At 60.7% G+C, this 56,259-nt stretch carries 55 protein-coding genes and 1 pseudogene (2 of these 56 running past the window's edge); 36 read left to right on the top strand and 20 right to left on the bottom strand.

The features are described from left to right. The 14 genes from iolC to K5K95_RS29035 all read left to right on the top strand — a co-directional run. A protein-coding gene (gene iolC, locus K5K95_RS29100) for a bifunctional 5-dehydro-2-deoxygluconokinase/5-dehydro-2-deoxyphosphogluconate aldolase (protein ID WP_222587288.1) crosses the window boundary here: on the top strand, nt 1–379 show its end. Its footprint begins 1,559 nt before the window's first position; the window shows 379 of its 1,938 coding nt (coding positions 1,560–1,938); its start codon lies beyond the left edge, outside the window; it ends in the stop codon at nt 377–379. A 161-nt stretch (nt 380–540) separates the two neighbouring features. Then, nucleotides 541–1,434 (top strand): myo-inosose-2 dehydratase, encoded by an 894-nt coding sequence (iolE, locus tag K5K95_RS29095; RefSeq protein WP_222587287.1) that lies wholly within the window; start codon nt 541–543, stop codon nt 1,432–1,434. Beyond that, entirely contained in the window at nt 1,431–2,240 is an 810-nt protein-coding gene (iolB, locus tag K5K95_RS29090; protein ID WP_222587286.1) for a 5-deoxy-glucuronate isomerase, read from the top strand. Before iolE ends, iolB begins: the two co-directional genes overlap by 4 nt. 44 nt (nt 2,241–2,284) lie before the next feature. Then, nucleotides 2,285–3,787 (top strand): CoA-acylating methylmalonate-semialdehyde dehydrogenase, encoded by a 1,503-nt coding sequence (locus K5K95_RS29085; RefSeq protein ID WP_222587285.1) that lies wholly within the window; start codon nt 2,285–2,287, stop codon nt 3,785–3,787. A 22-nt stretch (nt 3,788–3,809) separates the two neighbouring features. Continuing rightward, a complete protein-coding gene (locus tag K5K95_RS29080; protein ID WP_222587284.1) occupies nt 3,810–4,631 on the top strand; it encodes a TIM barrel protein in 822 nt (273 codons plus the stop codon). A gap of 135 nt (nt 4,632–4,766) precedes the next feature. Continuing rightward, on the top strand, nt 4,767–6,698 hold the full coding sequence (gene iolD / locus K5K95_RS29075; protein WP_222587283.1) for a 3D-(3,5/4)-trihydroxycyclohexane-1,2-dione acylhydrolase (decyclizing): 1,932 nt from the start codon (nt 4,767–4,769) through the stop codon (nt 6,696–6,698). Nucleotides 6,699–6,731: 33 nt separating this feature from the next. Beyond that, nucleotides 6,732–7,742, top strand: a complete 1,011-nt coding sequence (locus K5K95_RS29070) for a Gfo/Idh/MocA family protein (protein WP_222587282.1) — start codon at nt 6,732–6,734, stop codon at nt 7,740–7,742. Nucleotides 7,743–7,869: 127 nt separating this feature from the next. Continuing rightward, nucleotides 7,870–8,922, top strand: coding sequence for a Gfo/Idh/MocA family oxidoreductase (locus K5K95_RS29065; protein ID WP_222587281.1), 1,053 nt, complete (start codon nt 7,870–7,872; stop codon nt 8,920–8,922). Between the two features lie 149 nt (nt 8,923–9,071). Continuing rightward, nucleotides 9,072–9,998, top strand: a complete 927-nt coding sequence (locus K5K95_RS29060; RefSeq protein WP_090185273.1) for a sugar ABC transporter substrate-binding protein — start codon at nt 9,072–9,074, stop codon at nt 9,996–9,998. 70 nt (nt 9,999–10,068) lie between these two features. Next, on the top strand, nt 10,069–11,634 hold the full coding sequence (locus tag K5K95_RS29055; RefSeq protein WP_222587280.1) for a sugar ABC transporter ATP-binding protein: 1,566 nt from the start codon (nt 10,069–10,071) through the stop codon (nt 11,632–11,634). A 57-nt stretch (nt 11,635–11,691) separates the two neighbouring features. Further along, entirely contained in the window at nt 11,692–12,714 is a 1,023-nt protein-coding gene (locus K5K95_RS29050) for an ABC transporter permease (protein WP_222587279.1), read from the top strand. Nucleotides 12,715–13,041: 327 nt separating this feature from the next. Continuing rightward, nucleotides 13,042–13,446, top strand: coding sequence for a TraR/DksA family transcriptional regulator (locus K5K95_RS29045; RefSeq protein WP_007907888.1), 405 nt, complete (start codon nt 13,042–13,044; stop codon nt 13,444–13,446). Nucleotides 13,447–13,645: 199 nt separating this feature from the next. Beyond that, nucleotides 13,646–15,250, top strand: coding sequence for a methyl-accepting chemotaxis protein (locus K5K95_RS29040; protein ID WP_222587278.1), 1,605 nt, complete (start codon nt 13,646–13,648; stop codon nt 15,248–15,250). Between the two features lie 121 nt (nt 15,251–15,371). Next, on the top strand, nt 15,372–15,575 hold the full coding sequence (locus tag K5K95_RS29035) for a hypothetical protein (RefSeq protein ID WP_222587277.1): 204 nt from the start codon (nt 15,372–15,374) through the stop codon (nt 15,573–15,575). A 9-nt stretch (nt 15,576–15,584) separates the two neighbouring features. On the opposite strand, the gene K5K95_RS29030 is transcribed toward K5K95_RS29035, so the two are convergent. Continuing rightward, nucleotides 15,585–15,824, bottom strand: a complete 240-nt coding sequence (locus K5K95_RS29030; protein ID WP_222587276.1) for a DUF2789 domain-containing protein — start codon at nt 15,822–15,824, stop codon at nt 15,585–15,587. A gap of 131 nt (nt 15,825–15,955) precedes the next feature. Next, nucleotides 15,956–16,186 carry a hypothetical protein gene (locus K5K95_RS29025; RefSeq protein WP_222590456.1) on the bottom strand — a complete coding sequence of 77 codons (231 nt, stop codon included), beginning with the start codon at nt 16,184–16,186 and terminating at the stop codon, nt 15,956–15,958. Nucleotides 16,187–17,004: 818 nt separating this feature from the next. On the opposite strand from K5K95_RS29025, the gene K5K95_RS29020 reads away from it, so the two are divergent. The 4 genes from K5K95_RS29020 (at nt 17,005) to K5K95_RS29005 (ending at nt 19,372) form a co-directional block, all read left to right on the top strand. Then, nucleotides 17,005–17,475 (top strand): hypothetical protein, encoded by a 471-nt coding sequence (locus K5K95_RS29020; RefSeq protein WP_090185257.1) that lies wholly within the window; start codon nt 17,005–17,007, stop codon nt 17,473–17,475. Then, nucleotides 17,475–17,678, top strand: coding sequence for a hypothetical protein (locus K5K95_RS29015; protein WP_222587275.1), 204 nt, complete (start codon nt 17,475–17,477; stop codon nt 17,676–17,678). Before K5K95_RS29020 ends, K5K95_RS29015 begins: the two co-directional genes overlap by 1 nt. Nucleotides 17,679–17,794: 116 nt before the next feature. Then, nucleotides 17,795–18,814: an ABC transporter substrate-binding protein gene (locus K5K95_RS29010; protein WP_222587274.1), complete on the top strand. Its 1,020-nt coding sequence runs from the start codon at nt 17,795–17,797 to the stop codon at nt 18,812–18,814. A gap of 120 nt (nt 18,815–18,934) precedes the next feature. Continuing rightward, nucleotides 18,935–19,372, top strand: coding sequence for a DUF3995 domain-containing protein (locus K5K95_RS29005; RefSeq protein WP_222587273.1), 438 nt, complete (start codon nt 18,935–18,937; stop codon nt 19,370–19,372). A 117-nt stretch (nt 19,373–19,489) separates the two neighbouring features. Here the strand turns inward: K5K95_RS29005 and K5K95_RS29000 are convergent, their stop codons facing one another. From K5K95_RS29000 to K5K95_RS28970, 7 genes are all read right to left on the bottom strand, one after another. Next, nucleotides 19,490–19,852, bottom strand: coding sequence for a Na+/H+ antiporter subunit G (locus K5K95_RS29000; RefSeq protein WP_222587272.1), 363 nt, complete (start codon nt 19,850–19,852; stop codon nt 19,490–19,492). Next, on the bottom strand, nt 19,849–20,127 hold the full coding sequence (locus K5K95_RS28995; RefSeq protein ID WP_222587271.1) for a K+/H+ antiporter subunit F: 279 nt from the start codon (nt 20,125–20,127) through the stop codon (nt 19,849–19,851). Before K5K95_RS28995 ends, K5K95_RS29000 begins: the two co-directional genes overlap by 4 nt. Beyond that, a complete protein-coding gene (locus tag K5K95_RS28990) occupies nt 20,124–20,612 on the bottom strand; it encodes a Na+/H+ antiporter subunit E (protein ID WP_222587270.1) in 489 nt (162 codons plus the stop codon). Before K5K95_RS28990 ends, K5K95_RS28995 begins: the two co-directional genes overlap by 4 nt. Then, on the bottom strand, nt 20,609–22,294 hold the full coding sequence (locus K5K95_RS28985; RefSeq protein ID WP_222587269.1) for a monovalent cation/H+ antiporter subunit D: 1,686 nt from the start codon (nt 22,292–22,294) through the stop codon (nt 20,609–20,611). The genes K5K95_RS28990 and K5K95_RS28985 overlap by 4 nt, the downstream gene beginning before the upstream one ends. Further along, nucleotides 22,291–22,635 (bottom strand): Na+/H+ antiporter subunit C, encoded by a 345-nt coding sequence (locus tag K5K95_RS28980; RefSeq protein WP_007986256.1) that lies wholly within the window; start codon nt 22,633–22,635, stop codon nt 22,291–22,293. The genes K5K95_RS28985 and K5K95_RS28980 overlap by 4 nt, the downstream gene beginning before the upstream one ends. Continuing rightward, nucleotides 22,635–25,553 (bottom strand): monovalent cation/H+ antiporter subunit A, encoded by a 2,919-nt coding sequence (locus K5K95_RS28975; RefSeq protein ID WP_222587268.1) that lies wholly within the window; start codon nt 25,551–25,553, stop codon nt 22,635–22,637. The genes K5K95_RS28980 and K5K95_RS28975 overlap by 1 nt, the downstream gene beginning before the upstream one ends. A 244-nt stretch (nt 25,554–25,797) precedes the next feature. Beyond that, the gene (locus K5K95_RS28970) at nt 25,798–26,823 is read right to left on the bottom strand and encodes a DMT family transporter (RefSeq protein ID WP_222587267.1); all 1,026 of its coding nucleotides are present in this window, start codon (nt 26,821–26,823) and stop codon (nt 25,798–25,800) included. On the opposite strand from K5K95_RS28970, the gene K5K95_RS28965 reads away from it, so the two are divergent. The 12 genes from K5K95_RS28965 to K5K95_RS28910 all read left to right on the top strand — a co-directional run bounded on the left by K5K95_RS28965 (nt 26,818) and on the right by K5K95_RS28910 (nt 39,411). Continuing rightward, complete coding sequence (locus K5K95_RS28965; RefSeq protein WP_222587266.1) at nt 26,818–27,381, top strand: helix-turn-helix domain-containing protein; 564 nt, start codon at nt 26,818–26,820, stop codon at nt 27,379–27,381. The two genes, K5K95_RS28970 and K5K95_RS28965, sit on opposite strands and share 6 nt — an antisense overlap. Nucleotides 27,382–27,556: 175 nt before the next feature. After that, entirely contained in the window at nt 27,557–27,877 is a 321-nt protein-coding gene (locus K5K95_RS28960; RefSeq protein ID WP_222587265.1) for a hypothetical protein, read from the top strand. 216 nt (nt 27,878–28,093) lie between these two features. Further along, on the top strand, nt 28,094–29,293 hold the full coding sequence (locus K5K95_RS28955; RefSeq protein ID WP_222587264.1) for an SfnB family sulfur acquisition oxidoreductase: 1,200 nt from the start codon (nt 28,094–28,096) through the stop codon (nt 29,291–29,293). 10 nt (nt 29,294–29,303) lie between these two features. Then, complete coding sequence (locus K5K95_RS28950) at nt 29,304–29,741, top strand: acyl-CoA dehydrogenase (protein ID WP_222587263.1); 438 nt, start codon at nt 29,304–29,306, stop codon at nt 29,739–29,741. After that, nucleotides 29,741–31,144: an LLM class flavin-dependent oxidoreductase gene (locus tag K5K95_RS28945; RefSeq protein WP_222587262.1), complete on the top strand. Its 1,404-nt coding sequence runs from the start codon at nt 29,741–29,743 to the stop codon at nt 31,142–31,144. Before K5K95_RS28950 ends, K5K95_RS28945 begins: the two co-directional genes overlap by 1 nt. A gap of 1,068 nt (nt 31,145–32,212) precedes the next feature. Then, on the top strand, nt 32,213–33,118 hold the full coding sequence (locus K5K95_RS28940) for an AMP-binding protein (protein WP_222587261.1): 906 nt from the start codon (nt 32,213–32,215) through the stop codon (nt 33,116–33,118). After that, nucleotides 33,115–33,891 (top strand): ABC transporter ATP-binding protein, encoded by a 777-nt coding sequence (locus K5K95_RS28935; protein ID WP_222587260.1) that lies wholly within the window; start codon nt 33,115–33,117, stop codon nt 33,889–33,891. Before K5K95_RS28940 ends, K5K95_RS28935 begins: the two co-directional genes overlap by 4 nt. Next, complete coding sequence (locus K5K95_RS28930; RefSeq protein ID WP_222587259.1) at nt 33,891–34,772, top strand: branched-chain amino acid ABC transporter permease; 882 nt, start codon at nt 33,891–33,893, stop codon at nt 34,770–34,772. The genes K5K95_RS28935 and K5K95_RS28930 overlap by 1 nt, the downstream gene beginning before the upstream one ends. A 4-nt stretch (nt 34,773–34,776) precedes the next feature. Further along, nucleotides 34,777–35,826, top strand: a complete 1,050-nt coding sequence (locus K5K95_RS28925; RefSeq protein WP_222587258.1) for a branched-chain amino acid ABC transporter permease — start codon at nt 34,777–34,779, stop codon at nt 35,824–35,826. A 25-nt stretch (nt 35,827–35,851) separates the two neighbouring features. Then, nucleotides 35,852–37,192, top strand: a complete 1,341-nt coding sequence (locus tag K5K95_RS28920; protein ID WP_222587257.1) for an ABC transporter substrate-binding protein — start codon at nt 35,852–35,854, stop codon at nt 37,190–37,192. A gap of 3 nt (nt 37,193–37,195) precedes the next feature. Then, nucleotides 37,196–37,963: an ABC transporter ATP-binding protein gene (locus K5K95_RS28915; RefSeq protein WP_222587256.1), complete on the top strand. Its 768-nt coding sequence runs from the start codon at nt 37,196–37,198 to the stop codon at nt 37,961–37,963. Nucleotides 37,964–37,977: 14 nt separating this feature from the next. Then, entirely contained in the window at nt 37,978–39,411 is a 1,434-nt protein-coding gene (locus K5K95_RS28910; protein WP_222587255.1) for an FAD/NAD(P)-binding protein, read from the top strand. A gap of 1,300 nt (nt 39,412–40,711) precedes the next feature. On the opposite strand, the gene K5K95_RS28905 is transcribed toward K5K95_RS28910, so the two are convergent. The 7 genes from K5K95_RS28905 to K5K95_RS28875 form a co-directional block, all read right to left on the bottom strand. After that, complete coding sequence (locus K5K95_RS28905; protein WP_222587254.1) at nt 40,712–41,275, bottom strand: NUDIX hydrolase; 564 nt, start codon at nt 41,273–41,275, stop codon at nt 40,712–40,714. A gap of 2 nt (nt 41,276–41,277) precedes the next feature. Beyond that, nucleotides 41,278–42,030: a GntR family transcriptional regulator gene (locus tag K5K95_RS28900; protein WP_222587253.1), complete on the bottom strand. Its 753-nt coding sequence runs from the start codon at nt 42,028–42,030 to the stop codon at nt 41,278–41,280. Between the two features lie 86 nt (nt 42,031–42,116). Beyond that, entirely contained in the window at nt 42,117–42,506 is a 390-nt protein-coding gene (locus K5K95_RS28895) for a carboxymuconolactone decarboxylase family protein (protein WP_008059553.1), read from the bottom strand. 136 nt (nt 42,507–42,642) lie between these two features. Continuing rightward, entirely contained in the window at nt 42,643–43,128 is a 486-nt protein-coding gene (locus K5K95_RS28890; protein ID WP_090185184.1) for a flavin reductase family protein, read from the bottom strand. A gap of 12 nt (nt 43,129–43,140) precedes the next feature. Next, the gene (locus tag K5K95_RS28885; protein ID WP_222587252.1) at nt 43,141–44,622 is read right to left on the bottom strand and encodes an aldehyde dehydrogenase; all 1,482 of its coding nucleotides are present in this window, start codon (nt 44,620–44,622) and stop codon (nt 43,141–43,143) included. Next, nucleotides 44,619–45,452, bottom strand: coding sequence for an alpha/beta fold hydrolase (locus tag K5K95_RS28880; protein ID WP_090185179.1), 834 nt, complete (start codon nt 45,450–45,452; stop codon nt 44,619–44,621). Before K5K95_RS28880 ends, K5K95_RS28885 begins: the two co-directional genes overlap by 4 nt. A gap of 43 nt (nt 45,453–45,495) precedes the next feature. After that, nucleotides 45,496–46,086, bottom strand: coding sequence for an amino acid synthesis family protein (locus K5K95_RS28875; protein WP_047226613.1), 591 nt, complete (start codon nt 46,084–46,086; stop codon nt 45,496–45,498). 338 nt (nt 46,087–46,424) lie between these two features. Between K5K95_RS28875 and K5K95_RS28870 the strand changes: the two genes are divergently transcribed. Then, complete coding sequence (locus K5K95_RS28870) at nt 46,425–46,622, top strand: hypothetical protein (RefSeq protein WP_222587251.1); 198 nt, start codon at nt 46,425–46,427, stop codon at nt 46,620–46,622. Nucleotides 46,623–46,746: 124 nt separating this feature from the next. On the opposite strand, the gene katG is transcribed toward K5K95_RS28870, so the two are convergent. Continuing rightward, a complete protein-coding gene (gene katG, locus K5K95_RS28865; RefSeq protein WP_222587250.1) occupies nt 46,747–49,002 on the bottom strand; it encodes a catalase/peroxidase HPI in 2,256 nt (751 codons plus the stop codon). Between the two features lie 488 nt (nt 49,003–49,490). Here katG and K5K95_RS28860 point away from each other — a divergent pair, with 488 nt between their 5' ends. Both K5K95_RS28860 and K5K95_RS28855 read left to right on the top strand, forming a co-directional pair. Further along, nucleotides 49,491–49,763, top strand: coding sequence for a hypothetical protein (locus tag K5K95_RS28860; protein ID WP_222587249.1), 273 nt, complete (start codon nt 49,491–49,493; stop codon nt 49,761–49,763). Between the two features lie 113 nt (nt 49,764–49,876). Next, a complete protein-coding gene (locus tag K5K95_RS28855) occupies nt 49,877–50,236 on the top strand; it encodes a hypothetical protein (RefSeq protein ID WP_222587248.1) in 360 nt (119 codons plus the stop codon). Nucleotides 50,237–50,303: 67 nt separating this feature from the next. Here K5K95_RS28855 and K5K95_RS28850 read toward each other — a convergent pair whose 3' ends face one another. Beyond that, complete coding sequence (locus K5K95_RS28850; RefSeq protein WP_222587247.1) at nt 50,304–51,164, bottom strand: CAP domain-containing protein; 861 nt, start codon at nt 51,162–51,164, stop codon at nt 50,304–50,306. 227 nt (nt 51,165–51,391) lie between these two features. Here K5K95_RS28850 and K5K95_RS33715 point away from each other — a divergent pair. After that, nucleotides 51,392–52,099 (top strand): annotated as a pseudogene (locus K5K95_RS33715) (MCP four helix bundle domain-containing protein); the annotation flags it as partial. Between the two features lie 42 nt (nt 52,100–52,141). After that, entirely contained in the window at nt 52,142–53,005 is an 864-nt protein-coding gene (locus K5K95_RS33710) for a methyl-accepting chemotaxis protein (protein WP_405046057.1), read from the top strand. Nucleotides 53,006–53,171: 166 nt separating this feature from the next. On the opposite strand, the gene ilvD is transcribed toward K5K95_RS33710, so the two are convergent. Together ilvD and K5K95_RS28835 are read right to left on the bottom strand one after the other, a co-directional pair. Continuing rightward, a complete protein-coding gene (gene ilvD, locus K5K95_RS28840; protein ID WP_222587245.1) occupies nt 53,172–54,854 on the bottom strand; it encodes a dihydroxy-acid dehydratase in 1,683 nt (560 codons plus the stop codon). 88 nt (nt 54,855–54,942) lie between these two features. Next, on the bottom strand, nt 54,943–55,845 hold the full coding sequence (locus tag K5K95_RS28835) for a LysR family transcriptional regulator (protein ID WP_222587244.1): 903 nt from the start codon (nt 55,843–55,845) through the stop codon (nt 54,943–54,945). Nucleotides 55,846–55,974: 129 nt separating this feature from the next. Between K5K95_RS28835 and K5K95_RS28830 the strand changes: the two genes are divergently transcribed. Beyond that, nucleotides 55,975–56,259: the beginning of an MFS transporter gene (locus tag K5K95_RS28830; RefSeq protein WP_222587243.1), read on the top strand. Its footprint extends 1,119 nt past the window's final position; only the first 285 of its 1,404 coding nucleotides appear in the window; it begins with the start codon at nt 55,975–55,977; the stop codon falls past the right edge of the window.

Below are 56,259 nucleotides of genomic sequence, written 5' to 3'. Positions count from 1 at the left end.
CCACCCGTCAACCCACCCGGACGTGCTGTATCGCGCGCTGAAACGCCTCTACAACCTCGGCATCTACCCGGCGTGGTGGAAGATCGAAGCGCAAAGCGCCGAAGAATGGAAACAGCTCGATGAGTTGATTCAGGAACGTGATCCGTACTGCCGGGGTGTGGTGCTGTTGGGCCTGAATGCACCGGCGGCGACATTGGCCGAAGGCTTTGTGCAAGCGAGCCAGAGCCAGACCTGTCGCGGGTTCGCCGTGGGCCGCACGATTTTCCAGGAGCCGAGCCGCGCGTGGATGGCCGGTGAAATCGATGATGAAGGGCTGATTCGCCAGGTGCAGGGCACGTTTGTCGAACTAATCGATGCCTGGCGCACAGCCCGCGCCTGACGCAACACCGCGAAACCCCTGTGGGAGCGGGCTTGCTCGCGAAGACGGCGGCACATTCAACATTGATGTCGCCTGACACACCGCTTTCGCGAGCAAGCCCGCTCCCACATGGGGTCCGTGTCGTTCTAACTGATTTGTGTAAAACAATAATAGGTGCAGCCATGCCCGCTATCCGAATTGGCATCAACCCGATCTCCTGGAGCAACGACGACCTGCCGTCCCTCGGTGGCGAGACGCCGCTGAGCACCGCTTTGAGCGAAGGCAAGGAAATCGGCTACGAAGGTTTTGAACTCAACGGCAAATTCCCCAAGGATGCCAAAGGCGTCGGCGACGTGCTGCGGCCTTATGACCTGGCGCTGGTCTCCGGCTGGTATTCCAGTCGCCTGGCGCAGCGTTCGGTGGCAGAAGAAATCGACGCCATCGGCAGCCATGTCGAGCTGCTGGCGAAGAACGGCGCCAACGTGCTGGTCTACGGCGAGGTCGCTGATTCCATCCAGGGCCAGCGCATTCCATTGGTCGAACGCCCGCGTTTCCACACCGAGCAGGCGTGGCAGGCATACGCCGACAAGCTCACCGAACTGGCGCGTTTCACCCTGTCCCAAGGCGTGCGCCTGGCGTACCACCACCACATGGGCGCCTACGTCGAATCCCCGGCTGACATCGATCAGTTGATGGCGCTGACCGGCAGCGAAGTCGGTCTGCTGTTCGATTCGGGTCATTGCTACATGGGCGGTGGCGAACCGTTGCAGGTGCTGCGCAAACACATCGAGCGCATTTGCCACGTGCACTTCAAGGACGTGCGCAAACCGGTGGTGCAACTGGCGCGCAACAACCTGTGGAGTTTCCCGGACTGCATCATCAACGGCACCTTCACGGTGCCCGGTGATGGCGACATCGACTTCGCCGCGCTGCTCGATGTGTTGCTGGCCAACGATTACCACGGTTGGCTGGTGGTCGAGGCCGAACAGGATCCGGCGGTGGCGCCGAGCTACGTGTATGCGAAAAAAGGCTTCGACACCTTGCGTGCGTTGCTCGACGAGAGGATTGCGCGATGAGCCTGCTGGTCAAAAGCAACGCCCGTGGCCGGACTATGGTCGAGTTGGCCGAACGTGAATTGGAATACGTCGGTTTCGCCGCTTACCGTTTGAGCCTGGGCGAAACCTTGCCGGTGGCGGCAGGCGACAAGGAATTGTGCCTGGTGCTGCTCAGCGGTCGCGTCAGCATCAAGGGCGAAGCGCCGGGGCAGGGCGCGTTCGACTGGGAAAACCTCGGCGATCGCCAGTCGGTGTTCGAAGACAAATCGCCGTTTGCCGCGTATTTGCCACCGGGCAGCCAGGCGCAAGTGGTCGCGCTCAGCGATGTGCAAATCGCCGTCTGCGCCGCACCGGGGCTGGCCGGCAATGGTCTGGGCCCACGACTGATCAAGCCCGAGACCATGAAGCGCAGCGTGCGCGGCAAGGGCGCCAACACCCGTTACGTCTGCGACATCCTGCCGGACACCGAGCCTGCGCATTCGCTGCTGGTGGTGGAAGTGCGCACGCCGTCGGGGCACTCCTCGAGCTACCCGCCGCACAAGCACGACACCGACGATTTGCCGCACCAGAGCTTTCTCGAAGAAACCTATTACCACCAGATCAATCCGCCTCAGGGCTTTGTGTTTCAGCGGGTCTACACCGACGACCGCAGCATCGATCAAGCCATGGCCGTGGAAAACAGCGACCTGGTGGTCGTGCCCAAGGGCTATCACCCGGTCAGCGTGCCTTACGGCTACGAGTCGTATTACCTGAACGTGATGGCCGGCCCGAAACGCGTCTGGCAGTTCCATAACGATCCGCAGCACAGCTGGCTGCTGGATCTGTGAACTGAATAACCTGAATTCCACCTTTTGCACGGAGAACAAGAACAATGAGTGACGTCCCGGTCATCGGCCATTACATCGACGGGCAAGTGCAAGACAGCACCAGCGAGCGGTTCAGCAACGTCTTCAACCCGGCCACCGGCGTGGTGCAAGCGCGCGTCGGGCTGGCCAGCGAGAAGACCGTGGACCAGGCCGTCGCCTCGGCCCTGAAAGCCTTCCCCGCGTGGTCCGAACAATCGTCCCTGCGCCGTTCGCGGGTGATGTTCAAGTTCAAGGAATTGCTCGACCGTCATCACGATGAACTGGCCGAAATCATCAGCCGCGAACACGGCAAGGTGTTCTCCGACGCCAAGGGCGAAGTCACCCGTGGCATCGAGATCGTCGAATACGCCTGCGGCGCGCCGAACCTGCTGAAGACCGAATTCAGCGACAACATCGGCGGCGGCATCGACAACTGGAACCTGCGTCAGCCACTGGGCGTGTGCGCAGGTGTCACGCCGTTCAATTTTCCGGTGATGGTGCCTTTGTGGATGATCCCGCTGGCGTTGGTCACCGGTAACTGCTTCATCCTCAAGCCGTCCGAGCGTGATCCGTCGGCCAGTCTGCTGATGGCCCGCCTGCTGACCGAAGCCGGTTTGCCGGACGGCGTATTCAACGTCGTCCAGGGCGACAAGACGGCGGTCGACGCGCTGCTGCAACACCCGGACATCGAAGCGATTTCCTTTGTCGGCTCGACGCCGATTGCCGAGTACATCCACCAGCAAGCCACCTCACGCGGCAAGCGCGTTCAGGCGCTGGGCGGGGCGAAGAATCACATGATCGTCATGCCCGACGCTGATCTGGACCAAGCCGCAGACGCCTTGATCGGCGCCGCTTTTGGCTCGGCCGGCGAGCGCTGCATGGCGATCTCGATTGCGGTCGCGGTGGGTGACGTCGGTGACCAGCTGATTGCCAAACTGCTGCCGCGCATCGATCAGCTCAAGGTTGGCAACGGCATGCAGGGTGACAGTGATATGGGGCCGTTGGTGACGGCGGAGCACAAGGCCAAGGTCGAAGGTTTTATCGATCAGGGCGTGGCCCAAGGCGCACAACTGATTGTCGATGGTCGAGGGTTCAAAGTGCCGGGCGCGGAGAACGGTTTCTTCGTTGGCGCCACGCTGTTCGATAACGTCGCGACCGAGATGAGCATTTATCAGCAGGAAATCTTCGGCCCGGTGCTGGGTATCGTTCGGGTGCCGGATTTCGCTAGCGCCGTGGCGTTGATCAACGCCCATGAATTCGGCAACGGTGTGTCGTGTTTCACCAGCGACGGCGGCATTGCCCGCGCCTTTGCCCGCACCATCAAGGTCGGCATGGTCGGCATCAACGTACCGATTCCGGTGCCGATGGCCTGGCACTCGTTCGGTGGCTGGAAACGCTCGCTTTTCGGCGATCACCACGCCTATGGCGAAGAAGGCATCCGCTTCTACAGTCGCTACAAAAGCGTGATGCAGCGCTGGCCCGACAGCATCGCCAAGGGCCCTGAATTCAGCATGCCGACCGCCAAATAACTCGCTCTTGCGGAGAACTACAATGAGCAAGCCCCTGCGTTTCGCCCTGAACCGTATGGTCGCCCCCCGTTTGTCCCTGCCGGCATTCATCGAGTTGGCGGTGGCCCTCAAGGCTGACGCCATCGAGATTCGCAACGACCTCGAAGGCGTCGAGATCAAAGACGGCACCACCCCGGAACGGGTGCGCGAACTGTGCGCCGCCAATGGCATCACCGTACTGTCGATCAACGCGTTGTACCCGTTCGATGTGTGGAACGCGCAGCGCCGCGAGCAAGCGTTGAAGCTGGCCGCGTATGCCCAAAAGTGTGGCGCGCAGGGCTTGGTCATGTGCCCGTTGAATGATCGCGCCGATCCGCGCAACGAAGCCGAACGCGCGACGTGGTTGCGCGCCGCGTTGACCGAACTGGCACCGATTCTGCGCGATCACGGCATTCTCGGTTTCATCGAGCCCTTGGGTTTTGAAGAGTGCTCGTTACGGCGCAAACGCACGGCGGTGGACGCGATCAAGGCCGTCGGCGGGCTGGATGTGTTCCGCCTGGTCCATGACACCTTTCACCATCACCTGGCGGGCGAGTCCGAGTTTTTCCCCGAGCTGACCGGACTGGTGCATATCTCCGGCGTCGAAGATGCCGAGGCGCCGCTGGCGACCATTCGCGACGGCCATCGGGTGCTGGTGGGCGAGGGCGACATTCTGGGCAATGCGCTGCAGATCGAGACACTGCTCAGCGCCGGTTACAACGGCTACCTGTCGTTCGAACCGTTTGCCGAGAGCGTGCATGGCCTGACCGACATTGAGCAGGCCATCGGCGCGAGCATGGATCACCTGCAAAAATCCCAAGGCTAATGGATATCCCCTGTGGGAGCGGGCTTGCTCGCGAAAGCGGCCGTAGATTCAACATTGATGTCGCCTGACACACCGCTTTCGCGAGCAAGCCCGCTCCCACATTAGATTGGATTTGCCTTCAAAAAAGGTGCAAGCATGACCACAACACGATTGACCATGGCCCAGGCCCTGGTGAAATTCCTCGATAACCAGTACATCGAGGTCGATGGCGTCCAGAGCAAATTCGTCGCCGGGGTCTTTACCATTTTCGGTCACGGCAACGTGCTGGGCCTGGGCCAGGCCCTGGAGCAGGACAGCGGCGACCTCGTCGTCCATCAAGGCCGCAACGAACAAGGCATGGCCCACGCCGCCATCGGTTTTGCCAAGCAGCACCTGCGCCGCAAGATCTACGCCTGCTCCTCATCGGTCGGTCCCGGCGCGGCGAATATGTTGACCGCCGCCGCGACGGCCACCGCCAACCGCATCCCTTTGCTGTTGTTGCCCGGTGATGTCTACGCCTGTCGCCAGCCGGACCCGGTGCTGCAACAGATCGAGCAGTTTCACGACCTGAGCATCAGCACCAACGATGCCTTCAAAGCCGTGAGCAAATACTGGGACCGCATCAACCGTCCCGAGCAATTGATGACGGCGGCGATCCACGCCATGCGCGTGCTCACCGATCCCGCCGAAACCGGCGCCGTGACCCTGGCCTTGCCGCAGGATGTGCAAGCCGAGGCCTACGACTATCCCGACTATTTCCTGCAGAAACGCGTGCACCGCATCGAGCGGCGTCCGGCCACGGAAGCGATGCTCAGTGATGCGTTGGCGCTGTTCAAGGGTAAGCGCAAGCCGCTGATTATTTGTGGCGGCGGGGCGCGTTACTCCGGGGCCAACGCTGAATTGCAGGCGTTTGCCGAGCGCTTCGACATTCCCTTCGCTGAAACCCAGGCCGGCAAGAGCGCGGTGGTTTCCAGCCATCCGTTGAACGTCGGCGGCATCGGCGAAACCGGGTGTTTGGCGGCGAATCTTTTGGCTCGGGACGCGGACCTGATCATCGGCATCGGCACCCGCTACAGTGATTTCACCACCGCGTCGAAATCCTTGTTCCAGCATCCCGAGGTGCAATTTCTCAACCTCAATATCAGTCCGTGCGATGCGCTGAAACTCGATGGCGTGCAATTGCTGGCGGACGCCAAAACCGGTTTGCAAGCGCTGGCCGAAGCCTTGGGCGATTACCGCTCCAGCTGGGGCGATCAGCCTCGGCAGGCCAAGGTGCAGCTGGACGAAGAAGTCGATCGCCTCTATCAGGTCGAATACCAGGCCAAGGATTTCGTCCCGGAAATCAAGGACCACATGGACCCGGCGGTGCTGCGCGAATTCATCGAGCTCACCGGTTCCTGCCTGACCCAGAGCCGCGTACTCGGCGTGCTCAATGAAACCCTCGCCGATGACGCCATCATCGTCGCCGCCGCTGGCAGTCTGCCCGGCGACTTGCAGCGCAGCTGGCGCAGCAAAGGCGTGAACACCTATCACGTCGAGTACGGCTATTCGTGCATGGGCTACGAGGTCAACGCCGCGCTGGGGGTGAAACTCGCTGAGCCGCAGCGCGAGGTCTACGCCTTGGTTGGTGATGGCTCCTACATGATGCTGCACTCGGAGCTGGCAACCTCGATCCAGGAGCGGCGCAAGATCAACGTGGTGCTGCTGGACAACATGACCTTCGGTTGTATCAACAACCTGCAAATGGGCAATGGGATGGACAGCTTCGGCACCGAATTCCGTTTCCGTAACCCGGACACCGGCAAGCTCGATGGCGACTTCGTGCCGGTGGATTTCGCCATGAGTGCGGCGGCTTACGGCTGCAAGGCTTACAAGGTCAGCACCGTGGACGAGCTGCGGGCAGCACTGGCGGATGCACGGTTGCAGACGGTGTCGACGCTGATCGACATCAAGGTCCTGCCCAAAACCATGATTCACGGCTACCTGTCGTGGTGGCGGGTCGGCGTGGCGCAAGTCTCCACCAGCGCCCGCACCGACGCGGTGGCCAAGACCCTGAATGAACGACTGGCCAAGGCCCGTCAGTACTGATTGCTCTACAAAAATTCCAACAGGAGAACAGACATGTCGTTGAAGCTAGGCGTTATCGGCACCGGGGCCATCGGCCAGGACCACATCCGTCGTTGCAGCCAGACCTTGCTCAATAGCCAGGTGGTTGCGGTGACCGACATTAATTTGCAGCAAGCGGCGAAAGTGGTGTCCGACCTCAAGCTCACGGCCGAGGTTTACCCTGACGGCCACGCGCTGATCAAGGCGCCGGAAGTCGAGGCGATCCTGGTCACTTCCTGGGGCCCGAGCCACGAAGAGTTCGTGTTGGCAGCAATCGCAGCCGGCAAACCGGTTTTCTGCGAGAAGCCCCTGGCGGTCACGGCTGAAGGCTGCCGCAAGATCGTCGAAGCCGAAGTGGCCCACGGCAAACGCCTGGTGCAAGTCGGCTTCATGCGTCCCTATGACGAAGGTTATCGCGCCCTCAAAGCGGTGATCGACAGCGGTCAGATCGGCGAACCGTTGATGCTGCACTGCGCGCACCGCAACCCGACCGTGGGTGAGAACTACAAGACCGACATGGCGATCACCGACACACTGATCCACGAGCTGGACGTGCTGCGGTGGTTGCTCGACGACGATTACGTTTCGGTGCAGGTTGTATTTCCGCGCAAGAGCAGCAAAGCCCTCGCACACCTGAAAGACCCGCAAATTGTCCTGCTGGAAACCGCCAAGGGCACGCGCATCGACGTGGAAGTTTTCGTCAACTGCCAATACGGCTACGACATCCAGTGCGAAGTGGTGGGGGAGACCGGCATCGCCAAACTGCCGGAGCCGTCGCAGGTTCAGTTGCGCAGCGGTGCGAAGCTGTCCAACGCAATTCTGATGGACTGGAAAGATCGCTTCATCGCGGCCTATGACGTGGAGTTGCAGGCGTTCATCGATGGCGTACGCGCTGGACAGGTGGGCGGACCATCGGCGTGGGATGGCTTCGCCGCTGCCGTCGCAGCAGATGCGTGCATCGAAGCACAAGGCAGCGGCCAGATCGTCAAAGTCGCACTCCCGGACCGGCCACATTTCTACAGCTAACGATGATCCCCTGTGGGAGCGGGCTTGCCCGCGATGACGGCAGCACATTCAACACCTATGTGACTGGCAGGCCGCCATCGCGGGCAAGCCCGCTCCCACAGGGTCCGCATTCTATAAGGGGAATTTCATGCGTATCGGACTTGTCGGTTACGGCCATGGCGGCCGGTTTTTCCATGCTCCGCTGATCAGCAGCCTGCCAACCGCCAAATTCGTCGGCGTGGTCACCCGTTCACCGGAACGCCGACAGCTGCTGGCAGCCGAACACCCGGGCGTGCCGGCCTTCGACAGCATTGGCCAACTGGTGGAGGCCGGGGTGGATGTGCTGGTGATTTCCACACCGCTCAAAGGGCGACCGGCGCTGGTGCTCGATGGCATCGAACATGGCGTGGCGGTGGTCAGTGACAAACCCTTCGCCGCCGATGCGCAACAGGCACAGACCCTGATCACCATGGCCGAGCGCCAGGGGGTGCGGCTCAGCGTCTACCAGAACCGGCGCTGGGATTCGGACTTCCTCACCGTGCGCAAACTCATCGAGTCCGGCGCGTTGGGGCAGGTCACCCGTTTCGAATCGCGAATCGAGCGTTACGCCCCGCAAGCGGTGAATAACGGCAGTGGCGGCGGCTTTCTTCGTGATTTGGGTAGCCATCTGGTGGACCAGGCGCTGCAACTGTTCGGTCCGGTCACGCGGGTGTACGCCGAACTGGACTACCTGGAAAAAGACCAGGTGTTCGATAACGGCTTCTTTATGTCCTTGACCCATGCCAGCGGCGTCACCTCGCACTTGAGCGGCAGTTGCCTGCAAAACACCCCCGGGCCGCGTTTCCGCGTCACCGGCACCCAGGGTTGCTACAGCGTCGACGGGCTGGACGGGCAGGAGGCCTCGGCGCTGGCCGGGCTCTCGCCAAAATCCGAAGGCGAACACTGGGGCGTCGAAGAGCATCGGCGCTGGGGCTGGTTCGAACAGGGCGAAGTGCGCGAGCGGGTGCCCTCCGAACGCGGCTGCTGGCAGCAGTTCTATTTACAGCTACAAACCGCGTTACAGAGCGGTGGCCCACTGCCGGTCGAGGCCCGTGATGCACTGGCGACCACCCGCGTTCTGGACGCGGCGCGCTTGAGTGCAGAGCGCCAGCAAGTGGTGGTTTTGGGGCAGTTTGATCACCGTGGAATAAAATCAGAATAAAATTCTAAAATGAGTTGATATAGAAATAATATTCCAATAAAGTCGTTTCCAGCGACCTGCCTCTCGCTCGTTTTCAACGCTTGCCCGCTTACTGAAAAATCGTTCCGCCTTATCCATAAAACCAACAAGAATGTGGAGAAAGAGTTTTCATGAAGACCCAGATCCGTTTCGCTTCGCTTGCCTTGTCCCTGATGTTCGCCAGCGGCGCCGCACTCGCCGACATGAAGATCGGCGTCAGCATGTCCCAGTTCGATGACACTTGGTTGACCTACCTGCGCGAGTCCATGGACAAGAAAGCCAAGGCCTATCCCGAGGGTGTAAAGCTGCAATTCGAAGACGCTCGCAGCGACGTGGTCAAGCAGCTGAGCCAGGTCGAAAGCTTCATCAGCCAGAAGGTTGATGCCATCGTGGTTAACCCGGTGGATACCGCCGCCACCAAAAAAATCACCGAAGCGGCGGTCAAGGCCGGCATCCCGCTGGTCTACGTCAACCGCCGCCCGGATGACCTGAAACTGCCCAAGGGCGTGGTCACGGTAGCCTCCAACGACCTGGAGGCCGGTGAAATGCAGATGCAGTACCTGGCCGACAAAATGGGCGGCAAGGGTGACATCGTGATTCTGCTGGGCGACCTGGCGAACAACTCCACCACCAACCGCACCAAAGGCGTCAAAGAGGTGCTGGCCAAGTACCCGAACATCAAGATCGAGCAAGAGCAGACCGGGACCTGGCTGCGTGATAAAGGCATGACCCTGGTCAACGACTGGCTGACCCAGGGCCGCAAGTTCGATGCGGTCGTGGCCAACAACGATGAAATGGCCATCGGTGCCGCAATGGCCCTGCAACAGGCCGGCGTCGACAAGGGCAGTGTGCTGATCGCCGGTGTCGACGGCACGCCGGATGGCTTGAACGCCATCAAGAAGGGCAGCATGGCGGTGTCGGTCTTCCAGGACGCCAAAGGTCAGGCAGACGGTTCCATCGACACCGCGGTGAGGATGGCCAAGAACGAGCCGGTTGAGCAGGCCGTCTGGGTGCCGTATCGCTTGATCACCCCGCAAAACGTCGACACGTTCAAATAGTCCGTCCGTTCAATAACAACAATAAGCACGCAAGGTTGCCACGGCGACCTTGCTGATGGAGTACCTGATCATGTTCGCTTCAGCGACTGCTTCGAGCACCCCGTTGGTGGGTATCCAGCCGACCGCAACACCTGTCGATGAGCCGTACCTGCTGGAGATCCTCAACGTCAGCAAGGGGTTTCCCGGTGTGGTGGCCTTGTCCGACGTGCAGCTACGGGTGCGCCCCGGTTCCGTGCTGGCCCTGATGGGTGAGAACGGCGCGGGCAAATCGACGCTGATGAAAATCATCGCCGGCATCTACCAGCCGGACGCCGGTGAAATTCGCCTGCGGGGCAAACCGGTGGTCTTCGAAACGCCACTGGCGGCACTGCAAGCCGGGATCGCGATGATCCATCAGGAACTCAACCTGATGCCGCACATGAGCATCGCCGAAAACATCTGGATCGGCCGCGAGCAGCTCAACGGCCTGCACATGATCGACCACCGCAAAATGCACCGCTGCACCGCCCAGCTGCTGGAGCGTCTGCGGATCAATCTTGATCCCGAAGAGCAGGTCGGCAACTTGAGCATCGCCGAGCGGCAGATGGTCGAGATTGCGAAGGCGGTGTCCTACGACTCCGACATCCTGATCATGGACGAACCGACCTCGGCGATCACCGACAAGGAAGTCGCCCACCTGTTCTCGATCATTGCCGACCTCAAGAGCCAAGGCAAAGGCATCATCTACATCACCCACAAGATGAATGAAGTGTTCAGCATCGCCGATGAAGTGGCGGTGTTTCGTGACGGTGCCTACATCGGCCTGCAACGGGCCGACAGCATGGACGGCGACAGCCTGATTTCGATGATGGTCGGTCGCGAACTGAGTCAGTTGTTCCCGGTGCGCGAGAAGCCGATCGGCGATCTGCTGCTGTCGGTGCGCGACCTCAAGCTGGAGGGCATTTTCAAAGACGTCTCCTTCGACCTGCATGTGGGCGAGATTCTCGGGATCGCCGGGTTGATGGGCTCGGGCCGCACCAATGTCGCCGAAGCTATTTTCGGCATTACCCCAAGCGATGGCGGCGAGATTCGCCTCGATGGCGAAGTGGTGCGCATCAGCGATCCGCACCTGGCCATCGAGAAGGGCTTCGCCTTGCTCACCGAGGATCGCAAGCTCAGCGGTCTGTTCCCGTGCCTGTCGGTCCTGGAAAACATGGAGATGGCCGTGCTGCCGCATTACGCCGGTCATGGCTTTATTCAACAGAAAGCCCTGCGTGCGCTGTGCGAAGACATGTGCAAGAAGCTGCGGGTCAAAACTCCTTCGCTGGAACAGTGCATCGACACCTTGTCCGGCGGCAATCAGCAGAAAGCCTTGTTGGCGCGCTGGCTGATGACCAACCCGCGAATCCTGATTCTCGACGAGCCGACCCGTGGCATCGATGTCGGGGCCAAGGCCGAAATCTACCGGCTGATTTCCTGCCTCGCCAGCGAAGGCATGGCGGTGATCATGATTTCTTCTGAGCTGCCCGAAGTGCTGGGCATGAGCGACCGGGTGATGGTCATGCACGAGGGCGACCTGATGGGCACCCTCGACCGCAGCGAAGCGACCCAGGAGCGGGTCATGCAACTGGCCTCGGGCCTGTCCGTGGTTCACTAATTGATGCCGGTGGTGACGATGGTCACGGCTGGCGACGCAAGAGAAGGGTGAGTGTTTATGAACGCGATACTGGAAAACAAGCCAGCAACGGCACCGATCAAAAGTCGCCGGCGCTTTCCGACCGAGCTGAGCATTTTCCTGGTGCTGATCGGCATCGGCCTGGTCTTTGAACTGTTTGGCTGGATCGTGCGCGATCAAAGCTTCCTGATGAACTCCCAGCGTCTGGTGCTGATGATCCTGCAGGTGTCGATCATCGGTCTGCTGGCCATCGGCGTGACGCAGGTGATCATTACCACCGGGATCGACCTTTCTTCCGGCTCGGTGCTGGCGTTGTCGGCGATGATCGCGGCCAGCCTGGCGCAGACCTCGGACTTTGCCCGGGCGGTGTTTCCGTCGCTGACGGACTTGCCGGTGTGGATTCCGGTCGTCGCCGGACTTGGGGTGGGACTGTTGGCGGGGGCAATCAACGGCAGCATCATTGCCGTCACCGGGATTCCACCGTTCATTGCCACCCTCGGCATGATGGTGTCGGCGCGGGGCCTGGCACGGTTCTACACCGAGGGCCAGCCGGTGAGCATGCTGTCGGATTCCTACACGGCGATCGGGCACGGTGCGATGCCGGTGATCATTTTCCTGGTCGTGGCGGTGATCTTTCACATCGCCCTGCGTTACACCAAGTACGGCAAGTACACCTACGCCATCGGCGGCAACATGCAGGCGGCGCGCACCTCGGGGATCAACGTCAAGCGCCATCTGGCCATCGTCTATAGCATCGCCGGCTTGCTGGCCGGCCTGGCAGGCGTGGTGGCTTCAGCGCGCGCCGCGACCGGGCAGGCCGGGATGGGCATGTCGTATGAACTGGACGCGATTGCCGCCGCGGTCATCGGCGGCACGAGCCTGGCCGGTGGCGTCGGGCGCATCACCGGCACAGTGATCGGTGCGCTGATTCTCGGGGTGATGGCCAGCGGGTTTACCTTTGTCGGGGTTGATGCGTATATTCAGGACATCATCAAGGGACTGATTATTGTGGTGGCGGTGGTCATCGACCAGTACCGCAACAAGCGTAAACTCAAGCGCTGAAGCCGGACGAAACAGCAACATGCGCCACGCCTGACCCGCGTGGCGCAGCCGTTTGTCTTCTATATACAGCCGCTTGATTGAATTTCTTGCTATAAACGCACTCCGATAACCAACGCAAAGGCTGACATAAAGCACTTTCGTGGCTTTGTCGGACGAATTCGCTGTCTTTTCAGTTGCTGAGGCCTCAAGTCGGCCTTAGACTGCCGCCCCTCGTAAATTGAGTGCCGGGTGGCGCTTGGAATAAATGGCGCCTTTCCGATGGCCAGACCCGGTCAGCCGGAACGCTCCCTAATTCGCCTTAATGCACGTTTTTTTATAGAGATATCAATGACAAAGGACAAGTTGCTGGCCATGCCGGCGGATGACTACATGAATGCCGAGCAACATGCTTTTTTCTCCGAGCTGTTGCAGAACATGAAAGTCGAAACCCATGAGCGCATCGAACAGAATCGCATCGCCATCGAGAGCCTGGACACCCCAGCCGATCCGGCCGACGCTGCTTCTGTCGAAGAAGAGCGCACCTGGCTGGTGAACGCGATCGATCGCGACCAGCGCATGCTGCCTCAGTTGGAACAGGCTCTGGAACGCATCAAAGAAGACAGCTTCGGCTGGTGCGATGACAGCGGCGAGGCCATTGGCCTCAAGCGCTTGCTGATCAGCCCGACCACCAAGTACTGCATCGAAGCTCAAGAGCGTCACGAACAGATCGACAAGCACCAGCGTCAGGCCTGATTCCGTAACGCCCCGCATCGCGGGCAAGCCTTGTTCCTGAAGGAACGACGCTTGCCCGCGATGCTTTTTTTCGTCTGCAAAAAACTCGTGTCCTTCTATTGATCTGCTGCAAGGCCCACTACTAATGGACCATAGATAATGGCCCCTTAGTGGCGTTTAATGCAGACACAACAATTAGAAGCTCCACGGGGTGACGAAGATGACGAGAGACGGATCTCTGGTTGGGCATGTGCCCGCACCAGTACTTGCGCCAAAAAACCTTTGGCTGACGCCGACTTTGCAAAGCATCGCCCTGGTGCTGTTGCTCTGTGGCATGACCTTGGGCGGCGCTTCGCTTTACATCGGTCTGCCGGTGGCCGTGCTGATCGTCTGGCTGCCACGCTTGCGTACGCGCGCCGTCGCTGATTCAACCCCAGCCGACAGCTCAAGTGCCATTGCCGAGCTGACCCGCGACCTTTCCTACACCACCAGTCACAACGCGTTGTCCGCCGCTGGCGTGGCGTTTTCGGTCAAGCAACTGGCCGAGAGGGTCCAGTCGCAACTCGATGCGGCCAAGCGGATCGTCAGCAACGCCGAAGTGATGATTTCCACCGAACAAGCCACGTCGACACTCAGTCGAGAAGCCTTGAACGCTGCCAGCGAGGCCCACCAGAGCAGCGCGGCCGGTCGTACGGAATTGATCGAATCGATCTCCCGCATGCATCAGCTCAGCCAGCGCGCGAACAACAGCCGTGAGCTGATCGAGGCCTTGAGCTTGCGCAGCGACGACATTCAACGGGTCACGCTGGTGATTCAATCCATTGCCAGCCAGACCAACCTGCTGGCCTTGAACGCCGCCATAGAAGCGGCCCGGGCCGGCGAACACGGACGCGGGTTTGCGGTGGTGGCCGATGAAGTGCGTGGCCTGGCAGCGCGCACGGCGACGGCGACCGGCGAAGTCGGGGAGATGGTTGCCGATATCCAGCAGCGCACGGCGCAAGTGGTGGAGCAGATCCGGCAACTGTCCAGCGATCTCGACACCGGCGTCCAGCAGGTCGAGCACACCGGTCAGCATCTGGAGAACATCGCGCGGCTGGCCGCGGGCGTCGAACACCAGGTCGCAGAAATCGCCCGGGGGACGGACACTAACCGCGAACAACTCGACAGCCTGTTTCACGCCATCGAGCAGATGCGCAGCGACCTGACGGTCAGCGACCAACAGACCCAGCGTCTGGCTCAGGCTGCTGTGCAAATGGAGGGGCAAGCCGAAACCATCAGCGAGCGCCTCGCCGAAGTCGGGCTGGATGACTATCACCAAAGGATTTATGACCTGGCCCGCGAAGGCGCAAGCCAGATCACTGCGCGTTTTGAGGCGGATATCGACGAGGGCCGAATCAGTCTCGAAGACTTGTTTGACCGCAACTACCAGGCGATCCCCAACACCAGCCCGGCCAAGTTTCAGACGCGCTTCGACCGCTACACCGATCAGGTCTTGCCGGCCATTCAGGAACCGTTGTTGCCGCGCCATGACGGGCTGGTTTTCGCCATCGCCTGTACTCAGCAAGGTTATGTGCCGACGCATAACAAGGCCTTCAGCCTGCCGCTGACCGGCGATGCGCAGGTCGATACCTTGCAGAACCGCACGAAACGCAAGTTCGCCGACCGTACCGGCATTCGCTGTGGCAGCCATCAACAGCCTGTGTTGTTGCAAACCTATACCCGAGACACGGGCGAGCTGATGCACGACCTCTCGGTGCCGATCATGCTCAAGGGCCGGCATTGGGGCGGATTGCGATTGGGCTACAAGCCCCAGAGTGCTCGCTGAGCGGCTGACCATTGTTACCGGATTGGCAACGAAGCTGTGCAGGCTCGTTGCTGTTTCCTCGCGAATGAACTCATTAACATGCCTACATAGTTAGGTTGCTAATGAAATTCGAGAGGTCAGCATGCACAATAAAGTCGATGTCGCGGTCATGATTGGCAGCGGTGTACCCGCCTATTTGCGTGCGATGGGGCAGAGCGTTTGTTGGGTAGTGTTGCTCAATGGCGAGCGCCGGGGGACGGTGTATTGCAGTCGCGATGAAGCCGAAGAGTGCAGGGCTGCCTGGCTGGCGCAATTGAACGCCGTAGCACCTGGCAGCCTGCATTGACCGTGCGGGTCAGTGAACCTGGTGCATGCGCAGGTTCAGGTCATCGACCACCCGCGCCCAATCCGCGTCTTCTCGCAATTGCTCTTTCAGGAAGCTTGCTTGTTGCGGGGTCCAGAACTCGGCGTCGATGAGTTTCTTGTCATCAGCCAACGGAGAATGGTCGGCGATGAAGTCGTCGATGGCTTTCTCGCTGGAATCAAGGCCGAGCTGGTCGAACAGGCCTTTCAAGTCATGTATAGGTGAATCCATTGTCATCTCCTTGCGGGTCGCGTCGAATGCGATATCTGAGTGCGGCTTCATTGCATCTGAGGGGGCCGCGCGTCAGGAGTTCGAAAGCGATGGTGGAAAGCAGGAGAGAGCATAGACTGCAAATCTGAGGATCAGGCTTTTAACGCACCTTCATCGACGGCAAGTTTCAGGGCCTTGGCGGCTTCCTTTGCGGCAATGTCGGCGACATCCGAGGTTTTGAACCAGCGATCTTTCTCGACCTGGTGATAGGTCACCGCGGTCAATGGTGGTTTGGCACGCATGACAATGACAGCCTGGAATTCGCCTTCGACCTCTCTGGCTTCGCCCCGGATAAAAAATTCACCGATATCAAATTCCGTCACGTAGCTGCCTTCCCTTGGAAATTTTCTGTTGTATTGAACGCCGTCCGCCCTGGGGACGGATTTCATTGGTCGGGCAGTATGGCAGTTGTTGCCTGTCGACGGCTGAGTTAAGTCATCGGTGTGACGAAACGTCTATGGCAATGAAACCCTGGAATTCGTCAGCCGCGTGACTCGAGTACGCGGGCAAGAGCGCAGGCTGCGTTATGGCTGGCGCGGAAACCTCTGACGCGGCCGGTGGCCGTTTCCTTGATATGAAAGAACGCACTACCCGCCAACACGACCTGAAATTGCGGCATTCGGAGGCTTTCAGGCGCATACGCATGGGGCTGAAAGTCCAGCGCAAGCATCGAGCGAGCGCTATCGTTGTGTCGTGCCATTGGGGATGGCGAAGTGAGTCATGGTGCACATAAGAAGTCCTTTTCCTTGTTTTGCCGACGTGCGTACGTCGTTATGGGTAGTCTCAATGAGCATGGCTGCTCTAGAATCGCCATCACTGTCCGGCGAATGGCGTTCATCTAAAGCAATTTTTTGCTGGCGATATGTCGGAAAAGTGCTTTTTTTAAAGAGTTTTTTCCTTAAAGTTGGTAATCCGGTTTCCTCTGGCGGCTAGAAGGGCTTTTTCCTTCAACTTCTGACGACTTTCCCAGAGGACGGCGCGAGTGATATTCCAGTAGTCTCACTACCTCGCGACGCCTGAGCGCTACGCTCAGCTCAGGATTTCAACCCGGGCCTCATGGCAACATTTTCGGCATGGCCGCTTTTTTCTGCTGTGCGCTTTTTCTGCGTGCGGCATCATTTTCAGATGTGGGGATGTTTCCTTGGCAGTAAGTAATCTCGATATGCATGCTTTGTTCGTGCTGGGTGATTTGCGCGCAAAGCTGGTTAAACAGTTCCAGTCACGTTTCGTTTACATCACCGAACAAAACGCTGAAGGCATTTACATTGCCGAACTCGACACTGAAGAAGCGTTGGTGGTCGATGACAAACCAGGGCTCAAGCTCAAGGTTGGCGATCATTTCAGTGCCTCTGTGCTGCCCAGTCGTGAAGGCGGCAAGCTCGACATCAAGTTCCGCGAAATCAAACTGACGGTGTATGGCCTGGGCGATTACGCCTTTGTCACCACCGCCGATGGTCATGGGATCGTGTTCAAGGAAGGTCATAGCGTGGTGATGGTCTTTGCCGCCCACCAACAGCTGCAGGAAGGCCTGACCAAGACCCTGAAGGCCGTCACCGCCAAAGCCGCCAAGTGGCGCAAGGGCGAACTGGTGACGTTCAAGGCCAGCGAGTAATGACCCTGACCCGCGCTGATTTCCACCAACAGAACCAGGCCAGTGCGCACGTCGAAGCCCGACGGTTGTACGAGCACAAGGCGGTTCTGCAGGGAGCCTGGCTGAGTTGGGTGGCGTCACAGATATACGCGCTGCGTCCGGCGGCCTACGCCAGCATGGTAAGAAGAGAGCTGGCACGGTTGCAGGAAACTTCCGAAAATTAATTCGTGCCCCTCGAAAGCAGGAACCTCTACTACAGTCAGATGACTGAGTATTCAGAGGCTTGCGGTCTTCTGTCAGGCCATCCTGCTAATGCTGTGACAGCACGAGGTGCAAAGGCATGAAAGGATTTCGACGGTTGTTGGTCGCTACCCTGGCCACGTTTGTAGTATTGAGTTCTCCTGCTCCGGTATCCGCCGCTGCGCAGGCGCCGATTCATTTCGCCGATCTGAACTGGGAAAGCGGCAGTCTGATCACCGATATCCTGCGGATTATCGTCGAGAAGGGCTACGGCTTGCCGACCGATACGTTACCCGGGACCACCATCACCCTGGAAACCGCATTGGCCAACAATGACATTCAGGTCATTGGCGAGGAATGGGCCGGACGCAGTCCGGTCTGGGTCAAGGCCGAGGCTGAAGGTAAGGTCGCGAGCCTGGGTGATACGGTCAAAGGTGCCACCGAGGGCTGGTGGGTGCCCGAGTATGTGATCAAGGGCGACCCGGCCAAGGGCATCAAGCCGCTGGCGCCAGGCTTGCGCAGCGTCAGTGACCTGCCCAAGTACAAGGATGTGTTCAGTGATCCGGAAAGCCCGGGCAAGGGGCGCTTCCTCAACAGCCCGATTGGCTGGACGTCGGAAGTGGTCAACAAGCAGAAGCTCACGGCGTATGGCCTGAACGACAGCTATGTGAATTTCCGCAGCGGTTCGGGGGCGGCGCTGGATGCCGAGATCAGTTCATCGATCCGTCGTGGCAAGCCGGTGCTGTTTTACTATTGGTCACCGACGCCGTTGCTCGGCCGCTACAAGCTCATTCAGCTGGAGGAGCCGCCCTTTGATGCCGAGGCGTGGAAAACCCTGACCGACGCTGACAACCCCAATCCAAAACCGACGCGCTCGCTACCCTCGAAGCTGTCGATTGGCGTGTCTACGCCTTTTCAGAAACAGTATCCGCAGATTGCCGAATTCTTCAGCAAAGTCGATTTGCCGATTGATCCGTTGAACAAGGCCCTGGCGCAGATGAGCGAAAAACACACCCCGCCACGTCAAGCGGCGGAGGCGTTCATGAAGGCGCACCCCGACGTGTGGCAAGCCTGGGTGCCCAAGGATGTGGCGGATAAAGTCGCTGCCGGATTGAAGTGATATAGACGTTTGGCAAACACCTCATTGGTCGGGTCACGTACCCGGCCAATGACGAATGTCCTTACAAAAACGTTCAAGGAGGTCCATCCTCCTGCGACATTTAACGTTGGATGTCTGAATATGAGCTTGATGATCGCGCAATGGATCGCTGCCATCTTCCTGTTGATCAGCTTGATCCACCTGTATTGGGCAGCAGGTGGCACATTGGGGAGCGAAGCGGCGGTGCCGCGCGTGCCCGGGGAGGGCGGCGGAGAATCAAAGCCGGCCTTCAAGCCTTCAGGATTCGCCACGCTCCTGGTGGCGGTCGGGTTGCTGCTGATCGCGATGCTGGTGTGTCTGCGGGTCGGCCTGTACCTGCCCACGGTGCAGCACTGGTCGCTGCAATGGGTGATCAGCGCAATTGCGATGCTGATGTTCGCCCGGGCAATCGGCGATTCGAACCTGATGGGGTTCTTCAAGCAGGTCAAGGGCTCGACGTTTGCCCGACTCGACACCTGGGCTTATTCGCCGTTGTGTGTGGTGCTGGGAGCCGGGTTGTTGGCCGTTGCCTGGATTTGAGCTGAGGTAATGCAAGATCAAAAGATCGCAGCCTCGTTGCACTCGACAGCTCCTACAGAGGAAACGCAAGCCCATGTAGGAGCTGTCGAGTGCAACGAGGCTGCGATCTTTTAGCGTCTAGCTCCCGCTTTCGGTCCGTCGGCTACTCACCTCGGCCGGCACATCGTCCCCTGCCATGCGCTTGCGAAACAGCGCCGCCCGCGCCAACAGCAACGTGGTCACCGGCACCGTGATCGACAACAGAATCGGAATCAGCCAGGCGTGCAGCACAGGCGCGGACTTGAGCGCCGAAAAGTAGATGATCGAGGCCAGGGCCACGCACCACGCGCCCAGCGTCGAGGCCAGTGCCGGTGGGTGCATGCGCTGAAAGTAATCCTTCATCCGCACCAAGCCAATCGCCCCGATCAGCGCGAACAGACTGCTGAGCACCAACAGGATCGCCACCGGGATTTCCACCCACAGGGACAGTTGCGTCGTCATTCGATCACCTCGCCACGCAGCAGGAATTTGGCCAGGGCAAACGAGCCGACGAAGCCGAACAGGGCGATCAGCAGCGCCGCCTCGAAATACGTGTCACTGGCATAACGAATGCCCAGCGTCAGCATCATCAGCATGGCGATGATGTACAGGTAATCCAGTGCCAGAACCCGGTCCTGGGCCGAAGGCCCTTTGAACAGCCGGATCAAGGTCAGGATCATCGCCAGGGAAAAGATGAACAGGCTCAGCAGGACCGCGTTCGACAGTAATTCGCTCATTCGAAGATCTCCATCAAGGGGCGCTCATAGGTCGCCTTGAAGTGCTCGATGAACAGCGCTTCATCCTCCAGATCAAATACGTGCAGCAACAGGATGCTGCGGTCCAGCGCCAGTTCCGACCAGACCGTGCCGGGAACCACCGTGCAGATCATCGACAACGCGGCCAGGCCATTGGCGTCGCGCAACGCCAACGGCACCTTGACGAACTGCGAGCGGGGCGCGCGCCGTCCTGCGTTGAGCACGCCACAGGCCACGGCGAGATTGGAGACCACTACATCACGGCCCACCAGCAGAAACAAACGCACAATCACACCGGGCCGACGGATGCGGATCGGTAGCGGCCGCAGTTTGCGCATCATCAGCGGCGCACAGAACCCGAGCATCGCACCCAACAACAGATTGCCGGGGCTCAGCGACAGGTTCAGCAGCAGCCACAACAGCCACAGCACCAGTGACAACCATGGAGCAGGCAACAGACGCTTCATGGCTGCACCTCCAGCATCGCCGCCCGGGATTCGGGGCTCGGTACCACGCGCGTGCCCAACACGGCCATGACGTATTGCTGCGGATTGTTCAAGGCATTGGCGGCGGCCTGGGTGTAGCGCAGCAGCGGTTCGGCCTTGAACGTCAGGGCTACGCTGAGCCCCAGCAGCACGATGATCGGCACGCATTCGAAGCGGCGCAGCAATGGCGATGGCCGTTCCTGAGGTGTCCAGAAGCGCTGGATGCCCACGCGTGCGAAGGCGATCAGCGACGCCAGCCCGGACAGGATCAACAACGCCAGCAACCCCCACGCCGCGTTCGACACCGGTTCGTCAGCGCCATTGCCCAAACCCGACGGATTGAGCAGGGCGCTGAGCAGGCCAAGCTTGCCAATGAAGCCCGAGAGCGGCGGCATGCCGATGATCAGCAACGCACAGGCAATAAAGCTCAAGCCGAGGAACGCCATCGTCCACGGAATTACCTGGCCCACCATGGCTTTCTGCTCGTCGTCGAGGTTGATGCCCTTTGGCGGTTGCAGGGATTCCATGGGGCGAGGCAGCAGGTCGCCGTCGTCGAACAGCGGCATTTCATTGGCAGAACGTGAACGTTCGATCAACTCCGACAACAGGAACAGCGCACTCAGCGCCAAGGTCGAGCTGACCAGATAGAACAGCGCCGCGCCGATCAGGTTCGGCTGGGCAAAACCGATGGCCGACAGCAGAATCCCCGCCGACACCAGAATGCTCAGGCTGGCCATGCGTTCCAGGCGCTGTGCCGCGAGGATCGCGACGGCCGCGCAGACGATGGTTGCCATGCCGCCGTAGATCAGCCAGTCGCCGCCAAAATACGCCGAGGCACCAGCCTTGCCCGAAAACAGCAGCGTCCACAAACGCAGCAAGGTGTAGACGCCAACCTTGGTCATGATCGCGAACATCGCCGCCACCGGCGCGCTGGCCGCGGAATAGGCCGGCACCAACCAGAAGTTCAGCGGCCACATCCCGGCTTTGGCCAGGAACGCCACGGCGAGAATCCCCGCGCCGGCATGCAACAGCCCGCGATCGGCTTGCGGGACCAGCGGGATTTTCAGCGCCAGGTCGGCCATGTTCAAGGTGCCGGTGACGCCATAGATCAATGCCGCGCCGATCAGGAACAGCGACGAAGCCAGCAGATTGATCGAGATGTAATGCAGCCCCGACGACACCCGCGCCCGACCCGAACCGTGGAGCATCAGGCCGTAGGACGCCGCCAGCAGCACTTCGAAAAACACGAACAGGTTGAACAGATCCGCCGTCAGGAACGCGCCATAAAGGCCCATCATCTGAATCTGGAACAGCGCATGGAAACTCGAACCGGCGCCGTCCCAGCGCGCCATGGCGAACAGCAGGGCGCTGACGCCGATGATCCCGGTCAGCACCAGCATCAATGCCGACAGGCGATCGACCACCAGCACCAGGCCGAACGGCACCTGCCAGTTACCCGGCAGGTAAACACCGATGGAGCCGGGCACGCCGGTGCTCTGTGTCCATTGCAGCAGCGCCACGGAAATTCCCAGGCCCAGCAGGCTGGAGAACAGATTGATCTTGGCCTTCAGCGGGCGATGTTTTTCGCCCAGCATCAGCATGATGGCGGCGGTCAGCAGCGGCAGCAGAATCGGTGCGGCGATCAGGTGCGTCATCGCATTCATTCTTTAGGCTCCCGGCCATCGACATGGTCGGTCCCGGTCAAGCCGCGAGAGGCCAGCAGCACCACCAGAAACAGCGCGGTCATGGCGAAGCTGATCACGATGGCGGTCAGCACCAACGCTTGCGGCAAAGGGTCGGTGTAATGCAGCAGGTCCTGCGGCACGCCGTCCTTGATGATCGGCTCCTTGCCGATGAACAGGCTGCCCATGCTGAAGATGAACAGGTTGACGCCGTAGGACAGCAGGCACAGGCCCATCACCACCTGGAATGTCCGTGGCCGCAGGATCAGCCAGACGCCCGACGCGGCGAGCACGCCGATGGCGATTGCGATGACTTCTTCCATCAGACGGCTCCTTTGCTGGCAACGGACTTGGGCAGGGCCGCAGTTTTATGGCCCCGCACCGATTGGTGAGCGATGGCGGTGAGGATCAACAGCGTCGAACCGACCACCACGGCGTACACGCCGATGTCGAAGAACAACGCACTGGCGATATGAATGTCGCCCAGCACCGGCAGGTCGACATGCCAGGTGTGGGTGGTCAGGAACGGATACCCGGCCACCATCGCCCCAAGCCCGGTAGCCGTGGCGAACAGCAGACCGGTGCCCATCCAGCGCAGCGGTCGCAGGCTCATTTGCGCCTCGACCCACTGGGTGCCGGCGACCATGTATTGCAGGATGAACGCCACCGACATCACCAGCCCGGCGACAAAACCACCGCCCGGTTGATTGTGCCCGCGCATGAACAGGTAGACCGACACCACCAGCGCAATCGGCAACAGCAAGCGCACCAGCACCGCCGGCACCATCATGAAACCGAGCGCGGTGTCGCTGGCGTGACGCGGGTTGACCAGATCGGTCACGACATCGGGTGCCAGCAAGCGCTGTTGAGCCGGCAGTTGCAGGCTTTCCTTGGGCGGGCGGAAGCGTCGCAGCAGCGCGAACACGGTCAGGGCCACGGCCACCAGCACGGTGATTTCGCCGAGGGTGTCGAAGCCGCGGAAGTCCACCAGCATCACATTGACCACATTGCTGCCACCGCCTTCGGGCAGGGCGCGGCTGAGGTAGAACGAGGAAATGTCGTTGGGGGTCTGGCGCGTCAACATTGCATAGGCCAGCAATGCCATGCCGCCGCCGACCACGGTCGACAGCAGCAAGTCGCGGATCCGTCGGATGCGCGCCCTGCGCAGGCTGCCCGGCAGCGGCGAGACCTCTTCGATGCGTCGCGGCAGCCAGCGCAGGCCCAGCAGGATCAGCACGGTGGTCACCACCTCGACCACCAGTTGCGTCAAGGCCAGGTCCGGCGCCGAGAACCAGACGAACGTGATGCAGGTCATCAGGCCGCAGACGCTGACCATGGTCAGGGCCGCGAGCCGGTGATACTTGGCCTGCCATGCTGCGCCGAGGGCACAGGCAATCGCCAGCAGCCAGAGAATCACAAACACGATCGAGCCCGGAATCTTCGGCCGCTCGCCCCAGCTCAGACTGCTGTGGAGCATCGGGATCAACCCGGCCAATACGGCGACGAGCACCATCAGGAACAACTGCGCTTGCAGGCGCCGCGTGCTGATCCGTCGCTCCAGGCGACGGGCCAGGCGCATCATGATCACCAGGCCGCGCTCGAACAGGCGCTTGCCGTTCAAGCCGCCAATGAAAGGCGGGTATTTGAACCGTCCGCGCTTGAGCTGATTGCGCAACAGCAGGTACAGCACGATGCCGCCGGACATGGCGATCAGGCTCATGATCATCGGCGCGTTCCAGCCATGCCAGATCGCCAGGCTGTATTCCGGCAGGGTACCGCCCACCACGGGCAGGGCTGCGGCGGCCAGCAATGAGCCGACCACTTGCGCGGGGAAAATCCCGACGATCAGGCAGGTGAACACCAGCAACTCCACGGGCGCGCGCATCCAGCGCGGCGGCTCATGCGGGGTGTGTGGCAGATTGGTGGCAGTCGGGCCGAAGAACACATCGACCGTGAAGCGCAGGGAGTAGGCGACGCTGAACGTACCGGCGATGGTCGCGACAATCGGCAAGGTCATCTCGACCCAGGCGGTGGCGTTGATGAACACGGTTTCGGCGAAGAACATCTCTTTGGACAGGAAACCGTTGAGCAATGGCACGCCCGCCATCGAGGCGCTGGCGACCATGGCCAGGGTCGCAGTAAACGGAATCAGCTTGATCAGGCCGCTGAGCTTGCGAATGTCGCGGGTGCCACTTTCGTGGTCGATGATCCCGGCGGCCATGAACAGCGAGGCCTTGAAGGTGGCGTGGTTGAGGATATGGAACACCGCAGCCACAGCGGCCAGCGGACTGTTCAGGCCCAGCAGCAGCGTGATCAGGCCGAGGTGACTGATGGTCGAGTAGGCCAGCAGACCCTTGAGGTCGTTCTGGAACATCGCGCAATACGCGCCGAGCAACAGCGTACACGCGCCGGCACCGCTGACGATGTAGAACCATTCTTCACTGCCGGACAGCGACGGCCATAGCCGTGCGAGCAGGAACACCCCGGCCTTGACCATGGTTGCCGAGTGCAGATAGGCCGATACCGGTGTCGGCGCCGCCATCGCGTGGGGCAGCCAGAAGTGGAAGGGGAATTGCGCGCTTTTGCTCAGGGCGCCAATCAAAATCAGGGGCAGCAGGATGGGGTAGAGGGGGTGCGCGCGAATCAGATCGCCAGCGGCCAGGACCTTGTCCAGGTCATAGCTGCCGACCACATGCCCGAGCAGCATGACCCCCGCCAGCAAGCACAGACCGCCTGCGCCCGTGACCATCAACGCCATGTAGGCGCCGCGTCGCGCATCGGCGCGGTGGTGCCAATAGCCGATCAGCAGGAACGAAAAGAGACTGGTCAGCTCCCAGAAAAACACGATCTGGATCAGGTTGCCGGAAATCACCAGCCCGAGCATGGCGCCCATGAACGCCAGGAAAAACGCGAAGAACCGCGGCACCGGGTCGTCCGGCGACATGTAATAGCGGGCGTATAAAGAAACCAGCGTGCCGATGCCCAGCACCAGCAACGAGAACAGCCAGGCGAAACCGTCCATGCGCAGGACGAAGTTCAGGCCGAGGCTGGGTAACCAGAAAAATTCTTCACGAATGACGCCGCCATGGGCGATCTGCGGGTACAAGAGGGCAACCTGGAGGGTGCCAATCAAGGCAACCAGACCCGCCAGCAAGGATTCGGTGTTACGCGCGTTGTGTGGCAGCAAAGCCGCCAGACAGCTGCCGATAAAAGGCAGAAGCAGTAGAACTATCAGGGACATAGGCTTCTAATCTGCGGAAGTTTGTGAAGCATCATACGTGCCAGCTCCCCGATCACCAAACGCCAAGCTGTCGCAGAATCCTACAAGGTAGACGGAAAAACCCTAATTCACATTGTTTCTGAGACGTGTCTTCAGCAGGTCCGGCCCCATCGCGGGCAAGCCCGCTCCCACAGGGTTAGCGCAATCCCTGTGGGAGCGGGCTTGCTCGCGAAAGCGATCTTTCAAACACCGCAGATTCCGCTGCTCAACCCTGAGTTTCCTGTTCCAGTTCATTGGCAGGTGCCGCAGACTTACCCTTGGTCTTCAACTCACTGACAATCACCGCCGCCACGATCAACCCCGCGCCCACCAGCGCAATTGCCGGCAGCCGCTCCCCGGCGATCCGCCCGACAATCCCGGCCCACACCGGCTCTCCTGCATAAATCAGTGTCGCCCGGGTCGGTGAGACACTTTTTTGTGCCCAGTTCATCGCCACCTGAATCGCTGCGCTCGCCGCGCCCAGGCCCAGCGCGCTGCACAACAGCAACCATGAGAAATCCGGAATCACTTCCTGGGTCGGCACCACCATCAGGAACGACAGCACCGACGTGGTAGCCAGTTGCACCACCGTCACCCGGCGCACATCGACCTGTCCGGCATAGGTGCTGATCAAGATGATCTCTGCGGCAATCGCCACGGCGCTGATCAACGTAGCGATTTCACCCGGGCTGAAATTGAACGAAGCACCGACAGGCCCCGACAGCAACATCAATCCGGTAAAGGCCAGCATGATTCCGATGCTCGGCATCAACCCCGGGCGCCTCCCGAGCACCAGCCATTGCAGCAACGGCACGAAGGGTACGTACAACGCGGTGATAAACGCCGATTGACTGCTGGGGATGCTCTGCAAACCCACGGTCTGCAGGCCATAGCCGAGCATGATCGCCACGCCGATAAACGCCCCGGCCTTGAGTTCGAACAGGGTCAGCTCACGCAGATGGCGCCAAGAGAACAGCGCCACAATGATCGCCGCCGCGGAAAAGCGCAGGCCGACAAAAAACATCGGCCCGCTGACGGTCATGGCGTGCTGTACCAGAAGGAATGTCCCGCCCCAGACCATGGTGATCAGCACCAGCACGCACTCGGCCTTGCTGAACCGCGAGAAGCGGGGAGAAGTGTGAGGGGAGTTCACCGACGTCATGACCTTGCGCGCTACCTGAGGGGGACGCACAATGCGCCGAATGTTGCGCAGTATACTGCCCAACCCCACCAAGTGAGCAATATAGTGCACAAAGATTCTACTCCTCGGGCTTCGGTCCTCCAGCACGTCAGCCAGAACGTTCGACGCTTGCGCCATGCCGCCGACATGAGCCAGACCGCGTTGGCTGAAAAGTCCGGTGTCAGCCGGCGCATGCTGGTGGCCATCGAGGCCGGCGAGAAGAACGTCAGCCTGACCACCCTCGACCGCGTGGCCGAAGCGCTGGACGTGGCGTTCAGCGACCTGATCCAGGCCCCGGATGCCCGCGACCCCAGCCGCATCAACGAAGTGGCCTGGGCCGGAAAAATCCCCGGCAGCAAAGCCGTTCTACTGTCCAAAGCCACCGCTACCCGTGAGGTGGAGCAGTGGGAGTGGTGCCTGCAACCTGGGGAAATCTATCCTTCGCAACCGGACGCCGAAGGCTGGAGCGAGCAGATATTTGTCTTCGAAGGCTGCCTGACGTTGATGCTGGGCGAAACGCCGCATGAGATCGCCGCCGGCGAGTTCTACATGTTCGCCAGCGACCAGCCCCATGCCTATCGCAATGATGGATTGGTGGCCGCGCGGTTTGTGAGGAATGTGGTGATCTGATTGCGTCAGACCGTTCGTCGGGGAAGGCCCGATAACTGTTATTTCTGACAGTAGACGTTGAGCCGTGGTTGATCTCGAATGGAGCTTAGTACGGAGTAACCCAAGCCAATTCTTTTTGTGCGCCGGTGCGCCGGAAGAGAAGCTATTTCGAACGTCAACTGAAAGGACTTGGACAATGGAAGACGCACTCAAAATCAAAGAAGCTAAAAATGGTGAAATCATATTGACGGAGGTTTCCTCCAAAGGGGCCACCGCCCTTATACCGGTACCAGACACTGCTGATATCTACCGTGTTGAGGTGTTCATTGAAGATGTGCAGGTCGCTGAAAAAAAGGAGCTCGAACCGGCCGGCGAGTATTACGAAGTCAGTGTGCCAAAGGATCACCTCCAGACTTACGTAACCAGGAAAGTTGCGTTTACCTACACTTTGTATGACGTATATGACAATCAGTGGGGGCCTTCCGAGCCAGTCAGTTATCTCATCAGGCAATCCTGATCGAGTTGTAGAATGCTCATTTTCCGCTCAGGAAAATGGGCATTTTTTTTGTTTTGAGGTGTTGCGCTCGCAACACTGAGTCGACAGTTTGTCGATATTTTCTCGATGGGCTGATTTACGTACGATCTGTAACTGTATGAATATTAAAAGTTAATTATCTTGGCACGACTTGTGTAACGGTTTCTGGGTACTCACCCGAAACCCCGGAGTCGTCCCATGACAGCCCCTGCCCAACCCCGCACCGCCCACGTGATCCGTTCGGACGCCGAAGCCATCGCCGTCGCTCATAAGCTCGCCGCACGCTTTGCCGTCGAGGCCAGCATTCGCGACCGCGAGCGACGTTTGCCGGTCGCCGAGCTCGACGAGTTCTCCGCCAGTGGCCTCTGGGGCATCACCGTTCCCAAGGCCTACGGCGGCGCAGGTGTCTCCTACGTGACCGTCGCGGAAGTGATCAAGATCATTTCCGCCGCCGACTCGTCCCTCGGCCAGATCCCGCAAAATCACCTCGGTGTGCTCGACATCCTGTTGCAAACCGCCACCGAAGAGCAGAAGCGCTACTACTTTGGCAAAGTCCTGCAGGGTTATCGCTTCGGTAACGCCTTTTCCGAATCCAAAAGCAAAAATGCCGGTGCTTTCGAAACCCGTATCCGGTTTGATCAAGACACCGCGCAAATCGATGGCGAGAAGTTCTACTGCACCGGCGCCTTGTTTGCGCACATCGTCCCGGCGGTGGCGGTCAACGAACAGAACCAGGCATTCATCGCTTTCATCGAGCGCGACACTCCCGGCCTGACGGTGATCGACAGCTGGGACGGTTTCGGCCAGCGCACCACGGCCAGCGGCGGCGTCACCTTGAACGCGGTCACGGTTCCGCTCAGTGCGGTGATCCCGGCCCATAAGGCGTTCGACGAACCCACCGCCGACGGTCCGATCTCGCAAATCATCCAGGCGGCGGTGGATACCGGCATTGCGGTCGGCGCCCTGGAAGAAACCAAGCGCTACGCCCGTGAAGCCCGGCCATGGATCGACAGCGGCCAGGATCACGGCTGGCAGGACCCGTTCAGCATCGCCGCGATTGGCGATCTTGAATGGCGCGTCCACGGCACCGAAGCGATCCTGAAAAAAGCCGGCCTGGCCATCGACGCGGCGTTGCTCACTCCGAATGAAGACACCGTGGCCCACGCTTCAGTGGTGGTCGCCCAAGCCAAAGTGCTGTCCGCCGAAATCGCCTTGCTTGCCAGCAGCAAGCTCTTCGAACTGGCCGGCACCCGCTCGGTGCTCGGCAAATACAACCTCGACCGGCATTGGCGCAACGCCCGCACCCACACCCTGCACGACCCGGCTCGCTGGAAATACCACCTGATCGGCAACTACTTGCTCAACGGCGTGAAGCCTGCGCGCCACGCCTGGAACTGAGGAGCCCTCCATGAACGCCTTGACCCAACCGATAATCGCCGGACAGCCCCTGGCCAAAAGTCAGCATGACCTGCACAACGCCCGCAGCCTGCTCGATGCGACGCTGCGGTTTGTCCGCCAGCAAAAACATGTTGCGGAGGATCCTTACGTCATCAGCCGTTTCGGCGATTTACACATTCGCATTGAAGTCGCGGCGGCGCTGCTCGAACGCGCCGAAGATTTCTTCAACAGCCATCAGGACGACACGGAAATCAGTGTCGCCATTGCCGAGTCGCACCTGGCCAGCGCCGACGCGCTTAACGCCGTCAGCAACGCCGAATTCGAACTCATCGGCCAACGCACCGTATTGCATGGATCACTGCACGATCCGCTGCGCTGGAAACTCCACCTCATTGGTAACTTTCGCCTCAACGGTATCCATCCCCCAAGCGTTCGGAGTGCTGTTTGATGGCCCGGGAAATCCGCCTCAACGCTTTTGACATGAACTGCGTCGGCCACCAGTCGCCGGGGTTGTGGGCGCATCCGCGTGATCGCTCATGGCAGTACAAGGATCTGGAGTATTGGACCGATCTGGCGAAAATTCTCGAGCGTGGCAAGTTCGACGGTTTGTTCATCGCTGACGTGCTGGGCATCTATGACGTCTACAACGGCAACGGTGATGCGGCGATCCGCCAGGCGGCGCAGGTGCCGGTCAACGATCCGCTGCAACTGATCCCGCCGATGGCGCTGGTCACCGAGCACCTGGGCTTTGGCCTGACCGCTTCGCTGTCGTTCGAGCATCCGTATCCATTCGCCCGGCGGCTGTCTACCCTCGATCACCTGACCAAGGGCCGAGCTGGCTGGAACATCGTCACCTCGTATCTGGAAAGCGGTGCGAAGAATCTCGGCCAGAAGGCCCAGACCGAGCACGACGCGCGATACGACTACGCCGAGGAATATCTGGAGGTTTGCTACAAGCTCTGGGAGGGCAGTTGGGAAGAGGGCGCGATTCTGCGTGATCGCGAACGGCGGATTTTCAGCGATCCGAGCAAAATCCATGAGATCCGCCATGTCGGCAAACACTTCCAGGTGCCGGGCATTCACCTTTGTGAACCCTCGCCGCAACGCACGCCGGTGCTCTATCAGGCCGGAGCATCGAGTCGCGGCAAGCAGTTTGCCGCCGAACATGCCGAGTGCGTATTCGTCGCCGCCCCCTCGAAAGTGCTGCTGAAGAAAACCGTGGCCGACATTCGTCGTCGTGCCGCTGAAGCCGGTCGCGATCCGTCGAAGATTCTGATCTTCAACCTGCAAACGGTGATCCTCGGCGAGACCGATGCCAAGGCCAAAGCCAAGTTCGAAGAATACAAAACCTGGGTCAGCTACGAGGGCGCGATGGCGTTGATTTCGGGCTGGACCGGGATCGATTTCAGCCAGTTCAAACCGGATGAAGCGCTCAAGCACGTGCACACCAACGCGATTCAATCGGCGGTGGAAGCGTTCTCCACGGCAGACCCGAACAAGGTCTGGACGCCTAACGAGTTGGCCGATTGGGTGGGCATCGGCGGGTTTGGTCCGTTGTTTGTGGGCAGTCCTGAGACGGTTGCCGATCTGCTGCAGGAGTGGGTTGAAGAGACCGATGTCGATGGATTCAACCTGGCCTATGCGCTGACTCACGAGACCTTTGTCGACGCCGTGGAATTGCTCGTGCCGGAGCTGCAGAAGCGCGGCGTGTACAAGACCGACTACGCGCCGGGGACCTTGCGCGAAAAGTTGTTCGGGGATGGGCCGCGATTGCCGGAGATTCATCCGGGGGCGGGGTATCGCGACCTGGGAGTGTTGCGCCAGCAGGAGAAGAAAGTGGTGTCGGCCTGAACTCATTCAATGTGGGAGCGAAGTCGCATGCAAATACCAGGTACACCAGAGATCCAATGTGGGAGCGAGCCTGCTCGCGATGAGGCCAGTACATCCAGCATTGATGTTGCCTGATAGACCGCTATCGCGAGCAAGCTCGCTCCCACAGTTGACCGGGTCGTATACAGATGCCCGATCCGATACAAATCCCCTGTGGGAGTGGGCCTGCTCGCGATGAGGCCAGTACATCCAGCATTGATGTTGCCTGACCAACCGCTATCGCGAGCAGGCTCGCTCCCACAGTTGACCGGGTCGTACACAGATGCCCGATCCGACACGAATCCCCTGTGGGAGCGGGCTTGCTCGCGATGAGGCCAATACATCCAGCATTGATGCCGCCTGACCGACCGCTATCGCGAGCAGGCTCACTCCCACAGTTGACCGGGTCGTACACAGATGCCCGATCCGATACAAATCCCCTGTGGGAGCGAGCTTGCTCGCGATGAGGCCAGTACATCCAGCATTGATGTTGCCTGATAGACCGCTATCGCGAGCAAGCTCGCTCCCACAGTTGACCGGGTCGTACACAGATGCCCGGTCCAATACAAATCCCCTGTGGGAGCGAGCCTGCTCGCGATGAGGCCAGTACATCCAGCATTGATGTTGCCTGATAGACCGCTATCGCGAGCAAGCTCGCTCCCACAGTTGACCGGGTCGTACACAGATGCCCGATCCGACACGAATCCCCTGTGGGAGCGGGCTTGCTCGCGATGAGGCCAATACATCCAGCATTGATGCCGCCTGACCGACCGCTATCGCGAGCAGGCTCACTCCCACAGTTGACCGGGTCGTACACAGATGCCCGATCCGATACAAATCCCCTGTGGGAGCGAGCTTGCTCGCGATGAGGCCAGTACATCCAGCATTGATGTTGCCTGATAGACCGCTATCGCGAGCAGGCTCACTCCCACAGTTGACCGGGTCGTACACACATGATCGTTCCCACGCTCCGCGTGGGAACGATCATCGCGTCAATCCTTCAGCCCAGCGGACCACCGCACGCTTTTGCCCATGAACAGGAGGTCACCCATGAGCGTGCACGAACTCAAACGTCCGCCCGTAGCGGACACCGCCCAGTGGCGGGTCGAGCTGCCCCAGGCCCTGGAGCAACTGCGCCATTGGGCGCAGGTCAGTCCGTTGCAACCGGCGTTGCGCCACAAGCGCCACGGGCAATGGTTTGTCTGGCGCTGGATCGATGCCTTGCGTGATGTCGAGCGCCTGGCCGACGGTTTGCGCCAGCAAGGTTTTACCGAAGATTCGCGCCTGGCTCTGAGCGGTGCTTTCGAGCCGAATCTGATACTGCTGGCCCTCGCCGCGCAGCACCTGGGCGGGCAATCGCTGACGTTGCCGGACAACCTCGATCCCCCAACCCTGCGCAAGATACTGGGGCGCAGTCGTCCGACTCACGCCTTCGTTCAGGATCGGCAGACGCGACAACAGTGGCTCGAGCAGGGCCAGACGCTGCTGGATTACAACCAGTTGCTCGGCCCGGTGGACACCCCGCAACGCCTCAAGCGTTGGAGCCAGGGCACGCAACTGTGGAGCGAAGAGGGCACGCAATGGCAGGCCGGCCTGACGGTGTTACTTGAACAATGGCTGAGCAGCGGCCACTCCCTGGCCTTCCCGGAAAGTCCGGGCAGCGCCAGCCGGGATCGTCGCGAAGTCGCGCCCTCGGGGCTGGTGCTGTCCGCCGGACGCTTGCAACGGTTGGCCGATGAAATCGACAGTCGTCTCGCCCCACACGGCACCTGGCGCCGCCGCCTGTGCGACTGGGCCATCGCCCACCCGAAAAAAGGTCTGCAACGCCTGATCAAAAATCGCGTTCGCCGACTGCTCGGTTTCCACAACCTGCATTTCATCTGGCAAGCCACGCGCACCGCACACGCTCAACCGACGCCGACCTGGCTCACCGAATTCAAACGGGACATCGCATGAGCTCGACCGATTCCATCCTGCAAGTCAGCGGTATTTCCCTGTCGTTCAAAGGCGTGAAGGCGATCAATGAATTGTCGTTCGAGGTGCGCCGAGGCGAGATCTGCGCGCTGATCGGCCCCAACGGCGCGGGCAAGAGTTCGCTGCTGAACGTACTGAACGGCGTCTACCGCTTTGACGCCGGTTCGATTGTCTTTGAACAGCAGCCGTTCACCCACATCGATCCCTTGACCGCCGCGCGGCGTGGCATCGGTCGCACATTCCAGAACAACGCGCTGTTCAAGAAGATGAGCGTGATCGACAACATCCTGACCGGACTCTCGCGGCACTTGCGCAGCAGCTTCATCGAGCAGGCGTTGAACCTGCCGCGAGCCCGCCGCGAAGCCGAGAACTTCCGCCAGCAAGCCCAGGCCATTCTCGAGTTCCTCGAACTGCAAGCGCACCGCGATGTGCCGGTCGGCAACCTCTCTTACGGCCTGCAAAAACGCGTGGAGCTGGGTCGCGCCTTGATCGCCGGGCCGCGCCTGTTGCTGCTCGACGAACCGATGGCCGGGATGAACGCCGAGGAAAAACGAGAGATGGCCCGGTTCATCGCCGACACCAACCGCGACCTCGGCACCACGGTGGTGTTGATCGAGCACGACATGAGCGTGGTCATGGGCTTGTCCGACCACGTCGTGGTGCTCGATTACGGACGCAAGGTCGGCGACGGCACACCCGCCGAAGTGCAGGCCGACCCCGAAGTGATTGCTGCTTATCTGGGAGTGGTGCACTGATGACATTTTTCTTTGAAACCCTGCTCGGCGGCCTGCTCGCCGGGACCATGTACTCGCTGGTCGCCATCGGCTTCGTGCTGATCTACAAGGCCAGCGGCGTGTTCAATTTCGCCCAGGGCGCGATGCTGCTGTTTGCCGCGCTGACCTTTGTCAGCCTGCACGATCAAGGCGTGCCATTTGCCGTGGCGTTGTTGCTGACCGTGGCAGTGATGATCGTCGGTGCGCTGCTGATCGAACGGCTGGTGTTGCGGCCCCTGGTCAATCGCTCGCAGATCACCTTGTTCATGGCCACGCTCGGGCTGTCATTCATCATCGAAGGCCTGGCGCAGGGTTTGATGGGTTCGCAAGTGCGGGCGCTGGACCTGGGCATCGATGATGTACCGCTGTTTATCGGCGGCTTGATGGTCAGCCAGTTCGACCTGATCGCGGCGGCGGCCGCCATCGTTCTGGTGACAGTGTTGGCGTTGCTGTTCAACAAGACCCGCATCGGCGTGTCGTTGCGCGCGGTGGCTGATGACACCACCGCCGCGTTATCGATCGGCATCAACCTGAACCGCATCTGGCAGATCGTCTGGGCTGTGGCGGGCATTGTCGGGCTGGTCGCCGGATTGCTCTGGGGCGCGCGCCAAGGGGTGCAGTTTTCCCTGTCGCTGGTGGTGCTCAAAGCCTTGCCGGTGCTGATCATCGGCGGTTTCACCTCGATTGGCGGGGCGATTGTCGGCGGGCTGATTGTCGGCGCCGCGGAAAACCTCGCCGAAGTGTACGTCGGCCCGTTGATCGGCGGCGGCATCACACCGTGGTTCGCTTACGTCCTGGCCCTGGCCTTCCTCTACATCCGTCCCGCCGGCCTGTTCGGCGAGCGCGCCATCGAGCGAGTCTGAACCCATGTCGATTTCCCTTACCCGCGAAACCGCGCCGTCGGTGCTGATCGAGCGCCGTGTGCCGATTGGCCTGGGCGCATTGCTGTTGATCGCCTTCATCGTCGTGCCGTTGACCGGCAATGACTATTGGCTGAACGCCATCCTGATCCCGTTCCTGGTGCTGTCCCTGGCCGGGCTCGGCTTGAACCTGCTCACCGGCTACACCGGACAGACGTCAGTCGGTGCGGCCGGGTTCATGGCGGTCGGCGCGTTTGCCACTTATGGCTTCCTGCTGCGCTTGCCCGAACTCGGCCTGCCGGTGGCGCTGCTCGGCGGCGGGCTGATCAGCGCCGTGGTCGGTTTCGTTTTCGGCTTGCCAAGCTCTCGGATCAAGGGTTTTTACCTGATGGTCACGACCCTGGCCGCACAGTTCTTTCTGGAGTGGCTGTTCGTCAAATTTCCCTGGTTCTACAACTACGGATCCTCCGGAACCATTTCTGCGCCAAAACTGACGTTGTTCGGCCATGACCTGAACACCCCGCTGGGCCGTTACCTGCTGACCTTGACCACGGTGCTGGTGCTGACCTGGGTTGCGGTGAATCTGGTGAAAAGCCAGATCGGCCGCAACTGGATGGCGATCCGCGACATGGACACCGCCGCCGCGGTGATCGGCATTCCCGTGGTGCGCTACAAACACCTGGCATTCGCCGTCAGCTCCTTCTACCTGGGCATCGCCGGGGCGCTGTGGGCCTTCGCTTATCTGGGCACCGCCAGCGCCAGCAGCTTCGATATCAATCGCTCATTCCAGATCCTGTTCATCATCATTATCGGCGGCATGGGCAGCATCGCCGGCAACTTCGTCGGCGCGGCGTTTATCAGCTTGCTGCCGATCCTGCTCAGCCACGCCGGGCAGGCGCTGTTCGGCGGTTCGGTGGACGCCGGCCAGTTGCAGAACCTGCAAAAAATCATCTTCGGCGTGCTGATCATCGTGTTCCTTATCAAGGAACCGGAAGGCCTGATCCGCCTGCTGAGCAACCTTCGTGAACGGCTGAGCCACTGGCCGCTGCGCTTCTGAATTCCTCAACGATTAGAGAGACAATATGCGTGCATCCTTGAAACGTTCGTTGGTTGGCGCCGCTCTGGCGCTGGCGATTCATGGCGCTACGGTGCCGATGGTCCAGGCATCGCCGGACCAGCAATTCTTCCCGTTGGCCACCTATCGCGTCGGCGCGTATGCCTCCAGCGGCGTGCAGGTCTGGGCCGGCATGCTCGATTACCTGAACTACATCAACGAGGTCGAAGGCGGGATCAACGGCGTCAAACTGGTCTGGCAGGAATGCGAAACCGAGTGGACGGCGGAGAAGGGCATCGAGTGCTACGAGCGCTTCAAGAAAGGACTGGATGGCGCGCCAGTGGCGATCTATTCGCCCAACGGCGCCCCGGCCGCCTATGCGCTGAGCGAGCGCGCAGAGGTCGACAAGATCCCGTTGATCACCCTCGGCTATGGCCGCACCGAAGCCACCGACGGCACGGTGTTCCCCTACAACTTCCCGGTGATGCTGACGTTCTACAGCGAAGCGTCGAGCCTGATCAACTACATCGCCCAGCGCGAGGGCGGTTTCGACAAACTCAAGGGCAAGAAGATCGCCACGGTCTACCACGACTCGGCGTACGGCCGGGAAACCCTTGGGCCGCTTAAGTTACTGGCCGAGAAGTACGGCTTCGAAAACATCCAGATTCCGGTGGCCGATCCGGGCAACGAACAATCATCGCAGTGGCGGCAGATTCGTCAGCAGAATCCGGACTGGGTTTTCCTGCGCACGTGGGGCGTGTCGACGCCGGTGGCGGTCAAGACGGCGGCACGCTTCGGCTTCCCGGTGGATCACATCGTCGGCGATATCTGGGCCAGTTCCAGCGAAGATGTACTGCCTGCAGGCGCGGCCGCCAAAGGCTATCTGGCGTTGACGCCATACCCGGCCGGCAGCGATTTCGAGATCCACAAACGCCTCAAGCAATACGTCCTCGACAAGGGCAAGAGCGACCTCAAGGATCTGAAGAATTTTGGCAGCGTCTATTACAACTCAGGGCTGGTGAACGCGGCGGTGATGGTGGAAGCGATCCGCACCGCCCAAGGTAAATTCGGCAAGCGTCCGCTCAACGGCGAGGAAGGACGCTGGGGCCTGGAACACTTGAACATCGACGACGCGCGGCTCAAGGACATGGGCTATCTGGGCCTGATGCAGAACCTCAAGCTGTCCTGCAAGGATCATGAAGGCGGCGGTTCGGCGCGGGTGCAGCAGTGGGATGGCGCCAACTGGACGCTGATCAGCGACTGGATCGCCGCCGACCGTGCGCTGTTGCGGCCGTTGATCGATGAAAAATCGGCGGCGTTCGCCAAGGAAAAAGGCCTGACGCCGCGCACCTGCACCGGAGATGAATAAGTCATGAGCCAAGCCGCCAGCGACATTGCCGCGCCTGACCTGTTGCAGGTCAAAGACATCGAAGTCATTTACGACGGCGCGATCCTGGCCGTGGCCGGGGTCTCGCTGACGGTGCCCAAGGGGGGCATCGTCGCGTTGCTCGGGGCCAACGGCGCGGGCAAAAGCACCACGCTCAAGGCGATTTCCGGGTTGGTGCGGGCTGAACGCGCGGAGGTCAGTCGCGGGGGCATCGAGTTTCTCGGGCGCGACATGGCGGGTGTCGATCCAAGCCTGCGGGTGCGCCAGGGCATGGTCCATGTGCTCGAAGGTCGCCATGTGTTCCCGCAACTGACGGTCGAGGACAACCTGCGCAGCGGCGGGTTTGTCCGGCGTTTGAGCCGTCAGGACATGGCCAGTGATCTGGAGCGCATCTACACCTGGTTTCCGCGCCTGAAAACCAAGCGCAAGACCCAGGCCGGATTGACCTCCGGCGGCGAACAGCAAATGGTCGCCATCGGCCGGGCGTTGATGACGCGTCCTACTTTGGTACTGCTTGATGAACCTTCCATGGGTTTGGCGCCTATTATCGTCCAGGAGATTTTCGAGATCGTCGCCCAACTCAATCGTGACGCGCAGGTGAGCTTCCTGATTGCCGAGCAAAATATTAACGTGGCACTCAAGTACGCATCGACGGCTTACGTCCTCGATACCGGCCGCGTGGTGCTGTCCGGCAGCAGCGAGTCGTTGCTGGCGCGGGGCGATCTGCACGATTTCTATCTAGGAAAACATTGACCAGTGAGAACGCCATGACTCAAACCCCAAGCGGACAGGCGACCGACGCCATCCGTCACGCGGACATCCTGATCGTCGGCGGAGGCCTGAGCGGCGCGATGCTGGCGGCGCAGTTGTTGCGCTTGCCTGGCCAACGTTCGGTGCTGGTGATCGAACCACGCGCCGAACTTGGTCGGGGCGAGGCGTACAGCGCGGTTGAACTGGGCCATACGCTCAACGGCAACGCGGCGCGCATGAGCGTCGACCCGGACAACGCCGATGACTTGACCCAGTGGCTGACCGATTACATTGCGGCCGGTGGCTGGCCGGAGTCGGATGAACAGCATGTGCCGGTCAGTGAGTTGTTCCCGCCTCGCGGGCTGTTCGGTGTGTACGTGCAACAGCGTCTGGCCGAGGCGCAAGCGGTGGGGGCGTTGAACGGTTCAACGGTCGAGCATGTGCGGGCCGAAGTGATCGACCTGCAAACCGGGGACGATTCGGTGCTGCTGAGCTTGAGTGACGGGCAACGTCTGCAAGGGGCTTATGCGGTATTGGCCACGGGTATGTTTCCCGCTGCGCGCACGCCGCAAACCGAGTCCAGCGGCTTGAACGCGGCGGCGCTCGACCCGTGGGACGTAGCCGCCATGCGCCGGCTCAACCCGCAATCGACGGTGCTGATCATTGGCTCCGGCCTGACCATGGTCGATGCCGTGGTGTCGCTGGAACAGGCCGGGCATCGTGGGCCGATCGAAGTGTTTTCCCGGCATGGCTTGCTCCCGCACGTGCGCCGACAACCGCCGGCCTGGGCGGATTTCCTTGCCGAAGACCCAAGCATTCGCACCCCCCGGCAGCTGGTGCGCGAACTGCGTCGGCATTGCCGGGACGCCATCGCCCAAGGCATCGACTGGCAGGCGCCGCTCGATACGGTACGCGCGCATATCGGCCGTTTGTGGAACCAGGCGACGGATGTGCAGCGCCGGCAATTCGTGCGGCACGTGCGGCCATGGTGGGAAAGTCATCACCACCGCTCGCCGCCGTTGAGTGCCGAGTTGGTGGCGCGGTTGCACGAGCAAGGGCGGTTGCGGATTCAGGCTGCGTCGTTCAAGGGGCTTGAGCCGACAGTCGAAGGGCAGGTGAGCATTCGCATTCGCCGCCGTGGCGAATTTGAAACCACGGTCGTCAGCGGCGCGGCGTTGATCAATTCCAGCGGCATCGAATACGACTGGCGTCGGGTCGCCCGGCCGCTGCCACAGCAACTGTTGGCGCGCGGTTTGATTCGACCTGGGCCGTTGGCGTTGGGGATTGCGGCGGCAGTTGATGGGGCGGTAATCGACGCTAATGGACAGGTCGCCCATCGCCTGTTCGCCATGGGTCCGCCATTGCGCGGCATCTGGTGGGAAAGCACGGCGGTCACCGACGTGGCGAGTCAGGCAAAAAATCTCGCCGCCCGCTTAGCCAACGTTGTTTGAGTTGTTCAAGGCGGCCATCGCGACTCATCTCATCAAGCGCCTGTTGCCAGCGGATGACCTGAGTGGTGAGGAGCGGGTGTACGCCGATCTATTGTGGGAGCTGGTCTGTCGGGTCGCCGCATCGCAGCGATGGCGGCCTGACAGCCGACCAATCTCTTTCAGGTGTACATATCCGTTGCTGCGGTAACGGCGGCTGGCGGTTTCGCCCTTACGGCGACTCACTTTTTTGACAAACGCCTCAAAAAAGTAAGCAAAAAAAGGCTCGCCCCGGCGTCCGGCCCCTCGCTTAGGCTCGGTGTTCCTTCGCTCCGGCATTCATCTGGGGGCATCGCCTCCGGTCTGCTTCGCGACGACCTCCTCTCGATGTGTGCGGCTTCGCCGCACGGCGCTACGCGCCTGTCCCCCAGATGAACGCCTCCACTCAGCCTGCCGAAGGGGCGGGTAGATCAAAAGCCAGATCAAGAGCTGCAGGCGAGCTACCGCTCGGCCTGTTGAGTGGTGAAAAGCGGGGGTACACCTCGATTTACTGTGGGAGCTGGCCTGCCAGCGATGGCGCCCTGACAGCCGACCAGTCTCCTGCAGATGTACACCGAGCCCTGTGGGAGCTGGCCTGCCAGCGATGACGACCTACCAGCCGACCAATCTCTCGCAGCTGTACAAAATTCAATTGTGGGAGCAGGCCTGCCAGCGATGGCGCCCTGACAGCCGACCAATCTCCTGCAGATGTACACCAAACCCTGTGGGAGCTGGCCTACCAGCGATGACGACCTACCAGCCGACCAATCTCTCGCAGCTGTACAAAATTCAATTGTGGGAGCCGGCCTGCCAGCGATGGCGCCCTGACAGCCGACCAATCTCCTGCAGATGTACACCAAACCCTGTGGGAGCTGGCTTGCCAGCGATGGCGCCCCGCCAGCCGACCAGTCTCTTGCAGGTGTACCCGGTCCTGTGGGAGCTGGCTTGCCAGCGATGGCGCCCCGCCAGCCGACCAGTCTCTTGCAGGTGTACCCGGTCCTGTGGGAGCTGGCTTGCCAGCGATGGCGCCCCGCCAGCCGACCAGTCTCTTGCAGGTGTACCCGGTCCTGTGGGAGCTGGCTTGCCAGCGAAGACGCCCCGCCAGCCGACCAATGTCTCTCAGATGCATCCGAAGGGGCGGATAAATCAAATTCAAAATCTAAAGCAGATAAAAACAATAGATGAGCAACTACGCCCGCTCTATCAGCAAGCGCAGAGTTTCTAAATCCATAAAGCGAAGTTCAGGCGTCATGAAGCGCCCTCTAGACCACCAGCCGAATGTCCACTACCGAATGAAGTGAATCTTGCCGGTGTCATCGTTGCCGATGTAGATGCCGTATACCCCGGCCTGGCGTTCTTCGATGTAGCGTTCGAGGATTTGCCGGATGGCTGGGTAATAGATGCTGTCCCAAGGAATGTCCTCGGGTGCGAAGAATTTGTAGTCGAGGGTTTCCGGGCCGTACTGGCCGGTTATCTCCAGCGCGATGGCGCGGAAGATGATGTAGACCTCGCTGATCTTCGGCACGCTGAAGATTGAGTAAGGCGAGAGAATTTCTGCGCGTACGCCGCTTTCTTCCCAGACTTCACGCAATGCGGCTTGTTCGGTGGTTTCGCCACCTTCCATGAAGCCTGCGGGCAGGGTCCAGGTGCCAGGGCGCGGCGGAATTGCGCGCTGGCACAGCAGGTATTTGCCGTCCTGCTCGATGATGCAGCCGGCGATGATTTTCGGATTGACGTAATGGATGTAGCCGCAGCTGCGGCACATCAGGCGCTCGTGCGTATCGCCCGGCGGCAGCTGCGACTTCAAGTCGTTGCCGCCACACTTTGGACAAAAGCTCGGGCTGAACATGTTCAGCGGCCTATGCGCGGTTCTTTGAGCGCGATGGGCAGGGTGATCGCGGGGATTGCCCCGGTTTCTTCCTGCTTGCGCTTCAGGTAATCCAACGCTACGGCGGCGGCGGCGCGAACGTGGTCGACGCACGCCTGGTGAGCTGCCAGCGGATCGCCGCTCTTGATCGCTTCGACCATGCGCTCCATCTCCTGATTGCTTGAGCCGCGACGGTTTTCCTGGGACACCGAGGTCGCACGCAAGTAGCTGATGCGCGCCTGCAACTGGCGCAGTTGAGTGGCCGCGACATGATTGCCGGAGCCTTCGAGCAGCACGTCGTAGAAACCCTGGACCGAGTCGATCACTTGCTGCAGTTCGCCATCCTTGAGGGCCTTGCGGTTTTCCTCGAGGGCTTTCTCCAGGGCCTTGATGTTCTTGGCCTTGGCGCGAAGGGTGAACAGCTGCACGATCAACCCTTCAAGCACGCAGCGCAGCTCATAGATATCGACGGCATCGGCGAGGGTGATGATGGCGACCCGTGGGCCTTTGGCATCGGCGAACTCCACCAGACCTTCGGATTCCAGGTGACGCAAGGCTTCACGCACGGAGGTGCGGCTGACCCCGAGGCGATCGCACAGGTCGCGCTCGACCAGACGGTCTCCCGGCAGTAGCTGGAAGTTCATGATGGCGCTTCGCAGTTTATCCAGCACGATTTCGCGCAGGGTAACGGGGTTGCGATTGACCTTGAAGCTGTCGTCGAGTGGCAGGCGTTTCATGGGGTCCGCTCTGAATGTGGCTGTCCATGCAAAAAGAGCACTCCGATCCAGGATCATCGTGCTCAGGTCATCACAACAGCCAAGGGTTAACTGGAGGCCTCGGCATCGGCTTCGGCGAACGCTTCACGGGCGAGCCGGAAACTGTCTACGGCAGCGGGGACACCGCAATAAATACCGACCTGAAGCAGAATTTCGCGTATTTGTTCACGACTCAGCCCGTTACGCAAGGCGCCGCGTACATGCAGCTTGAGTTCGTGAGGCCGATTGAGGGCCGAAATCATGGCCAAGTTTATCATGCTGCGTTCTTTAAGCGACAAACCCTCACGGCCCCAGACGTGGCCCCAGCAGTACTCGGTGACCATCTCCTGCAGTGGCCGGGTGAAGTCGTCGGCGTTCTCGATGGAACGGTTCACATACGCTTCGCCCAGCACCTGCGTGCGGATTTTCAGGCCTTTTTCATACTTCTCGTTGCTCATCTTCGTCATCCTTTCACCGCAGATCCCCTGTGGGAGCGGGCTTGCTCGCGATGGCGTCAGCTCATTCAACATCTATGCGAGCTGAACCACCGCTATCGCGAGCAAGCTCACTCCTGCAAGGGTATGTGTAGACCTTTCAGGCCAGCGCGGGCAGGGGGCCCAGTTTGCCTTTGTGGTAAATCATCGGCGTGACGGGTTGCTCGGGCAGAATCAGATTCTTCACCGCGCCGACGATGATCGCGTGATCGCCGCCATCGTATTCGCGCCACAGTTCGCACTCGATGATCGCCGTGGCCTTGCCCAGCAGCGGATTACCCAATTCGCTCAAGTGCCATTCGATGTGTTTGGCCTTGTCCTTGCCCTTGCTGGCGAACGCATAGGCTTCGGCGGTCTGGTCGGCGGACAGCAAGTGAATCGCGAACTGCTTGCTGTCGCGCAGGATCGGGTACGTGTCCGAGGCATAGTTGGGGCAGAACAGCACCAGTGCCGGATCAATCGACAGCGCACTGAAGGCGCTGGCGGTGATGCCGACGATCCCGCCGTCCGGGTCCAGGGTGGTGACCACCGTGACCCCGGAAGGGAACGAGCTCATGACGTCTTTGTAGATGCCGGGTTCGATCATTTCGTAAATCTCCTAGCGCATCACAAATGGATCAGGCATTGGCGCCTGGGACAGGTTGATCCACACCGTCTTGAGCTCGGTGTAGGCCAGCACCGAATCGATGCCGCTTTCGCGTCCATAGCCGCTGTTCTTGAAGCCACCGATCGGCGCCATGGCCGATACGGCGCGGTAGGTGTTGACCCAGATGATCCCGGAGCGCACGTCTCGGGCCAGGCGATGGGCGCGGCCCAGATCGCGCGTCCAGATGCCCGCAGCAAGACCGAACTGGGAGTCGTTGGCAATCGCCAGCGCTTCGGCTTCATCCTTGAAACGAATCACCGACGCCACGGGACCGAAGACTTCTTCCTGCATGATCTTCATCGAGTTGTGGTCGCATTCGAACAAGGTCGGCTCATAGAACCAGCCTTCGCCCAGATTCTGTGGACGCTTGCCACCCATGCGCAGACGGGCACCTTCGGCGATGGCATCGGCGACCAGCCCTTCGACCACGGCCAGTTGCTGCGCGGTGGCCATCGGGCCCATTTCGCTGCTGTCTTCTTGCGGGTTGCCAATGCGGATGCGTTTGGCACGCTCCACCAGGCGCTCAACGAACTCGTCGTAGATTTCGTCCTGAACCAACAGGCGCGAACCAGAGACGCAACTTTGACCGGACGCGGCGTAGATCCCGGCGATGGCACCATTGATTGCGCTGTCGAGGTCGGCGTCGGCAAAGATGATGTTCGGCGACTTGCCGCCCAGTTCCAGCGACAGCTTGGCGAAGTTCTCGGCGCTGCTGCGCACCACATGCCGCGCCGTGGCTGCACCGCCGGTGAAGGCGATCTTGCGCACCAGCGGATGGCGGGTGAGGGCGGCGCCAGTGCTCGGGCCGTAACCGGTGACGACGTTGACCACGCCCGGTGGAATGCCGGCTTCCAAGGCCAGACGAGCCAGTTCCAGAATGGTTGCCGAGGCGTGCTCGGACGGCTTGATCACGATGGTATTGCCGGCGGCCAGGGCTGGCGCCAGTTTGATCGCGGTCAGGTACAGCGGGCTGTTCCAGGGAATGATCGCGGCGACCACGCCCATGGCTTCATGCACGGTGTACGCAAACAGGTCCGGCTTGTCCAGCGGCAGGGTGCCGCCTTCCAGCTTGTCCGCCAGGCCTGCGGTGTAGTGGAAAAATTCCGGCAGGTAACTGACCTGACCACGGGTTTCGCGAATCAGCTTGCCGTTGTCGCGGCTTTCCAGCTGCGCCAGGTGTTCCTTGTTTTCGGCAATCAGATCGCCGAGGCGGCGCAGCAATTTGCCCCGCGCCGTGGCGGTCAGGCCGCGCCAGGCCGGGCTGTCGAAAGCGGTCTGTGCGGCCTGTACGGCGCGCTCGACGTCGGCTTCGTCGGCGTCGGGGAGTGCGGCCCAAGGCTCGGCCAGCGCCGGGTTCAGGCTTTCGAAGGTCTTGCCGGAGAGGGCATCGACCCATTCACCGCCGATGCACATCTGGAAGCGTGCGAGTGTCATGCAACGATCCCCTTGATCTGGTTTTGTCGGGAGTGCGCGTTGTCGAGAAACTCCAGCAACAGCTGGTTGACCAGGCGCGGCGATTCTACGGGCATCATATGCCGCTGTTCGGCGAGTACGGCAACGGTTGCACCCGGAATGTGTGCGGCCAGTTGCTCGGCCATTTGCGGCGTCGAACCCGGATCCAGTTCGCCGGTGGCGACCAGCGTCGGTACCTGGATGCTGCCCAGATCCTCCGCGCGGTACATGTCCTGGGTGGCGAACAGTTCGTAAGTCGTCAGGTAGCCCTGGGGGTCATTACCGGCCAGGGTCTGACGCAGGGCCGCGATCTGTGCCGGGTTGGCCGCCTGGTATTCACGGCTGAACCAGCGTGACAGCGCGGCCTCGGCGTTGGCATCCGGCCCGTGTTCGGCCGCCTGTGCGGTGCGGGCAATGACGCCGGCACGTTGTTCGGCACTGCGATTGAACACGCTGTTGAGCACGACCAGGCCTTGCAGGCGTTGCGGGTAATGCAGGGCAAACGCCCGCGCGACCAACCCGCCCATGGAAAAGCCGATCACCGTCACCTTGGGCAGTTGCAGGTGGTCGAGCAACTCCAGCAACTGATCGGCATAGCCGAGCAGCGGCGTGCCGCTTTCCGGGCGCGGGCTGGCGCCGTGGCCGAGCATGTCGTAGGCAATCACACGGTATTTCGTGGCCAGGCCAACGACCTGGCCGCCCCACATTTCTTTGTTCAGGCCCACGCCGTGGATCAATACCACGGGCTGGCCTTGGCCGGTCGCCAGGTAACTGGTGCCAGCCGGGGTGCGTTCAGCGGTGAGCCGAATCATGGAGCGCTCCTGCATGCCTTTTTGTTGTTGTGACCGACCGTGATTACTGAGCTTTCTCGGCAGCCAGTTCTTCCAGATCGATGTAACGGTTGCCGATACGCGGGTGCAGGCGGCCGCCATCGGCGCAACCCAGGACCACCACGATTTCGTCGGCGCGCGGCGCATCTTCGATCTGCATTTCCAGGGTGATGTAGTGCGAACGCAGGCCTTCGTCGTCCTTGTGCATCATCGGGATCTGGATCGAGGTGCCCGGGCCGCCGCGCTTGTTGGTGAAGCTGAGGTAGCTTTTGGCCTTGACCGCTTCACGGTAATGGTTGCCGAAGCGCAGGGTATGGATGACCGCCGAGGCGTGCTCGATCTCGCCATCGGCGCCGACCACGGCCGCTTTGCCGTAGGCTTCGATTTTTTCGGCACCACCGATGATGCCGACCAGACGCTCAACCATCAGTGCACCGAGGTCAGAGCAGTTGGCGCGGATTTCCGGTTTCAGGTCTTCGACGAAGCCGCGACCCAGCCATGGGTTTTTCATGACCACGGCCAGGCCGACCATGGTGACGGGCTTATCGGTGGCCTTGCCGCCTTCGATAAAGGTCTCTTCGACATAGCTGACGATCTTGCGGATTTCGAAACTCATGAGCTGCTCCGTATGAGGTTTTGGGGTGTCTGTGCGTATGATGGTATACCATAATATAGGTTGTGCAAGCGCCAGATTCAATTTGCGTCAGGAAGGCGACAAAAAGCAGGAAGGGGACAGCAGGCCAGGCGGCGCGGTCGTTGACCTCGATGTAAGGCGCGCCCCGACCGTTCATCTCCCAGCCGCCATCAGATCAGCGCTATCTGGACATTTGTGGCTTAATGCCAGCACTGGTCGGTTTAACGTCATCCGTGTGAACGGTCTCGATTGGCAGGTATTCATTTGCCTGAGATGAATGCGCAGGGGGGACCATGAGAGAAGCACAGAGAAGGTTGGCGATGACCGCCTGGACCAAGCTGTTTGCACTGCCTGCAAACCATATAAGTGCAGAGGAAAGGTACTTCAGGTTACTGAGGACGGCGGACGACATGGAGCGCGCCGATCTGATCACTGCCGATGAGTGGCGCAAACTCGTCCAGCAGGCCGGCATGGCGCTTGCCACGACGGCGGAGTGCATGGGTGGCACGGGGCATTAAGCTTGCGCAAATGGCAGGGGAATGTTTCGCGATTTCGGCCTTGCCGTTTAAAGAATGAGGCCACCGCGATCCGTGTCACCGGGTCGCGATGGCCCATTCAAGGCCTCACAGGTTCAAGATTGCCTCACTTCACGTCGAAGCGATCCAGGTTCATCACCTTGGTCCACGCCGCCACGAAGTCTTTGACGAATTTCTCCTGCGCGTCACTGGTCGCATAGACTTCGGCCAACGCGCGCAACTGGGAGTTCGAGCCAAAGACCAGGTCAACACGTGTCCCGGTCCATTTTACTTCCCCGGTTTTGCGGTCACGTCCTTCGAATTCTTCGTTGTCTTGGGACACCGGTTTCCATTCCACGCTCATGTCCAACAGGTTTTTGAAGAAATCGTTGGTCAATGCTTCCGGCCGCTGTGTGAATACACCGTGGCGGGTTTGTCCGACGTTGGTGTTCAGCACGCGCAGGCCGCCGATCAACGCGGTCATTTCCGGTGCGGTCAGCGTCAGTTGTTGCGCCTTGTCGATCAACAGATGCTCGGTCGGTACCCGGTAGCGGGTTTTTAGGAAGTTGCGGAAGCCATCGGCGACCGGTTCCAGGAAGCCGAACGACTCGACATCCGTCTGCTCTTGCGAGGCGTCCATCCGTCCTGGCGTAAACGGCACCGTCACGCTGAGGCCCGCATTTTTCGCCGCTTGTTCGATGCCGGCATTACCGGCCAGCACGATCAGATCCGCCAGCGAGACTTTCTTGCCGCTGTTGTTGAACTCGCTTTGAATGCCCTCGAGTTTGCCCAGCACATTGGCCAGTTGCTCAGGCTGGTTGGCTTGCCAGAATTTCTGTGGCGCCAGACGCAGCCGGCCACCGTTGGCGCCGCCGCGTTTGTCGGAGCCACGGAAAGTGGAAGCCGCCGCCCAGGCCGTTGACACAAGCTGCGGAACGCTCAAGCCCGAGGCCAGGATTTTGCTCTTGAGTGCGGCGGCGTCACTGTCGTTGATCAACGGGTGATCGACCGCTGGAATCGGGTCTTGCCAGAGCAGCTCTTCGTTCGGCATTTCCGGGCCGAGGTAGCGTGAGAGCGGGCCCATGTCGCGGTGGATCAGTTTGAACCAGGCGCGGGCGAAGGCATCGGCCAGTTGATCCGGATTGGCCAGGAAGCGCCGTGAAATCGGCTCGTAGATCGGGTCGAATCGCAGCGCCAGGTCGGTGGTCAGCATGGTTGGATTACGGCGCTTGGACGGGTCGTGAGCATCCGGAATGGTCCCGGCACCGGCGCCGTTTTTTGCTACCCACTGATTCGCTCCCGCCGGGCTTTTGCTCAGCTCCCACTCGAAGCCGAACAGGTTTTCCAGGTAGTTGTTACTCCATTTCGTCGGCGTGGTGGTCCAGGTCACTTCCAGGCCACTGGTGATGGTGTCCGGGCCTTTACCGGTGCCGAAGTTGTTTTTCCAGCCAAAGCCTTGTTGTTCAAGGCCAGCGGCTTCGGGCTCGGCACCGACGTTGTCGGCAGGCCCTGCGCCGTGGGTTTTGCCGAAGGCGTGGCCGCCAGCGATCAGCGCCACGGTTTCTTCATCGTTCATCGCCATGCGCGCAAAGGTTTCGCGGATGTCTTTACCGGCAGCGACCGGATCGGGGTTGCCTTCCGGGCCTTCCGGGTTGACGTAGATCAGGCCCATTTGCACGGCCGCGAGCGGGGTTTCCAGGTTGCGTCCCTGGTCCGTGCGGCTTTCCTCATTTTCTCCTGGTTCAGCCACCAGCGGGCCTTCGCCGGGTTCTTGCATCGGTTCCTTGTGTTTGCCGTAGCGCACGTCGCCGCCCAGCCACTTGTTTTCCGAGCCCCAATAAACGTCTTCATCCGGTTCCCAGACGTCGGGACGGCCACCGGAAAAACCGAAGGTCTTGAAGCCCATGGACTCCAGCGCGACGTTACCGGTGAGGACGATCAAGTCAGCCCAGGAAATTTTACGGCCGTACTTTTGCTTGATCGGCCAGAGCAGACGGCGGGCCTTGTCGAGGCTGACGTTATCCGGCCAGCTGTTGAGTGGTGCAAAGCGCTGCTGGCCAGAGCCAGCGCCGCCGCGACCGTCACCGGTACGGTAGGTGCCTGCGGCGTGCCAGGCCATGCGGATGAACAGCGGTCCATAGTGACCGAAGTCGGCGGGCCACCAGTCCTGGGAATCGGTCATCAGCGCAGTCAGGTCTCTTTTGACCGCCGCAAAATCCAGGGTTTTGAACGCTTGTGCATAGTCAAAGCCCTCGTCCATGGGGTCGGACAGGGACGAGTGCTGGTGCAGGATCTTCAGATTCAGTTGGTTCGGCCACCAATCGCGGTTCGTCGTGCCACCGCCAGCGGCGTGATTGAACGGGCATTTCGATTCATTTGCCATGTGCGAGCTACCTTTGGTCGTGTTCATCCGGCTATCCGGCCCGGGATGGGCGTCAGATAGCGACGAGCGAAATCCATGACATAGGCTGCAGGGCCAGCAGTTGGATCAACTGATTGTCTTGACCACACGAGGATGCTGAACAGCGGCAACCGAGTTGCCTGTGCGGTGGCCCACGGATGGCCTAGTCAAGCTTCGGGCTCATTCCTGTCTCCATATCAGCACTAAACCGGCCAGCGTGTTCTGCCAGCGCTGGATACAGGTTAGACCCCACTTGGGAAGTCAGCTAATAGGTGGAGTATTGGGGGACGATAGGCAGAGTCTTTTAGCGGCGATGCGGCGGGGGCCTGTTTTATATCTCGATTATAGGTGCGGGTAGAAGAGGGTGGGAGATCCGGCCGGAACTCGGTTTTTGCCTGCCTTTGGTCGGTGTACCTGAACCGGGTTCATAACGGATTGATCCACTTTGAAAGAACTCTCGGGGCGCTGCCATGCACTCATTTACCCATCTGCTGACAGCCGCCCAAGAGCAAAAACTTCGTGCGCTGAACGCCTGGCATCTTGTGCTTGAAGACGTAAGGCTGCGCATGGAATGTCCCGATGCCTACCACGAGGAATTGATTCGTCAGACTGACGAAATGGACCGCCTGGGAATCGTCAGCTGGCAAGAATGGCGCGACCTCCGGATTGAGGCCGATCAGGCGTATCTGCGTGCGATAGCGGGGGAGGACTATCACCGAACGCTAAAAAACGGCAGTGGCTGATGAACTTGACCTGAGTTCGGCAAAAGCCAACGTTCGATTGAGGGCGCATCAATGGTTAGAACACGTGCATGATGGCGCCCGGTCAACATTGTCGAAGGTTACAAGGATTCCCCATGGCTTCAAGCAAGCGCGAACAGGCACACATCGAACGACTTCTGGTCGCCACCCTGACCGAGGCCTGTGAAACAGCCAAGGCTGAAATCGTCGGGTTCGACTGGTTGACCCACGAAGTCGATTACAGCGATTTCCCCTCAAGCCTGAGAGTGATTTGGGTCTTCGATACGCAAGCCAACAAAGAACAGGCATTGGCCAGTGGGCAGGGCGAACGCATGGTTGAACTGACGTCGATGGCGTTAAAGGACGCCGATGTTCTTGTCAGCCCGGTCTCTGCCCACGTGCATTTCGATTCTGAAGAACAATGCCAGCGCGCCAATGGCGGCAACTGGCAGCAGCGCCTGGCGCGCCGGCGCTAGCACTGGCGGGCACGCAGGTGGCTGGTTTTCGTGGGGCCGCTTATCGGCCGCGTCCAACACTGCGGTCTCACGGCGCCCCAAACAGCATCGTCCAATAAACCCCTTCATCGCTGCGTGCATCCGCCGCATACGCAGCGCCCACCTGGGTAAACATTGGGTTCATCAAGTTGGCGCAATGCCCAGGGCTGGCCAGCCAGCCTGCCATGGCCTTGCCCGGTGAGCTCTGGCCGGCGGCGATGTTCTCGCCGATCTGCCGGCCACGGTAGCCGGCGGCTCTTGCTCGATCAGCCGGCATGTCACCGTCGGGGTCGCGGTGGGCAAAATAATTGCCGTAAGCCATCGCCTTGCTGTGTCCCTGGGCTGCGGCACCGAGGGCGGCGTTCCAGCTCAGTGGTCGGGCGGCGGCAAAGCGCTGGCCACCGCACATCCGTGGCTTGGATCGCGCGGCGTTGACCTCGGCCAACAGGGCCTTGCTCGCCGAGCGCGTATCACCCACGCGGCTATCGAGAACGGGTTGCGCCAGCACGATCTGCCACTCGTTTCGCGCGCGACTGACGCCAATGTCGGCGTACTGGTTATCGAGCAAGGCCCCGCAGTATTCGTCCTCAAACAGATCAAAGGCCTCATCGGCATCCTGCGCGCCGACCACCCGCAAGGTGCGTACCGTCACTGCCGCGTAGCCGGAAGCCTTCAACCCATCCCGCAAACCGCCGCGATAACCAATCGGCAGCGCCAGGTTCTGTTTCAGTGACAGCGGCGACAAGCGCTGTGCCGGGCGTCTGTCGCAGCGTTGCGGGTGGGCGCGGTAGTCGTTGATGGCTTCCACCAGTTGTCGTTCCCCGCTGGCATGGGCGGGACTGGCAAACAGGGGAATCAAAGGCATGAAGCAGAGCGAAATGAAGCGCAAGGCGAGGGCAGTTGGGCGCATGAGGCGGACAGCTCAGGTCAGATGACAAGGGTAATGTGAATTCACGGCTCGCCTAAGACTGGCGTTCAAGCACTAGGTTCACGAGGCACAGAGGCAAATTTTCGTCGCAAACAGGCCTGTACCTACCGCATGTCGCAAAACACTGAAAGTCCGGTTCAAGGCTTAAAAAAGCGGCTGGCGCCGCCGATAACGTATTCATAAAAGCGACGTGCCAAGAGGACTACATCGTGTCGATAAAATTACGCTTGCTGTTGTTGATTGGTACGAGCTTGCTGACGGCGTTGATCGTGAGTTTGGTCAGCTACGTGGGAAACACCCGGATGGCTGAAGCGGTGAAGGACAACGAGGTCAGCATGACCGCGCTGCGCAATCACCTTGAAGCCGACATGATGCACGACGCGCTGCGCGCCGATGTGTTGTCGGCGATGCTGGTCGGGCTGGGCAAAAGCACCAGCACCAAGGCTGAGGTGCACACTTCCATCGAGGAACATGCGGCGCATTTCCGCGAGGTGCTGGGTGAAAACCTCAAGCTGCCGGTCAACGACACCATTCTGGCAGGCCTGAACAAGGTCAAACCGAGCCTCGACACCTACATCAGTGCCGCCGAGCGAATCGTCGGGCTGGCGCTGGACAATCCGGATTCGGCGCAAAAGGAACTCGGCAGCTTCAATGCCGCGTTCAGCCAGCTTGAAGACCAGATGGCCGCCCTCAGCGGCCTGATCGAAACCAATACCCGACAAACCAGCCAAGGCACTGAACACGCTATCAACAGTGCCAATTTCACCTTGGGGATCGTGTTGATTGCGAGTCTGTTGTTGCTGCTGATCCAGGGACGCTGGGTGATTTCGAGCATCATGGCGCCGTTGCAGACCGCCAGCCGGATCGCCGAAAGCATCGCCCATGGCAACCTGAGCGAGCCGATTGTCGAGCCCACCCATAAGGACGAAGCCAGCGCGCTGATTCGCAGCCTGGCGACCATGCAGCGCGACTTGCGCGGCATGATCGAAGTGGTTCGCAGCAACGCGCACGGCGTGAGTGGCATGAGCGTGCAACTGAGCAGCGGCTGCCACCAGGTGGCCGACAGCAGCCAGCAGCAAAGCGTCGCGGCCAGCACCATGGCCGCAGCCGCCAGCGAAATGACCGCGAGCATCGAGGAAATCACCCGGCATGCCGAGCGGGCGCTGAACATGGCCAACCAGGCCGAGGCACTGGCCAAGGATGGCGGCCGGGTGATTCATCAGGTGGTCAACGACATGGACGGCATCGCGCGCTCGGCGCAGCAGTCAGCCCAGGTGATTCGCACGCTGGACAAGGAGTCCGAGGGCATCTTCAGCATCATCCAGGTGATCAAGGGCATCGCCGATCAAACCAACCTGCTGGCGCTGAACGCCGCCATCGAGGCCGCCCGTGCCGGTGAGCAGGGCCGTGGTTTTGCCGTGGTGGCTGACGAAGTGCGCAGTCTGGCAGGGCGTACCAGCGCCTCCACCCAGGAAATTGCCAGCATGGTCTCGCGCATCCAGCAGAGCACCCGCGAGGCGGTAACCAGCATGGAGGCCGGCGTGGCACAGGTCGACAAAGGCATGGCCGTGACCGCCGACGTCGAACGCGCTATCCGCGAAATCCTCGAGGCCACGCTCAATACCACCCAGTTGGTCAACGACATCACCCGCACGATTGGCGAGCAGAGCCTGGCCAGCAACGAAATCGCCCATCAGGTGGACATGATTGCCGGCATGTCCGAAGGCAACAGCAAGGTCATCGGCCAGACTGCTACGACTACCGATGAACTGTCGACGCTGGCGGGCAAGCTGTCGCAGTCGGTGGACCGGTTTCGGCTTTGAGATTTGTGTGCCGATCAGTTGATTTTCGGTGATTGTGAGGGCCTTTTCGCGAGCAAGCCCGCTCCCACAGGGGGCTTGCGTCGTTCACTAATCCAGTGTGGGAGCGGGCTTGCTCGCGAATGCGCCAGATCTGACGGCGCAGAACTAAAGGCCCTGCGCCAATTCCCTAAAGGTATTTATCCGTCACCGCGCCTTCCGAGGCGCTCGACACGGTTTTCGCGTATTTGGCCAACACCCCGCGCTTGTATTTGGATTCCGGGCGCACCCAGCGGGTCTTGCGCTCGGCCAGCACGGCATCGGAGACATCCACCGTGATCTGCCGGGTTTCGGCGTCGATGGTGATCGTGTCGCCGTCTTCAATCAACGCGATCGGCCCGCCATCGAAGGCTTCCGGAGTGATGTGTCCCACCACGAAACCGTGGGAACCACCGGAAAAGCGTCCGTCAGTGATCAGCGCAACGTCCTTGCCCAAGCCTTTGCCCATGACCGCCGAGGTCGGCGAAAGCATTTCGCGCATGCCCGGCCCACCCTTGGGGCCTTCGTAGCGAATCACGATCACATCGCCTGCCTTGACCTCGCCATTGAGAATCCCGGCCAGTGCGCCTTCCTCACCGTGATACACGCGCGCCGAGCCTTGGAAGCGCAGACCTTCCTTGCCGGTGATCTTGGCCACGGCGCCGGTGGGCGAAAGGTTGCCGCGCAGCACCACCAGGTGCGAGTCCTTTTTCACCGGCTGATCGAACGGCAGGATCACATCCTGACCGTCGGGATAATCGGGCACGTTCGCCAGGTTTTCCGCCAGGGTCTTGCCCGTCACCGTCAGCACATCGCCATGCAGCATGCCGGCGGCGAGCATGCGTTTCATCAGCGGCTGGATGCCGCCGATGGCAACCAGTTCGCTCATCATGTATTTGCCGCTGGGGCGCAAGTCGGCGACCACCGGGGAAACCTTGCCCAGCTCGACGAAATCATCCAGCGTCAGCTCGACATCCACCGCATGGGCCATCGCCAGCAAGTGCAGCACGGCATTGGTCGAGCCGGCGAGGGCGATCACCACACGAATGGCGTTCTCGAAAGCTTTGCGGGTCATGATGTCGCGCGGCTTGAGGTCCAGCTTGAGCAGCTCCATGACCTGCTGACCGGCGCGAAAGCTGTCTGAGGCTTTGTCGCTGCCGACCGCGTCCTGAGAGCTGGACCCCGGCAAGCTCATGCCCAATGCCTCGATAGCCGAGGCCATGGTGTTGGCCGTGTACATGCCGCCGCAGGAGCCGGGGCCGGGAATCGCCACTTCCTCGATCTGCTTGACCTGGATCTCGTTGATATCACCCCGTGCATTCTGGCCGACGGCTTCGAACACGGAAATGATGTCGGTGTGCCCGGCGCCCGGGCGGATGGTGCCGCCATAGACGAAGATCGACGGACGATTCAGGCGCGCCATGCCGATCAGGCAGCCTGGCATGTTCTTGTCACAACCGCCCACGGTCACCAGACCGTCAAAGCCTTCGCAACCGGCAACCACCTCGATGGAATCGGCGATGACCTCGCGCGACACCAGCGAATACTTCATGCCTTCGGTGCCATTGGCGATGCCGTCGGAAATGGTGATGGTGTTGAAAATCACCCCTTTGGCACCGGCGGCATTCGCGCCTTTTTCGGCTTCGATGGCGAGCTTGTCGATGTGCATGTTGCACGGGGTGACCATCGCCCAGGTGGAGGCGATGCCGATATGCGGCTTCTTGAAATCCTCGTCGGTGAAACCCACCGCGCGCAGCATGGAACGGCCGGGGGCGCGTTCCACGCCGTCGACCACTTGAGAGGAGTATTTACGCAGCGTGTCTTTGTCGCTCATGACGTTCCCTCATATCCAGATCGCTAGCCTGACCGGTGTGGTCCGAAGCAGCCGATTGAGTCTAGTCCTGCAGGCCACAAAAATCAGTTCACGATTCCTGGAAACCCGCGCACACCTCACGAATGCAGCCGCGTAACCATTGATGCGCGGCATCGGCGTCCATTCGCGGGTGCCAGAGCATGGAAACCGTGATCGTCGGCGTGGCCACCGGCAGAGGGAAACAGTGCAGGCCTGCGCGCAGGTTTTGCGTGTGGCGTTCCGGCACCGTCGCAATCAGGTCCGAGGCCCGGGCCAGCGCCAGTGCCGCAGAAAAACCTCCGACAATCGTGACGATCTCCCGCGCCAGGCCAAGGGGTTTCAAGGCGTCATCCATTGGCCCTTGGTCCCGTCCGCGTCGCGACACCAGAATGTGCTTGCCGGACGCATAACGGGCGGGCGTGATCTTGCCCTTGCTCAGTGCATGCCCCATGCGCACGACGCCGATAAAGCGGTCCTGGTACAAGGCGCGGGTGCGCACTTCCGGGCTAGTGGTGTCGCCGACCACGCCGGTTTCCAGATCGACCGTTCCGTCACGTAGCAGCGTGCTGTCCTGGTTGAGCTTCTGCAAGAAGTGCAGGCGCACGCCGGGCGCTTCATCGCCGAGGCGAGCAATCAATGTCGGGCCGAAGTTCTCGACGAAACCGTCACTGGTGCGCAGCGTGAAGGTGCGCACCAGCTGTTTGAGGTCGAGCTGCTCGGCAGGGCGCAGGACCGCTTCGGCGTCCTGCACCAATTGGCTGACTTGTTCACGCAATTGCAGCGCACGGGGCGTCGGCACCAGGCCGCGCCCGGCCCGGACCAGCAACGGATCGCCGGTGGTTTCACGCAATCGCGCCAACGCCCGGCTCATCGCTGAGGGGCTCAGGCGCAGGCGTTGAGCGGCGCGCGCCACACTGCCTTCGGTGAGCAGCGCATCCAGGGTAATCAGCAGGTTCAGGTCGGGAGTCGTCATGCATCAACGTTAGCACGGCTGACACTGACATGGCGTCGCGTGCAGGTATTAAGTGCAAGCCGTGCGTCTTCCGCCCGGTCATGTGCGGGCATACGCTGAAGGTCAACTTTTCATCAGTGGCCAAAACCCATGAAATTCATGACGCAATCAGGCTCGGTGCGCTGGGCGCTCGCCAGCCTTTCCCTGTCGATGTTGATGCCGTCGCTCGACACCAGCATCGCCAATGCCGGCTTGCCGACATTGGCCCAGGCGCTCGAGGCTTCTTTTCAGCAAGTGCAGTGGATCGTCCTGGCCTACCTGCTCGCGATCACCACGTTGATCGTCAGCGTCGGACGCCTCGGTGATCTCATCGGTCGGCGACGTTTGATGTTGTCGGGCATCGCTATTTTCACATTGGCGTCACTGGCGTGTGGC

Source organism: Pseudomonas sp. DR48, assembly GCF_019823085.1.
GTDB lineage: Bacteria > Pseudomonadota > Gammaproteobacteria > Pseudomonadales > Pseudomonadaceae > Aquipseudomonas.
This window is presented reverse-complemented; position numbering and strand designations above follow the sequence as displayed.

What these genes read in the sequence shown, in the direction of transcription:
- iolE (WP_222587287.1), top strand. Translation starts at nt 541, where the DNA reads ATGCCCGCTATCCGAATTGGCATCAACCCGATCTCCTGGAGCAACGAC.
- iolB (WP_222587286.1), top strand. Translation starts at nt 1,431, where the DNA reads ATGAGCCTGCTGGTCAAAAGCAACGCCCGTGGCCGGACTATGGTCGAG.
- K5K95_RS29085 (WP_222587285.1), top strand. Translation starts at nt 2,285, where the DNA reads ATGAGTGACGTCCCGGTCATCGGCCATTACATCGACGGGCAAGTGCAA.
- K5K95_RS29080 (WP_222587284.1), top strand. Translation starts at nt 3,810, where the DNA reads ATGAGCAAGCCCCTGCGTTTCGCCCTGAACCGTATGGTCGCCCCCCGT.
- iolD (WP_222587283.1), top strand. Translation starts at nt 4,767, where the DNA reads ATGACCACAACACGATTGACCATGGCCCAGGCCCTGGTGAAATTCCTC.
- K5K95_RS29070 (WP_222587282.1), top strand. Translation starts at nt 6,732, where the DNA reads ATGTCGTTGAAGCTAGGCGTTATCGGCACCGGGGCCATCGGCCAGGAC.
- K5K95_RS29065 (WP_222587281.1), top strand. Translation starts at nt 7,870, where the DNA reads ATGCGTATCGGACTTGTCGGTTACGGCCATGGCGGCCGGTTTTTCCAT.
- K5K95_RS29060 (WP_090185273.1), top strand. Translation starts at nt 9,072, where the DNA reads ATGAAGACCCAGATCCGTTTCGCTTCGCTTGCCTTGTCCCTGATGTTC.
- K5K95_RS29055 (WP_222587280.1), top strand. Translation starts at nt 10,069, where the DNA reads ATGTTCGCTTCAGCGACTGCTTCGAGCACCCCGTTGGTGGGTATCCAG.
- K5K95_RS29050 (WP_222587279.1), top strand. Translation starts at nt 11,692, where the DNA reads ATGAACGCGATACTGGAAAACAAGCCAGCAACGGCACCGATCAAAAGT.
- K5K95_RS29045 (WP_007907888.1), top strand. Translation starts at nt 13,042, where the DNA reads ATGACAAAGGACAAGTTGCTGGCCATGCCGGCGGATGACTACATGAAT.
- K5K95_RS29040 (WP_222587278.1), top strand. Translation starts at nt 13,646, where the DNA reads ATGACGAGAGACGGATCTCTGGTTGGGCATGTGCCCGCACCAGTACTT.
- K5K95_RS29035 (WP_222587277.1), top strand. Translation starts at nt 15,372, where the DNA reads ATGCACAATAAAGTCGATGTCGCGGTCATGATTGGCAGCGGTGTACCC.
- K5K95_RS29030 (WP_222587276.1), bottom strand. Translation starts at nt 15,824, where the DNA reads ATGGATTCACCTATACATGACTTGAAAGGCCTGTTCGACCAGCTCGGC.
- K5K95_RS29015 (WP_222587275.1), top strand. Translation starts at nt 17,475, where the DNA reads ATGACCCTGACCCGCGCTGATTTCCACCAACAGAACCAGGCCAGTGCG.
- K5K95_RS29010 (WP_222587274.1), top strand. Translation starts at nt 17,795, where the DNA reads ATGAAAGGATTTCGACGGTTGTTGGTCGCTACCCTGGCCACGTTTGTA.
- K5K95_RS29005 (WP_222587273.1), top strand. Translation starts at nt 18,935, where the DNA reads ATGAGCTTGATGATCGCGCAATGGATCGCTGCCATCTTCCTGTTGATC.
- K5K95_RS29000 (WP_222587272.1), bottom strand. Translation starts at nt 19,852, where the DNA reads ATGACGACGCAACTGTCCCTGTGGGTGGAAATCCCGGTGGCGATCCTG.
- K5K95_RS28995 (WP_222587271.1), bottom strand. Translation starts at nt 20,127, where the DNA reads ATGAGCGAATTACTGTCGAACGCGGTCCTGCTGAGCCTGTTCATCTTT.
- K5K95_RS28990 (WP_222587270.1), bottom strand. Translation starts at nt 20,612, where the DNA reads ATGAAGCGTCTGTTGCCTGCTCCATGGTTGTCACTGGTGCTGTGGCTG.
- K5K95_RS28985 (WP_222587269.1), bottom strand. Translation starts at nt 22,294, where the DNA reads ATGAATGCGATGACGCACCTGATCGCCGCACCGATTCTGCTGCCGCTG.
- K5K95_RS28980 (WP_007986256.1), bottom strand. Translation starts at nt 22,635, where the DNA reads ATGGAAGAAGTCATCGCAATCGCCATCGGCGTGCTCGCCGCGTCGGGC.
- K5K95_RS28975 (WP_222587268.1), bottom strand. Translation starts at nt 25,553, where the DNA reads ATGTCCCTGATAGTTCTACTGCTTCTGCCTTTTATCGGCAGCTGTCTG.
- K5K95_RS28960 (WP_222587265.1), top strand. Translation starts at nt 27,557, where the DNA reads ATGGAAGACGCACTCAAAATCAAAGAAGCTAAAAATGGTGAAATCATA.
- K5K95_RS28955 (WP_222587264.1), top strand. Translation starts at nt 28,094, where the DNA reads ATGACAGCCCCTGCCCAACCCCGCACCGCCCACGTGATCCGTTCGGAC.
- K5K95_RS28950 (WP_222587263.1), top strand. Translation starts at nt 29,304, where the DNA reads ATGAACGCCTTGACCCAACCGATAATCGCCGGACAGCCCCTGGCCAAA.
- K5K95_RS28945 (WP_222587262.1), top strand. Translation starts at nt 29,741, where the DNA reads ATGGCCCGGGAAATCCGCCTCAACGCTTTTGACATGAACTGCGTCGGC.
- K5K95_RS28940 (WP_222587261.1), top strand. Translation starts at nt 32,213, where the DNA reads ATGAGCGTGCACGAACTCAAACGTCCGCCCGTAGCGGACACCGCCCAG.
- K5K95_RS28935 (WP_222587260.1), top strand. Translation starts at nt 33,115, where the DNA reads ATGAGCTCGACCGATTCCATCCTGCAAGTCAGCGGTATTTCCCTGTCG.
- K5K95_RS28930 (WP_222587259.1), top strand. Translation starts at nt 33,891, where the DNA reads ATGACATTTTTCTTTGAAACCCTGCTCGGCGGCCTGCTCGCCGGGACC.
- K5K95_RS28925 (WP_222587258.1), top strand. Translation starts at nt 34,777, where the DNA reads ATGTCGATTTCCCTTACCCGCGAAACCGCGCCGTCGGTGCTGATCGAG.
- K5K95_RS28920 (WP_222587257.1), top strand. Translation starts at nt 35,852, where the DNA reads ATGCGTGCATCCTTGAAACGTTCGTTGGTTGGCGCCGCTCTGGCGCTG.
- K5K95_RS28915 (WP_222587256.1), top strand. Translation starts at nt 37,196, where the DNA reads ATGAGCCAAGCCGCCAGCGACATTGCCGCGCCTGACCTGTTGCAGGTC.
- K5K95_RS28910 (WP_222587255.1), top strand. Translation starts at nt 37,978, where the DNA reads ATGACTCAAACCCCAAGCGGACAGGCGACCGACGCCATCCGTCACGCG.
- K5K95_RS28905 (WP_222587254.1), bottom strand. Translation starts at nt 41,275, where the DNA reads ATGTTCAGCCCGAGCTTTTGTCCAAAGTGTGGCGGCAACGACTTGAAG.
- K5K95_RS28900 (WP_222587253.1), bottom strand. Translation starts at nt 42,030, where the DNA reads ATGAAACGCCTGCCACTCGACGACAGCTTCAAGGTCAATCGCAACCCC.
- K5K95_RS28895 (WP_008059553.1), bottom strand. Translation starts at nt 42,506, where the DNA reads ATGAGCAACGAGAAGTATGAAAAAGGCCTGAAAATCCGCACGCAGGTG.
- K5K95_RS28890 (WP_090185184.1), bottom strand. Translation starts at nt 43,128, where the DNA reads ATGATCGAACCCGGCATCTACAAAGACGTCATGAGCTCGTTCCCTTCC.
- K5K95_RS28885 (WP_222587252.1), bottom strand. Translation starts at nt 44,622, where the DNA reads ATGACACTCGCACGCTTCCAGATGTGCATCGGCGGTGAATGGGTCGAT.
- K5K95_RS28880 (WP_090185179.1), bottom strand. Translation starts at nt 45,452, where the DNA reads ATGATTCGGCTCACCGCTGAACGCACCCCGGCTGGCACCAGTTACCTG.
- K5K95_RS28875 (WP_047226613.1), bottom strand. Translation starts at nt 46,086, where the DNA reads ATGAGTTTCGAAATCCGCAAGATCGTCAGCTATGTCGAAGAGACCTTT.
- K5K95_RS28870 (WP_222587251.1), top strand. Translation starts at nt 46,425, where the DNA reads ATGACCGCCTGGACCAAGCTGTTTGCACTGCCTGCAAACCATATAAGT.
- katG (WP_222587250.1), bottom strand. Translation starts at nt 49,002, where the DNA reads ATGGCAAATGAATCGAAATGCCCGTTCAATCACGCCGCTGGCGGTGGC.
- K5K95_RS28860 (WP_222587249.1), top strand. Translation starts at nt 49,491, where the DNA reads ATGCACTCATTTACCCATCTGCTGACAGCCGCCCAAGAGCAAAAACTT.
- K5K95_RS28855 (WP_222587248.1), top strand. Translation starts at nt 49,877, where the DNA reads ATGGCTTCAAGCAAGCGCGAACAGGCACACATCGAACGACTTCTGGTC.
- K5K95_RS28850 (WP_222587247.1), bottom strand. Translation starts at nt 51,164, where the DNA reads ATGCGCCCAACTGCCCTCGCCTTGCGCTTCATTTCGCTCTGCTTCATG.
- K5K95_RS33710 (WP_405046057.1), top strand. Translation starts at nt 52,142, where the DNA reads ATGCAGCGCGACTTGCGCGGCATGATCGAAGTGGTTCGCAGCAACGCG.
- ilvD (WP_222587245.1), bottom strand. Translation starts at nt 54,854, where the DNA reads ATGAGCGACAAAGACACGCTGCGTAAATACTCCTCTCAAGTGGTCGAC.
- K5K95_RS28835 (WP_222587244.1), bottom strand. Translation starts at nt 55,845, where the DNA reads ATGACGACTCCCGACCTGAACCTGCTGATTACCCTGGATGCGCTGCTC.